The 55,708-nt window shown below is 66.2% G+C and carries 55 protein-coding genes (2 of these 55 only partly in view); 31 read left to right on the forward strand and 24 right to left on the reverse strand.

What is annotated here, in order from left to right:
* Window positions 1-4, reverse strand: the 5' end (the start) of a protein-coding gene (locus ACT17R_RS06925; RefSeq protein ID WP_444809183.1) for a phytoene desaturase. Its footprint begins 1,469 nt before the window's first position; only the first 4 of its 1,473 coding nucleotides appear in the window; the start codon lies at window positions 2-4; its stop codon lies beyond the left edge, outside the window.
* The gene (crtY, locus tag ACT17R_RS06930; protein ID WP_234178425.1) at window positions 1-1,158 is read right to left on the reverse strand and encodes a lycopene beta-cyclase CrtY; all 1,158 of its coding nucleotides are present in this window, start codon (window positions 1,156-1,158) and stop codon (window positions 1-3) included. Before crtY ends, ACT17R_RS06925 begins: the two co-directional genes overlap by 4 nt.
* 45 nt (window positions 1,159-1,203) lie before the next feature.
* On the opposite strand from crtY, the gene ACT17R_RS06935 reads away from it, so the two are divergent.
* The 6 genes from ACT17R_RS06935 to trmB are packed head-to-tail and all read left to right on the forward strand — an operon-like array spanning window position 1,204 to window position 6,655.
* Window positions 1,204-1,737: a GNAT family N-acetyltransferase gene (locus tag ACT17R_RS06935; protein WP_234178424.1), complete on the forward strand. Its 534-nt coding sequence runs from the start codon at window positions 1,204-1,206 to the stop codon at window positions 1,735-1,737.
* A complete protein-coding gene (locus tag ACT17R_RS06940) occupies window positions 1,734-2,522 on the forward strand; it encodes a sterol desaturase family protein (RefSeq protein ID WP_444809184.1) in 789 nt (262 codons plus the stop codon). Before ACT17R_RS06935 ends, ACT17R_RS06940 begins: the two co-directional genes overlap by 4 nt.
* Window positions 2,503-2,877: a DUF2141 domain-containing protein gene (locus ACT17R_RS06945; RefSeq protein ID WP_234178422.1), complete on the forward strand. Its 375-nt coding sequence runs from the start codon at window positions 2,503-2,505 to the stop codon at window positions 2,875-2,877. Before ACT17R_RS06940 ends, ACT17R_RS06945 begins: the two co-directional genes overlap by 20 nt.
* A gap of 39 nt (window positions 2,878-2,916) precedes the next feature.
* A complete protein-coding gene (gene lnt / locus ACT17R_RS06950; protein ID WP_234178421.1) occupies window positions 2,917-4,602 on the forward strand; it encodes an apolipoprotein N-acyltransferase in 1,686 nt (561 codons plus the stop codon).
* Window positions 4,603-4,652: 50 nt separating this feature from the next.
* Entirely contained in the window at window positions 4,653-5,879 is a 1,227-nt protein-coding gene (gene metK / locus ACT17R_RS06955) for a methionine adenosyltransferase (protein ID WP_186401608.1), read from the forward strand.
* A gap of 50 nt (window positions 5,880-5,929) precedes the next feature.
* Window positions 5,930-6,655, forward strand: coding sequence for a tRNA (guanine(46)-N(7))-methyltransferase TrmB (gene trmB, locus ACT17R_RS06960; RefSeq protein WP_062903090.1), 726 nt, complete (start codon window positions 5,930-5,932; stop codon window positions 6,653-6,655).
* A 26-nt stretch (window positions 6,656-6,681) separates the two neighbouring features.
* Here the strand turns inward: trmB and ACT17R_RS06965 are convergent, their stop codons facing one another.
* Together ACT17R_RS06965 and ACT17R_RS06970 are read right to left on the reverse strand one after the other, a co-directional pair.
* The gene (locus tag ACT17R_RS06965) at window positions 6,682-7,449 is read right to left on the reverse strand and encodes a sulfite exporter TauE/SafE family protein (protein ID WP_062901573.1); all 768 of its coding nucleotides are present in this window, start codon (window positions 7,447-7,449) and stop codon (window positions 6,682-6,684) included.
* A 111-nt stretch (window positions 7,450-7,560) separates the two neighbouring features.
* Window positions 7,561-8,487, reverse strand: a complete 927-nt coding sequence (locus ACT17R_RS06970) for a LysR family transcriptional regulator (RefSeq protein WP_003041844.1) — start codon at window positions 8,485-8,487, stop codon at window positions 7,561-7,563.
* A gap of 84 nt (window positions 8,488-8,571) precedes the next feature.
* On the opposite strand from ACT17R_RS06970, the gene ACT17R_RS06975 reads away from it, so the two are divergent.
* Window positions 8,572-8,904, forward strand: coding sequence for a hypothetical protein (locus tag ACT17R_RS06975; protein ID WP_062901571.1), 333 nt, complete (start codon window positions 8,572-8,574; stop codon window positions 8,902-8,904).
* Window positions 8,905-9,003: 99 nt separating this feature from the next.
* Here the strand turns inward: ACT17R_RS06975 and ACT17R_RS06980 are convergent, their stop codons facing one another.
* Window positions 9,004-9,849: a proline dehydrogenase gene (locus ACT17R_RS06980; RefSeq protein ID WP_186401606.1), complete on the reverse strand. Its 846-nt coding sequence runs from the start codon at window positions 9,847-9,849 to the stop codon at window positions 9,004-9,006.
* Entirely contained in the window at window positions 9,846-10,925 is a 1,080-nt protein-coding gene (locus ACT17R_RS06985) for a GNAT family N-acetyltransferase (RefSeq protein WP_444809185.1), read from the reverse strand. The genes ACT17R_RS06980 and ACT17R_RS06985 overlap by 4 nt, the downstream gene beginning before the upstream one ends.
* Before the next feature lie 172 nt (window positions 10,926-11,097).
* Between ACT17R_RS06985 and ACT17R_RS06990 the strand changes: the two genes are divergently transcribed.
* Window positions 11,098-11,946, forward strand: coding sequence for a class I SAM-dependent methyltransferase (locus tag ACT17R_RS06990; protein WP_444809186.1), 849 nt, complete (start codon window positions 11,098-11,100; stop codon window positions 11,944-11,946).
* A 3-nt stretch (window positions 11,947-11,949) separates the two neighbouring features.
* Here ACT17R_RS06990 and ACT17R_RS06995 read toward each other — a convergent pair whose 3' ends face one another.
* The 3 genes from ACT17R_RS06995 to ACT17R_RS07005 all read right to left on the reverse strand — a co-directional run bounded on the left by ACT17R_RS06995 (window position 11,950) and on the right by ACT17R_RS07005 (window position 14,914).
* Complete coding sequence (locus ACT17R_RS06995) at window positions 11,950-12,744, reverse strand: TlpA disulfide reductase family protein (protein WP_234178418.1); 795 nt, start codon at window positions 12,742-12,744, stop codon at window positions 11,950-11,952.
* A gap of 149 nt (window positions 12,745-12,893) precedes the next feature.
* Complete coding sequence (locus ACT17R_RS07000) at window positions 12,894-14,261, reverse strand: ATP-binding protein (protein ID WP_444809187.1); 1,368 nt, start codon at window positions 14,259-14,261, stop codon at window positions 12,894-12,896.
* Complete coding sequence (locus tag ACT17R_RS07005; protein ID WP_062903088.1) at window positions 14,258-14,914, reverse strand: response regulator transcription factor; 657 nt, start codon at window positions 14,912-14,914, stop codon at window positions 14,258-14,260. The genes ACT17R_RS07000 and ACT17R_RS07005 overlap by 4 nt, the downstream gene beginning before the upstream one ends.
* Window positions 14,915-15,041: 127 nt before the next feature.
* Between ACT17R_RS07005 and ACT17R_RS07010 the strand changes: the two genes are divergently transcribed.
* From ACT17R_RS07010 to ACT17R_RS07020, 3 genes are read left to right on the forward strand one after another with little or no spacing between them, the layout of a single operon-like run.
* Complete coding sequence (locus ACT17R_RS07010; protein ID WP_186401601.1) at window positions 15,042-16,151, forward strand: efflux RND transporter periplasmic adaptor subunit; 1,110 nt, start codon at window positions 15,042-15,044, stop codon at window positions 16,149-16,151.
* A 1-nt stretch (window position 16,152) separates the two neighbouring features.
* Complete coding sequence (locus ACT17R_RS07015) at window positions 16,153-19,263, forward strand: efflux RND transporter permease subunit (RefSeq protein ID WP_444809188.1); 3,111 nt, start codon at window positions 16,153-16,155, stop codon at window positions 19,261-19,263.
* Entirely contained in the window at window positions 19,260-20,483 is a 1,224-nt protein-coding gene (locus ACT17R_RS07020) for a TolC family protein (protein ID WP_444809189.1), read from the forward strand. The genes ACT17R_RS07015 and ACT17R_RS07020 overlap by 4 nt, the downstream gene beginning before the upstream one ends.
* A gap of 10 nt (window positions 20,484-20,493) precedes the next feature.
* Here ACT17R_RS07020 and ACT17R_RS07025 read toward each other — a convergent pair whose 3' ends face one another.
* A complete protein-coding gene (locus ACT17R_RS07025) occupies window positions 20,494-21,045 on the reverse strand; it encodes a hypothetical protein (protein WP_062901563.1) in 552 nt (183 codons plus the stop codon).
* A gap of 195 nt (window positions 21,046-21,240) precedes the next feature.
* On the opposite strand from ACT17R_RS07025, the gene ACT17R_RS07030 reads away from it, so the two are divergent.
* A complete protein-coding gene (locus tag ACT17R_RS07030) occupies window positions 21,241-22,377 on the forward strand; it encodes a beta-ketoacyl-ACP synthase III (protein ID WP_234178409.1) in 1,137 nt (378 codons plus the stop codon).
* Between the two features lie 16 nt (window positions 22,378-22,393).
* On the opposite strand, the gene ACT17R_RS07035 is transcribed toward ACT17R_RS07030, so the two are convergent.
* From ACT17R_RS07035 to hisB, 5 genes are read right to left on the reverse strand one after another with little or no spacing between them, the layout of a single operon-like run.
* Window positions 22,394-23,476, reverse strand: coding sequence for a calcium:proton antiporter (locus ACT17R_RS07035; RefSeq protein WP_062901561.1), 1,083 nt, complete (start codon window positions 23,474-23,476; stop codon window positions 22,394-22,396).
* A gap of 48 nt (window positions 23,477-23,524) precedes the next feature.
* On the reverse strand, window positions 23,525-24,289 hold the full coding sequence (hisF, locus tag ACT17R_RS07040) for an imidazole glycerol phosphate synthase subunit HisF (RefSeq protein WP_186401598.1): 765 nt from the start codon (window positions 24,287-24,289) through the stop codon (window positions 23,525-23,527).
* Window positions 24,286-25,020 (reverse strand): 1-(5-phosphoribosyl)-5-[(5-phosphoribosylamino)methylideneamino]imidazole-4-carboxamide isomerase, encoded by a 735-nt coding sequence (gene hisA, locus ACT17R_RS07045; protein WP_062901560.1) that lies wholly within the window; start codon window positions 25,018-25,020, stop codon window positions 24,286-24,288. Before hisA ends, hisF begins: the two co-directional genes overlap by 4 nt.
* Window positions 25,008-25,616 carry an imidazole glycerol phosphate synthase subunit HisH gene (hisH, locus tag ACT17R_RS07050; RefSeq protein WP_186401597.1) on the reverse strand — a complete coding sequence of 203 codons (609 nt, stop codon included), beginning with the start codon at window positions 25,614-25,616 and terminating at the stop codon, window positions 25,008-25,010. Before hisH ends, hisA begins: the two co-directional genes overlap by 13 nt.
* Before the next feature lie 9 nt (window positions 25,617-25,625).
* Window positions 25,626-26,213 carry an imidazoleglycerol-phosphate dehydratase HisB gene (hisB, locus tag ACT17R_RS07055; protein WP_003041798.1) on the reverse strand — a complete coding sequence of 196 codons (588 nt, stop codon included), beginning with the start codon at window positions 26,211-26,213 and terminating at the stop codon, window positions 25,626-25,628.
* Between the two features lie 97 nt (window positions 26,214-26,310).
* Between hisB and ACT17R_RS07060 the strand changes: the two genes are divergently transcribed.
* The 4 genes from ACT17R_RS07060 to ACT17R_RS07075 are packed head-to-tail and all read left to right on the forward strand — an operon-like array spanning window position 26,311 to window position 28,903.
* Window positions 26,311-26,793, forward strand: coding sequence for an SspB family protein (locus ACT17R_RS07060; protein WP_062901558.1), 483 nt, complete (start codon window positions 26,311-26,313; stop codon window positions 26,791-26,793).
* A gap of 1 nt (window position 26,794) precedes the next feature.
* On the forward strand, window positions 26,795-27,106 hold the full coding sequence (locus tag ACT17R_RS07065; RefSeq protein WP_217372818.1) for a hypothetical protein: 312 nt from the start codon (window positions 26,795-26,797) through the stop codon (window positions 27,104-27,106).
* Entirely contained in the window at window positions 27,103-28,518 is a 1,416-nt protein-coding gene (gene fumC, locus ACT17R_RS07070; protein ID WP_444809190.1) for a class II fumarate hydratase, read from the forward strand. The genes ACT17R_RS07065 and fumC overlap by 4 nt, the downstream gene beginning before the upstream one ends.
* Before the next feature lie 22 nt (window positions 28,519-28,540).
* Window positions 28,541-28,903 carry a hypothetical protein gene (locus tag ACT17R_RS07075; RefSeq protein WP_254535719.1) on the forward strand — a complete coding sequence of 121 codons (363 nt, stop codon included), beginning with the start codon at window positions 28,541-28,543 and terminating at the stop codon, window positions 28,901-28,903.
* Window positions 28,904-28,927: 24 nt separating this feature from the next.
* Here ACT17R_RS07075 and ACT17R_RS07080 read toward each other — a convergent pair whose 3' ends face one another.
* Window positions 28,928-29,464: a DUF2585 domain-containing protein gene (locus ACT17R_RS07080; RefSeq protein ID WP_444809191.1), complete on the reverse strand. Its 537-nt coding sequence runs from the start codon at window positions 29,462-29,464 to the stop codon at window positions 28,928-28,930.
* 75 nt (window positions 29,465-29,539) lie between these two features.
* On the opposite strand from ACT17R_RS07080, the gene gmk reads away from it, so the two are divergent.
* Window positions 29,540-30,202 carry a guanylate kinase gene (gmk, locus tag ACT17R_RS07085; RefSeq protein ID WP_186401593.1) on the forward strand — a complete coding sequence of 221 codons (663 nt, stop codon included), beginning with the start codon at window positions 29,540-29,542 and terminating at the stop codon, window positions 30,200-30,202.
* A gap of 74 nt (window positions 30,203-30,276) precedes the next feature.
* Here gmk and ACT17R_RS07090 read toward each other — a convergent pair whose 3' ends face one another.
* The 4 genes from ACT17R_RS07090 to ACT17R_RS07105 form a co-directional block, all read right to left on the reverse strand.
* Entirely contained in the window at window positions 30,277-30,714 is a 438-nt protein-coding gene (locus ACT17R_RS07090; RefSeq protein ID WP_062901552.1) for an acyl-CoA thioesterase, read from the reverse strand.
* A gap of 1 nt (window position 30,715) precedes the next feature.
* Window positions 30,716-31,498 carry an SDR family NAD(P)-dependent oxidoreductase gene (locus tag ACT17R_RS07095; RefSeq protein WP_058812323.1) on the reverse strand — a complete coding sequence of 261 codons (783 nt, stop codon included), beginning with the start codon at window positions 31,496-31,498 and terminating at the stop codon, window positions 30,716-30,718.
* A gap of 117 nt (window positions 31,499-31,615) precedes the next feature.
* Entirely contained in the window at window positions 31,616-32,785 is a 1,170-nt protein-coding gene (locus ACT17R_RS07100) for an acetyl-CoA C-acetyltransferase (protein WP_003041773.1), read from the reverse strand.
* A 52-nt stretch (window positions 32,786-32,837) separates the two neighbouring features.
* Complete coding sequence (locus ACT17R_RS07105) at window positions 32,838-33,992, reverse strand: acyl-CoA dehydrogenase family protein (RefSeq protein ID WP_003041771.1); 1,155 nt, start codon at window positions 33,990-33,992, stop codon at window positions 32,838-32,840.
* Window positions 33,993-34,334: 342 nt separating this feature from the next.
* On the opposite strand from ACT17R_RS07105, the gene ACT17R_RS07110 reads away from it, so the two are divergent.
* The 14 genes from ACT17R_RS07110 to ACT17R_RS07175 all read left to right on the forward strand — a co-directional run bounded on the left by ACT17R_RS07110 (window position 34,335) and on the right by ACT17R_RS07175 (window position 51,160).
* The gene (locus ACT17R_RS07110) at window positions 34,335-35,204 is read left to right on the forward strand and encodes an SMP-30/gluconolactonase/LRE family protein (protein ID WP_217372821.1); all 870 of its coding nucleotides are present in this window, start codon (window positions 34,335-34,337) and stop codon (window positions 35,202-35,204) included.
* 103 nt (window positions 35,205-35,307) lie between these two features.
* Window positions 35,308-35,616 carry a hypothetical protein gene (locus tag ACT17R_RS07115; protein WP_444809192.1) on the forward strand — a complete coding sequence of 103 codons (309 nt, stop codon included), beginning with the start codon at window positions 35,308-35,310 and terminating at the stop codon, window positions 35,614-35,616.
* A 185-nt stretch (window positions 35,617-35,801) separates the two neighbouring features.
* A complete protein-coding gene (locus tag ACT17R_RS07120) occupies window positions 35,802-37,991 on the forward strand; it encodes a M3 family metallopeptidase (protein ID WP_442800544.1) in 2,190 nt (729 codons plus the stop codon).
* A 186-nt stretch (window positions 37,992-38,177) separates the two neighbouring features.
* Window positions 38,178-39,083, forward strand: coding sequence for an SPFH domain-containing protein (locus ACT17R_RS07125; protein ID WP_186401589.1), 906 nt, complete (start codon window positions 38,178-38,180; stop codon window positions 39,081-39,083).
* Window positions 39,084-39,094: 11 nt separating this feature from the next.
* Window positions 39,095-39,328 (forward strand): hypothetical protein, encoded by a 234-nt coding sequence (locus ACT17R_RS07130; RefSeq protein ID WP_062901546.1) that lies wholly within the window; start codon window positions 39,095-39,097, stop codon window positions 39,326-39,328.
* Complete coding sequence (locus tag ACT17R_RS07135; protein ID WP_186401588.1) at window positions 39,318-40,292, forward strand: alpha/beta hydrolase; 975 nt, start codon at window positions 39,318-39,320, stop codon at window positions 40,290-40,292. The genes ACT17R_RS07130 and ACT17R_RS07135 overlap by 11 nt, the downstream gene beginning before the upstream one ends.
* A gap of 13 nt (window positions 40,293-40,305) precedes the next feature.
* Complete coding sequence (locus tag ACT17R_RS07140; protein WP_186401587.1) at window positions 40,306-40,596, forward strand: hypothetical protein; 291 nt, start codon at window positions 40,306-40,308, stop codon at window positions 40,594-40,596.
* 97 nt (window positions 40,597-40,693) lie between these two features.
* Entirely contained in the window at window positions 40,694-41,362 is a 669-nt protein-coding gene (rpe, locus tag ACT17R_RS07145; protein ID WP_058812314.1) for a ribulose-phosphate 3-epimerase, read from the forward strand.
* 42 nt (window positions 41,363-41,404) lie between these two features.
* On the forward strand, window positions 41,405-43,144 hold the full coding sequence (locus ACT17R_RS07150) for a heparinase II/III family protein (protein WP_186401676.1): 1,740 nt from the start codon (window positions 41,405-41,407) through the stop codon (window positions 43,142-43,144).
* A 204-nt stretch (window positions 43,145-43,348) separates the two neighbouring features.
* Complete coding sequence (locus tag ACT17R_RS07155; protein WP_444809193.1) at window positions 43,349-46,135, forward strand: TonB-dependent receptor; 2,787 nt, start codon at window positions 43,349-43,351, stop codon at window positions 46,133-46,135.
* 13 nt (window positions 46,136-46,148) lie between these two features.
* Window positions 46,149-47,582: a purple acid phosphatase family protein gene (locus tag ACT17R_RS07160; protein WP_254535722.1), complete on the forward strand. Its 1,434-nt coding sequence runs from the start codon at window positions 46,149-46,151 to the stop codon at window positions 47,580-47,582.
* Window positions 47,583-47,617: 35 nt separating this feature from the next.
* Window positions 47,618-48,649 (forward strand): phytase, encoded by a 1,032-nt coding sequence (locus tag ACT17R_RS07165; protein ID WP_444809194.1) that lies wholly within the window; start codon window positions 47,618-47,620, stop codon window positions 48,647-48,649.
* A gap of 104 nt (window positions 48,650-48,753) precedes the next feature.
* Entirely contained in the window at window positions 48,754-50,346 is a 1,593-nt protein-coding gene (purH, locus tag ACT17R_RS07170; protein ID WP_444809195.1) for a bifunctional phosphoribosylaminoimidazolecarboxamide formyltransferase/IMP cyclohydrolase, read from the forward strand.
* Between the two features lie 163 nt (window positions 50,347-50,509).
* Entirely contained in the window at window positions 50,510-51,160 is a 651-nt protein-coding gene (locus ACT17R_RS07175) for a YqaA family protein (protein WP_062903086.1), read from the forward strand.
* Between the two features lie 58 nt (window positions 51,161-51,218).
* On the opposite strand, the gene ACT17R_RS07180 is transcribed toward ACT17R_RS07175, so the two are convergent.
* The 4 genes from ACT17R_RS07180 to ACT17R_RS07195 all read right to left on the reverse strand — a co-directional run.
* Window positions 51,219-51,764, reverse strand: coding sequence for a VOC family protein (locus ACT17R_RS07180; RefSeq protein WP_062901538.1), 546 nt, complete (start codon window positions 51,762-51,764; stop codon window positions 51,219-51,221).
* Complete coding sequence (hppD, locus tag ACT17R_RS07185; RefSeq protein WP_062901537.1) at window positions 51,761-52,849, reverse strand: 4-hydroxyphenylpyruvate dioxygenase; 1,089 nt, start codon at window positions 52,847-52,849, stop codon at window positions 51,761-51,763. The genes ACT17R_RS07180 and hppD overlap by 4 nt, the downstream gene beginning before the upstream one ends.
* A gap of 122 nt (window positions 52,850-52,971) precedes the next feature.
* Complete coding sequence (locus ACT17R_RS07190) at window positions 52,972-54,855, reverse strand: ABC-F family ATP-binding cassette domain-containing protein (RefSeq protein ID WP_217372827.1); 1,884 nt, start codon at window positions 54,853-54,855, stop codon at window positions 52,972-52,974.
* A gap of 48 nt (window positions 54,856-54,903) precedes the next feature.
* Window positions 54,904-55,708, reverse strand: partial view of a DHA2 family efflux MFS transporter permease subunit gene (locus ACT17R_RS07195; protein ID WP_186401582.1) — the 3' portion only. Its footprint extends 746 nt past the window's final position; only the last 805 of its 1,551 coding nucleotides appear in the window; its start codon lies beyond the right edge, outside the window — the gene reads right to left on this strand; the stop codon is at window positions 54,904-54,906.

The following is a 55,708-nucleotide window of genomic DNA, read 5'->3' on the forward strand; positions in this document are numbered from 1 at the left end:
TCATAGCCAGTCGAAACTCCCGATCGCCCTGATCGCCCGCCCGATAGGCACCGGCGGGCGGCCCGACAAGAGACGCAGCCGGTCGGCACCGCTCGACGCGCCGGCGTAGAAGCGCGCGATGAGTGCCGGCGACAGGCGATAGAAGCGCTGGAAGATGCGATAGCGCTCGGCCGGTTCCGCCGCGCGGAACAGCATCGCGCCGAGCATGCGGTAAAAGCGCTGACGCCGCCACGCGGTCGCCGCATCGGCGCGCAGCCGCGCGCCCAGATCGGCGCGATCGACGAGCGCGGGAAGCGCCGCCGCGGCGCGCACCGCGTCGGGCAGCGAATAGCCGGTCGTGGCGTGAAAGCGACCCGCGCGCACGCCAGTACGCGCCACGGCGTCGTCCCGCGGCCAGATCGCGTCGAAATCGCCCGCCATGACGACGGGCAGCCATCCGGTTTCCTCGCGCGCGACTGCACTGACCGTCCACCCGCGCGCCGCCGCATAATCGGCGATCCGCGCGCGAACCGCGCCGACGTCAAGGTCGGCATCGTCGCCATAATAGGTGTCCTCGACGAAGACGGTCTCGGCATCGAAAGGCAGACAGTAGACAAAGCGATAACCGCCAATCTGATCGACCGTCGCATCCATCACCACGGGCTGAGTGAGGCCGTGTCCACCCGCCACGCGCAGAGCCTGCCCGACGAATTTCTGCCAGCCGCAATCGACCCCCGTGAGGTCGCCGATCCCGCGCGCGTCGATGACGTGGCGCGCGGCGAGCCGGTCGCCGCCCTCCAGCAGCACCGATTGCGGCGCGAGCCGCGTCGCCGCCTTAGCGATCAGCCGTTCGGGCGGCAGCAGCGCGGCGACCGCCTCCGCCAGCGTTTCGCTGTCGATGCTGTTGTAGGGCATGGCAATCGCCCGGCGATAGGCGGGAAAGGCAATGTCATAGCCGCTCCAGCGATGCGCGATCAGCGGCTCGATCAGCCAGCGGTCGCGCGCCGCGACGTCGCCGTCGAAAAAGGACCAGAGATGATTGCCGCCGACCGGCCCCGGCTCGATTAGCCGCACGTCGAGATCGGGGCGCCGCCGCGCCAGCGCGAGCGTTGCCAACCCGCCGGCGAGCCCGCCGCCGACGATGGCAATGTCGCAAGAGTCGGAATCGGCGCGGTTCATCCAGCAGCCCTAGCGAGGCTGGCGGCGAGCGGCTATCGCTTTCGCATGGCAGCGCTAGTTCCCGTCATCCGCTCCGCGACCCCTGACGATGCCAGGGCCATCGCCGCAATCTATGCGCACCACGTCGCACACGGAACCGCCAGCTACGACACCGAACCGCGCAGCACGCTCGCCACCGCGGCGTTGATTTCGGAGCATCGCGCAAAGGGCTGGCCCTTTCTGGTCGCCGAGGCGGCCGACGGCGGGCCCCTGGGCTATGCCTATGCCAGCCAGTTCCGCCCGCGCGCCGCCTATGCCTGGGCGTGCGAGGACAGCATTTATGTGGCCCCGGCGCAGCAGGGACGCGGGGTCGGCCGAGCCTTGCTCGCCGCGCTGCTCGACGCCGCCGAAGTATCTGGCTTCCGCACGATGGTCGCGGTGATCGGCGGCGCCGAGCCTGCCTCGATCGCGCTCCACGCGGCGGCGGGTTTTGTCCATGCGGGGCGCCTCGCCGGCATGGGCTGGAAGCATGGGCGCTGGCTCGACACCGTCTATATGCAGCGCCCGCTCGGCGACGGCACCGCGAGCGCGCCCGCATGAGCGCCGCGCTCGCTATCGCGCTCTCGGCGCTTGTGATGACCTTGATCGTCGGCGGACGCTATCTGCTGAGCAGCGGAGGATTTGCACTCGCAACGCGGCTCAAGCATCCCGGTCTCTATCGCGGGCTCGAGACGCAGATGCGGCGAGAAATCGGCTGGAGCCTTGCCAGCGCAGCGATTTACGGCATTCCGGCGGGCATCGTCGCCTGGGGATGGCAGGCGCGAGGCTGGACGCGCATCTACACCGACGTCCACGCCTTTCCCCTCTGGTATCTGCCGGTCAGCCTCTTCGTCTATCTGCTGCTTCACGACACATGGTTCTATTGGACGCATCGCTGGATGCACCAGCCGCGACTGTTCCGCATCGCGCATGCCGTGCATCACCAGAGCCGGCCGCCGACCGCATGGGCGGCGATGAGCTTTCACCCGTGGGAAGCTATCACCGGCGCGCTCGTCATTCCGGCGCTGGTCTTTGTCGTTCCTGCCCATGTCGCGGTGCTGGGTCTCGTGCTCGCGATCATGACGCTGATGGGGGTCGGCAATCATATGGGGTGGGAGATGTTCCCGCGCGCACTCGTTCATGGACCAGCAGGGCGCTGGCTGATAACCGCGACGCACCATGAGCAGCATCACGCTGCCTATCGGGGGAATTATGGTCTTTACTTCCGCTTCTGGGATAAGGCATGCGGCACCGATATCGGGCTGGGCAGCTTTGGCGGCGCTCGTGCCGCTGCCGGTCGCGGCGACCGCGCCGCCTCACGCTCCGATGACCGGCCCGACGGTTGAAGTCAGCATCACCGGCCTGCGCAACGTCAAGGGACAGATTCTTGTCTGCCTGACCGCCAACCCAAAGGCCTTTCCCGACTGCAGCAAGGACAAGGCGTCGGTGCAGATGGCGGTAAAGGCGGCCGACGCCGGCGATTTCAAAATTCGCGGGGTCGCCGCCGGAACCTATGCCATCGCGGTGGTCCATGACGAGAATGGCAACAACAAGATGGACATGGCGCTGTTCCTGCCAAAAGAAGGCTTCGGCTTTTCGCGCGACCCGGCGATCCGCATGGGGCCACCGAAGTTCAAATCGGCGAGCTTTGCCGTCACCGGCGACATGCGCCAGTCGATCAAGATGAAATATATGCTGTGACGATTGTGGGCGACGCGGCCGCCCGCTAAAGCAGCGCGCGTGACCGGCCTCCCCACCCGCATCGCTTCGATCGCCGACCGCTGGCCCAAAGGGCTCGCGCTGTTGCTCGGTCTGATTTCCGCAACCGGTTTTGCGCCGCTGAATCTCTGGCCGCTGACGCTGCTTGCGCTCGCGGGATGGATGCTGCTCGTCGCGCGGAGTCCGCGGGGCGCGCGTGCCTTCGGGATCGGCTGGGGCTTCGGGGTCGGCCATTTCGCGCTAGGGCTCAACTGGATTGCGACCGCCTTCACCTATCAGGCGGCGATGCCCGCATGGCTGGGGTGGATCGCGGTGGCACTGCTGTCGCTGTATCTTGCGATTTACCCAGCGCTGGCGGCTTGGGGGGCGTGGACCATCCAATGGTTCGCCGCCCCCGCCAAGCCTGCCCTGAGCGCCGGCAAGGCAGCCGAAGGGGCGGGGACGACGCTCTCCTTCATCTTCGCCTTCGCGGGGCTGTGGACGCTGGCCGAGTGGCTGCGGAGCTGGGTTTTCACTGGCTTTGCGTGGAATCCGCTGAGCGTCATCCTGGTGCCAGTTATCCCGCTTCTGTCGCCGGTGCGGTTTATCGGAACTTATGGCGTGTCGGCCATCGTCATTTTGCTGGCCGGCTTTCTATTACTCCAAGCAGTTCAGTGGTTGCCGCGCTGGTGGCGAGCCCTGATGCCGTCCTTTCGCGACGGCACCTTCCCGTCGGTCATATTGGGCGGGGCAATTTTCGCCCTGTTTGCGCTCACGATACCGTTAACGCACATGGCGCAGCTAGACGACTTGGGAAGAGCGCCAGCCAAAGCGGGGCAAGCAATTCCCATCACCGTCGTCCAGCCCAATGTCGGACAGCAGGACAAGTGGGAAGGCGACAAGGCCGACGCCAATTTCGCCAAGCTCGCGCGGCTGACGACGCCCCGGTCGGACGCGCCGCGGCTGATCCTTTGGCCCGAAGCGGCGATCCCCGACTATCTCGAGACCGGTTATCCCGCGGTCTATTACGACCGCTCGCCCGCCGAGGCGCGTGGGCGGCTGACCGCGCTGATGAACCCCGGCGACTTGATGCTGCTCGGCGCGCTCAAGCTGGAGTTCGACCGCACGGGGCAGGCCGTGGGCGCGCGCAACGCGGTGATGACGGTCCATGCCGATGGGACGCTCGGCCCGCGGTATGACAAGGCGCATCTGGTGCCCTATGGCGAATATCTGCCGATGCGGCCGCTGCTTTCGGCGATCGGCCTGTCGCGCCTCGCCCCTGGCGATCTCGATTTCTGGCCCGGTCCCGGACCTCACACGCTCGACCTGGGCGCCTTCGGCAAGGCGGGGCTGCAAATCTGTTACGAAATCATCTTCTCGGGCGAGGTCGTCGACCGCGCCCACCGCCCCGATTACATCTTCAATCCGTCGAACGATGCCTGGTTCGGTGCCTGGGGTCCGCCGCAGCATCTGGCGCAGGCGCGGCTGCGCGCGATCGAGGAAGGGCTGCCGGTGATCCGCGCAACGCCGACGGGGATCAGCGCGGTGATCGACGCCGACGGCCGGATCGTCGAAGCGCTGCCGATGCACGCCGCCGGCCGCATCGATGCCTTCATTCCAAAGGCGCAAGCGCCAACCCTGTTCGCGCGTTATGGCAACATGCTGCCCGTCGGCTTTGCCCTGCTGCTGCTCGCACTCGCCATTGCCTTTCGGCGGCGCGGGCGCTAACAGCGGGGCGACATAAAGTTTCCTTTATATTCGATTCCAAAAGGCTCCCCATGCGCAACAGCTTCCTCTTCACCTCCGAAAGCGTGTCCGAAGGACATCCCGACAAGGTGGCCGATCAGATCAGCGATTCGATCGTCGACCTGTTCCTGGCGAAGGACCCCGAAGCGCGTGTTGCGTGCGAAACGCTGACGACGACGCAGCTCGTCGTGCTGGCGGGTGAAATCCGCTGCAAGGGCGTGTTCGAAGATGGTGAGTGGGCACCGGGCGCGCTCGACGAGATTGAAGCCACCGTCCGCAACACGGTCAAGGACATCGGCTATGAACAGGCCGGCTTCCACTGGAACCAGTTCCGCTTCGAGAATAATCTGCACGGCCAGTCGGCGCATATCGCGCAGGGCGTTGACGAAAGCGCCGACAAGGATGAAGGTGCGGGCGACCAGGGGATCATGTTCGGCTATGCGTCCGACGAAACCCCCGACCTGATGCCCGCGACGCTCGACTATGCACACAAGATTCTCGAACGCATGGCGGCCGACCGCAAGGCGGGCATCGCCCCCTTCCTCGAACCCGATGCGAAGAGCCAGGTCACGCTGCGCTATGCCAACGAACGCCCGGTCGAGGCGACCGCGATCGTCGTTTCGACGCAGCATGCGCCGGGCTATTTCTTCCACGGCGGCGAAGGCGACGAGGCGAAATATCAGGAACTGCGCAAATATGTGCTCGGCGTGATCGCCGACGTGCTGCCGGCCGAATTGCTGACCGCGAACACCGTCTATCACATCAACCCGACGGGACGTTTCGAGATTGGCGGGCCAGACGGCGACGCCGGCCTGACCGGCCGCAAGATCATCGTCGACACCTATGGCGGCGCAAGCCCGCACGGTGGCGGCGCGTTCAGCGGCAAGGACCCGACCAAAGTCGACCGCTCGGCGGCCTATGTCACGCGCTACCTCGCCAAGAATATCGTCGCCGCGGGCCTTGCCCGCCGCTGCACGATCCAGCTTAGCTACGCGATCGGCGTCGCCGAGCCGCTGTCGGTCTATGTCGATCTGCACGGCACGGCGGCGGAAGGCGTGACCGAGGCGGCGCTCGAGCAGCTGCTGCCGCAGCTCGTCCGCCTGACGCCGAAGGGCATCCGCACCCACCTCGGCCTCAACAAGCCGATCTATCGCCAGACCGCCGCCTATGGCCATTTCGGTCGCCAGGCGTCGGGCGATGCCTTCCCGTGGGAACGCACCGACCTCACCGACAAGCTGAAAGCTGCGTTCGCTGGCTGATGCCGCCGCGGCGCTTGCCGCCTCGGCCCGAGGCGGCTAACGCGCGCGGCATGACGGCTTATAAATCCGGCGATCCGACAACGCTCAACCGCCTTTACGGGCGCGCGAAGGGCAAAGCCCTGCGCGCGGGGCAACAGGATCTGATCGACACGCTGCTGCCGCAGATCGCGGTTCCGGCCGAAGGGCCGGTCACCGCGTCATTGCTGTTCGGCGACGCCGAAGGAGCCGGGCGTCCGCTGCACTTCGAGATCGGTTTCGGCGGCGGCGAACATATGGCGGGGCGCGCCGACATGTTGCCTGACCACGGCTTCATCGGCGCCGAGCCCTTCCTCAACGGCGTCGCGCAGGCGCTGGTGCATGTGTCGGGCGACCATGGCCGGAGCCTGCCGCTCGCCAATGTCCGTATCCACCATGGCGACGCGCTCGAGGTGCTGCGCCGCATCCCCGACGGGGCGCTGAGCTTCGCCTATTTGCTCCACCCCGACCCGTGGCCCAAGGCGCGCCATGCCAAACGGCGGATGATGAACGACGGCCCGCTCGACCTGATCGCCGCCAAGCTGAAACCCGGCGGCGAATTTCGCTTCGGCACCGACCATCCGGTCTACCTTGCCCACGCGCTGATGGTGATGCGGCGCCACCGCCACCAGTTCGAATGGCTGGCGCAAAGCGCACAGGATTTTCTGGTGCGCCCCGGCGGCTGGCCCGAAACCCGCTACGAAGCCAAGGCGCGCGCGCAGGGGCACGAGGTCTGGTATTTTCGCTATCGGCGCATCTAGATCGTCCGGTCGATTGCCCGCGGCCCTTACATCAACGCGCGATATAGTCCGAAGCAGCTCGTCGCGGTCAGGACGATGCCGACGAGTACGAGCATCAGCTTGGGGGCGATGCGCTTGGCCATGAAGGCGCCGATCGGGGCGGCGCAGACGCCGCCGATCAGCAGCCCGAGCGTCGCGCCTGCGACATCGTCGAGGCCGAGGTGCCAGATGAAGGTTGCCGACACCGCGAGCGTCAGGAAAAATTCGACGCTGTTGACCGTGCCGATCACCTTGCGCGGTTCGGCGCCCTGGACGAGCAGGTTGGAGGTCACGACAGGCCCCCAGCCGCCCCCGCCCGCCGCATCGAGGAAGCCGCCGACGAGGCCGAGCGGCGCAATCACCGTCGGCTTGCGAATTTTCGGCGGATAGAGCAGCCCGCGGATCAGCAGCCACACGCCGACGGCGACGAGATAGGCGAGGACGATCGGCTTGACGATCGCACCGTCGATCGAGGTCAGCAGATAGGCGCCGGACACCCCGCCGATCAGGCCCGGGATGAGCAGGCGGAAGAAGAGGCCCCATTCGATATTGCGGTGGAACAGATGGCTGATCCCCGACACTGCGGTCGTGAATACCTCGACGACATGGATGCGCGCCGATGCAGTGGCAGGCGGCACGCCCATCACGGCGACGAGCAAGGTATTGCAGATCACCCCGAACGCCATGCCGAGCGCGCCGTCGACGAGCTGCGCGGCGAAGCCGATCAGGATGAAGGGCAACAGCGCCGCGAAATCGAAGGTCGACAGATCGAGCATGATTCTTCCCAACTTTTTTAGTTGAGAACTAGCTGCCGCGATTTGCACGGCTTGACCAGCATAAATTTTCTGCGCGCAGCGAAGGATATTATTTGTGCGTCCAGCGGCCGATCAGGCGCCTATCTGGTCGGGCAGATATTCGCGGACATAGTCGATGAAGGCGCGCAGCTTGGGCATCACCTGCTTGCGGCTGGGGTAATAGAGGAACAGCCCGCTGGTCGCGTCGGCATAGTCGGTGAGCACCAGTTCGAGCTCGCCCGTTTCGACCATCTTCTTCGCCATCGGCTCGGCCATCATCCCGATCGCGACGCCGGTACGCATCGCGACCAGCGCGGCGATCCAGTCGTTGACGATCACCGGCCCGGTCACCCCGACCTCGAATTCGCGGTTCCCCTGCGCAAAGGTCCACGGCATCAGCGCCCCCGTCGCCAAGCGGAAGCGGATGCAGCGATGATCTTTCAGATCTTCGGGCCTTTCGGGACGCCCGAAGCGGTCGAGATAGGCAGGCGAAGCGGCCGCGACGAAGCGAAACGGGCCGGTGAGGCGAATAGCGATCACATCGGCATCGAGCGATTCACCCATCCGGACGCCGGCGTCGAAGCCCCCGGCGCTCAGGTCGGCGAGCGCGTCGTCGGCATAGATTTCCAGCTCGATCTCGGGATAGGCGTCGACGAAACCCGCGATGATCGGCTCGAACATCGGCTGCACCGCGCCGCGCATCAGGTTGATGCGCAGCCGCCCCGCCGGACGGTTGCCCAGGTTGCGCGCCGCTTCATAGGCGTCGGCCAGCCCGGCAAAGGCAGGCGCGGCGCGTTCGAGGAACATTTCGCCCGCCTGCGTCAGCCCGACGCTACGCGTCGTCCGCATGAACAAAGGTGCGCCGACGCGCGCTTCCAGCGTCTTGATCGTCTGGCTGATCGCCGAGGGAGATACGCCCAGATCAGCTGCCGCGGCGGAAAAGCTCCGCCTTTCCGCGACACGCAGGAAAGCTTCGATCCCGTCGAGCGCCCCATGGGGGATTGTTAAATCCTGCTTCAAGGCACTTGCAGATTATAGAGGATTATCTAAGTGCGCAAGCGCGCCTAAAAAGGTTGCACAACGAAACGAAAGGAAACCTCTCCCATGACCAATCAGCTCTCCTCTTTTCGCCGCTTTCCCACCGCTTTCGCGATCGTCGCCGGTTCGGCGCTCGCCTTCGGCGGCCTGATCGCTTCGACGTCGCCGGCCTATGCGCAGGGCAGCGCCGATTATCGCTGCACCGGCCTTGCCGACCAGGCGAACACCGCCGCCGACAGCGCCCAGGGTGGCAAGCAGGCCAGCGCGAAGCGCTTCGTCGCCACCGGCAAGAAGCTGTGCGAAGCGGGCAACGAACGCGCCGCCGCCAAGCAGTTCCGCGCCGCGCTCAAGGTTGCCGGCGTCGATGAAGCGACCGACAGCCAGGTTGCATCGCGCTGATCGAATAAGCCACGACACCATCTCCGGTCCGTCCTCTCTCCCTCTCCCCGGACGGACGCACAACTGGGGCGGCACCGAAACGGGCCGCCCCATTTTGTTTCAGCGATCGGCAAGCCCGATCCGGTCGCGCAGATACCATAAGGGCAGATGCGGCCGCGCAAGCGCCTTGTTGATCGCATAGGGCCACCAGCCGGGACCGAGCGGGACGTAGAGGCGCGTGCCGACCCCGCGCGTCCGCGCGGCGACGAGGGTGCGGCGCCCGGGCAGCCCGCGCAATTGTTCAAGCTCGCACGGGGTTCCCGCCGCAAGCAACCGGTCGAGCGCGGCAGCAGCCAGCGCAGGCTTGTGCGTCGCCACCGCTACGGGTGCCGCGCGCCCGGCGAGAGCGTCGATCAGCGTCCGATAGGCGGCATCGCCATCCGCCGCATCGCAAAGCGGATCGGCCCATTCGCCCTTCACCACCCGGATACGCGCCGATGTCCCGGACAGGCGCGCGGCATCTGCGGCGCTGCGCCGCCAGCGCGCGGGCAAGGCGATGCCGCTGTCCGGAAAGTCGGGCAGCAGGGCGGCAAGCGCATCCAATGTCGCGTCGGCATCGGCGGGGGCATGGGCATCAAGCAGCACCGGCAGCCCCGCGGCCGCGCCCACCTCGGCAATCCGGCGCAGCCGCTGCGGACAAAAGCCCAGCGGCGGCGCCTTGACCGACAAATAGCTTCCCGGCGGCAGCGGAGTGGCGGCGATCCGGCCGTAAGCAGCCACGATGGCGTCGGCGTCATCGGCATCGCCCTGAAAATAGCCGATCGTCACCGCGATACCGCCGCGCGACAGCCGCCGGGCGACCCGTGAGCCCGCCGCGGCGTCGGGAACCGGAAGCCAGCTGCCCGCCTGCTGCGGCAGTGCATAGCGCCGCGCGCGCAGCCAGCGCCAGAGCGGCCTATCCTTCATGTGCTGCGCCGGACCAGGCGTTTCCACACCCAATGGGCGCCGTCGGCGGCGAGCGCCAGCGCCCCCGACACGCTTGCCGGATAGGTGCGCACGCGCACGCACGCGCGCTGTTCCTGCGTCCAGAAGCGGGTGATCCAGCCCTCGGCCTCGCCGAGCAGTTCGTAGCTGCGCAGGCCCTCGCCCGCCGCCCAGCGCAGCGTGTGGAGCATCAGCAGCGTCCCCGGCGAGCATTTGCCGAAGCGGTCGTCGTGGCCAATCTTGAACAGCCAGTATCGATCGTCGCTGACCAGCGCCAATTGCATCGCCACCGCTTCGCCGCCGATCCGCATGAAGGACAGCCGGAACCGGCCCTCGGCGGCGGCATCGCGAAAAAAGCGGCGGAAGAAGGTCTCGCGGCGGCGGTCGACCGCGATCGCGCTTCCCGCCTCCAGCTTCCAGCTCTTCGCCTCGACCCCGATCGCTTCGTCGAACAGCGCGTCGAAATCCTGCAGGCCCGGCGCCAGCGTCTCGAACGTGACCGGCCCCAGCGCCTCGGCGCGCCGGGCCGCGCGCCGGAAATCGGACCGGCGGCCCGAATTGAAGTGGCTTTCGGGATCGCGCCAGCTTTCGTCGAGCACGATCAGCGGGCAGGGCATCGCCGGGCGCACCGACAGCAGGCCGCGCCCGTGCATCGCGCGGCGCAGCGCCGGCAGCAGCGGCGAGTCGGCGGAAATCCGGTCGAAGGAGAGCGGCTGGTGCAACCGCGCGAGCGCGCCCGCGATCGGGGCGGCATCATCGGGCCGCGCCGCAAGCAGATCGCCCGGCTCGAACAGTTCGCGCGATCCCGCGATGCGCCAGCGGCCGATCGCGCCCGCGTCGCGGCACAGCGGCAGGAGCGCCGAAATCGTGCGGCCGGCGCGCAGTCCGAGCAGCTTGCGGCGCTGCCCTTCGATCAACGGGGTCAGCGCGGCGGCGAAGGCGTGACTCTGGGTTGGCCAGCGGCCATGGGGTTCGAGCGCGCGCCATTCTTCGGCCAGCCAGGCGCTGCCGTCCCAGCGCGCAAGATCGATCGCGCGCGCCGAATGCGGCGGCGCCATTTGCGCGTGTCGGTCGGCGCGCTTGAAGAAATGCGCATGCAGCAAATTCTGCCCCTCTCGCCTGCGCGAATAGCGCGGAAAGGCTAATAAATGTCTGCGCGGCGCGGATCATCGCTTGACGCCGCGCGGGGCTTGCGGGAGGCAGGCGCGATCGATGCGACGGGAGGCGGCGATGACGGGCGACAAGACATCGGTGTTCGCGGACGACTGGTCGGGCGAGATGGGGCAGCGCTGGTTGCGCAATGTCGACCATTTCGAAGCGATGCTGGAACCGATCGGCACCGCGCTGCTCGATCGCGCAGCGATCGCGGCGGGCGAGCGCATCGTCGATCTGGGGTGCGGGGGCGGCGCGACGAGCCGCGCGATCGCGGCGCGCGTCGGACCGCGGGGAGCAGTGCTCGGGCTCGACATCTCGCCCGACCTGATCGTCGCGGCGCGCGCGCGGGCCGGCGCCGATTTTCCCGCGCTGCGCTTTTTCTGCGGCGATGCGGCGAGCGCGGTGCTGCCGGCAGCACCTTATGACCGGCTCGTCTCGCGTTTCGGCAGCATGTTTTTCACCGATCCCGTCGCCGCCTTTCGCCACTTGCGGACGCAGCTCGTGCCCGGCGCGCGCTTCGACCTCGCGGTCTGGGGACCGCCACGCGACAATGTCTGGATGATGGCGGTGATGGGGGTGATCCGCGCGCACGTCGACGTACCGCCCGCGACGCCGCGCGCTCCGGGGCCCTTCGCCTTCGAGGATATCGACTATCTGCGCGGCCTGCTCGCCGATGCCGGCTTTGCCCAGGTCGACATCGACGACTGGCGCGGCGATCAGGCGATCGGCGGGCCGGGGCGCACCCCTGCGGAGGCCGCCGACTTTGCGCTCGAATCGATGTCCGCTGCGCGCGTGCTGAGCGAGGCGGGCGCCGATGTGATGGCAGCGGCGCGCGCCGATCTGGAGCGCGTCTATGGCGAGCATCATGATCCCGAAGCGGGGGTTCGCCTCGGCGCGCGCGCCTGGCTGGTGACCGCCGCCTGAGCCTTAGCGCCGCGCGATCAGCGCCAGCCCGTCGGCGAGTGCGGCGCGCGATATTTCGCCGCTGTGACGGCGGACAATCCGGCCCTTGGCATCGACGAACAGGGTCGTCGGCAGCACTAGCCCGCCCGCGGCATCGCCCGTCCGCCCGCTATGGTCGAGATAGACGTGCGTGCCCGTCACCTTGCGCTCGGCCAGATAGGCGGCGACGGTCGCGCTGTCCTGCCCCTGATTGACCAGCAGGATGGGCACGCGCGATGTCGCCGCAACCTCGGCGAGCATCGGCAGTTCGCGCTGGCACGGCGGGCACCATGTCGCCCACAGGTTGATGACCATCGGCTTCCCGCGCAGCGTATCGAGCGCGATCGCGCCCCCCTCCATGTCGGTGAGCATCAGCCCCCGCGCGAGCGGGCGCGGCGCGGGTTCGAGCGCCGGCGCCGCGACCGCATGAACCGCCGCCAGCCCGGCGAGCACGCCAAGCAACAGCGCTGTCGAGCGCGAGCGGCGGAGCCAGACGGCCACCGCCATCCCCGCCGCAGCGATCCCGGCCCAGGGCAGGAAACCACCCTGCCAGACCGCAAGGATCGACCAGGGTTCGGGTGCATAGGCATCGGCGTGGCGCACCACATAGGCGGCGCGCGCCACGAGCAGCCCCACGATGACGGCGATCCAGCTCGCTGTCGCCGCGCGCATATCGCCGCGCGCCGCGATCAGGCTGCCGCCCGCCAGAAACAGCCAGACCAGCGCGACCGCGAGCAGGCGGTCGGCGGCAAGCGCGAGCGGCCCGAGCGAAATCGTCATCGGCGTGGCCGCCGGGCTGCGCGATATGGTCGCGGCGATTTGGTCACATCCAAGTCAATTTCCTTTTGGCTCCCGAAGCGCCCCCTTTGCGCAATCTGATCGGCGAAACGGCGGCGAAAGAAAAGGGACGGCCGCCGGACAGTCGTTCGTTACATGTCGCCCCCGGGCCAATCGCCGATGCGGAGCGTAGCGACCGTGCCGCCCGACGGTGCGCGATCGAGCGCTACATCGCCCCCATAGTCGCGCGCCACATCGCGCGCGATGGCAAGGCCAAGGCCCGATCCGGCGCCGGGGCCAGCGCCGCGCGCGCCGATGCCGAACATAGCATCGCGCTGATCGGGCGGAACGCCCGGCCCGTCGTCGGTAATGGCAATGCGGCGCGCGGCGCCGGCGAAACTATAGTCGATCGTGATGCCCGATCGCGCCCATTTTCCGGCATTGTCGAGCAGGTTCGACAATATCTCGCTCAGATCCTCGGCATCCATGGGAAGCGAAGGGGCAGCGGGATCGAGCGCCGCGGCGGTCGCCGCGAAGCGCTTGCCCGGATGGCAGCGTTCCATCGCGGCGATCAGCGGCGGCAGGATCGCGGCGAGCCGCACGCCGCCGACCACCCCCGCATGCGACCCGCCCGACCGGACGCGCGACAGATGATAGTCGATCTGGCGCTGCATTGTCTCGCTTTCGGACAGGAAGACGTCGGCCGCAGCGCTTTCGGTGCCGCGCTGTTGAAGCCGTTCGGCCTCGTCGGTGACGACGGCGAGCGGGGTGCGCAGCGAGTGCGCCAGCGCGCCCGCGGCGACACGCCCGCGTTCGACGATCTCGGCGTTGCGCGCCAGATAGCTGTTCAACGGATCGACGAGCTGGCGGATTTCGTCAGGAAACAACCCCTCGATGTGATCGGCCTGCCCGCGGCGCAGCGCCGCGATCCGCGCGGCCAGCCGGTTGAACGGCCGGAAGCCGAGCGTGATGATCGCAAGGCCGCTTGCCAGAAGCGCGAGCGCGAGCAGGCTGAGCCACAGACTGAGCTCGCGGGTAAAGCTCGCGATTACGGCGCGCAGCAGGCGCTCGTCGGTGGCGATGACGAAATGCAGCGGGGCGCCGCCCGGCACGGCGCGCTCGAAGCCATAGGTGATCGTGGGCCCCGTTGGGCCGTTTTCGACGCGGTGCAGGATGTCCGGGCTGTGCGCGACATCCTCGTCGAGCGCGCCGCGCGTCATAGAGGGCGACTTCAGCGAGCGATAGCCGGGGCGCCCGATCTGCCAGTAAAATCCGGACAGCGGCACCGCATAGCGCGGATCGGACAGCGGCCGCGACAGGCGGGGGTTGCCCGCCGCATCGAGCACGGTCAGCTCGGCGAGCTCGCGGACATGAACCTCCAGCTCTTCATGATATTGCTGTTCGACATGGCTGCTGAACAGCCGCACCGACGAAAACCACAACGCGCCGATGCCCAGCGCCACCCAGATCAGGATGGCGGCCAGAAAGCGCGCGCGCAGGCTGGAAAAGAGTCGGGTCACAATTCGAGCCGATATCCCAGGCCGCGCACGGTGCGAATAGCGTCGCGTCCGATCTTGCGGCGCAGCCGGCTGATATGCGCCTCCACCGCGTTGCGGTCGCGCTCGGCTTCGAGTGCGTAAAGCTGATCGAGGATGTCGGCTTGCGACAAGATATGTTCGGGACGCCGCATGAAGAGGTGCAGCAGCGCGAACTCCTTGCGACTGAGCGTCAGCGCTTCGCCGTGCAGCGTCGCGGTGGACGCGACGGGGTCGAGCGAAAGCGGGCCGACCGTCAGCGCGTTGCTGCCGCGCCCGCGTCCACGCCGCCACAGCGCATGCAGCCGCGCCAGCAGCTCTTCGAACCGCACCGGCTTGACGATGAAATCATCGGCGCCGCTGTTCAGCCCCTCGACCTTTTCACGCCAGTTGCCCCGCGCGGTCAGGATCAGGATCGGCACCGTCCGCGCGGCGCCGCGCCAGTAGCGCAGCACATCGATCCCGTCGCCGTCGGGCAGTCCCAGATCGAGGATCACCGCGCCCAGCATGTCGATGTCGGGCCAGTCGCGGGCGTCGCCCGCCGACGCGGCGCTGTCGACGGCAATCCCCGCCGCCACCAGCCGCTCGGTCAGGCGGCGGCGCAGTTCGGGATCGTCTTCGACCAGCAATACGCGCATCGGCATCTTGTCCTTGTAGGGATGATCTCATCGTCTTCATCCCGGTGTGATGGTCCTAGCGCAATTGCCTGACGCGACACTGACAAAATGTCAGGCTGGCGTCAGACTCGCTTGGCAGACGGCAGCCATGGACAGGAAAGCCCTTATCGCCGCATCGACCGCGCTCGCCCTTGCGGCGGGTGCCGCAACCCTCTGGTGGTCGAAGGAGGCGCCCCCGCCTGCGCCCGACGGCGGCGAAACGGCCATCGCGCCGGGCAAGCTGACCGCCCGACAGATCGAGAAGCTCGGCATCGCGACCGCAGTCGCGGCGGCCGCCAGCAGTGCCGAGCTTGGCGCGGTCCCTGCGACCGTATCGCTGCCCCCCGATGCGCGGGTCGCGGTGACCGCGCCATTCGACGGGATCGCAGTACGGCTGTTTGTTGTCGAGGGCGAGGCGGTAACGGCCGGTCAGCCGCTCGCCAGCATCCGCGCCGCCGAGCCTGTCCAATATGGCGCGGCGCTGGCGCGCGCGCAGGCGCAGCTGGAAGTTGCGCGCGCCGCCGCGGGCCGCACCGGCCAGCTCGCCAAGGAAGGCATTGTCGCGGGCGCCCGCGCCGACGAGGCGCGCGCCGCGCTGCGCGAGGCTGAGGTCAATGTCGCCGAAAACCGCCGCATTCTCGCGCAGGCCAATGCCGACGGCAGCGGTATGATGACGCTGCGCGCGCCGATCGGCGGCCGGATCGCAGCCGTCAATGTGCAGGCGGGCGGTCCGGTGGGTGGCCTCAGCGCGCCGTTCATCGTCGAAAACACGGCGCGGCTGATGCTCGATCTGCAAATCCCCGAACGGCTCGCGGGCGCCGTTCATCCGGGCACCCCCGTCGAAGTCCGAATGCCCGGCACCGCGCCCGCCACGGGCCGCGTCATCGCGGTCGGCGGCTCGATCGACCCTACGACGCGCGCGCTGACGGCAAAGGCGCGCCTCGACGCCGCGCCCGCACTAGTCAGCGGCAAGTCGGTCGTCGCGATCCTCGGCGGCGTTCAGCCCGTCGCCGGTGCGAGCATCCCTTCCGCCGCGCTGACACGGGTCGGCGACAGGGATGCGGTTTTCGTGAAGGGGGCGGACGGATTCGCGCTGCGCCCCGTCACCGTCGCCAGCCGCGTCGGCGCCAGCGTGACGATAACCGCCGGACTGAAGCCCGGCGAACGCGTCGCAACCTCGGCAATCGCCGAACTCAAGGCCGTGCTGGGCGGCGAATAGGATGCTCGGCAAACTCGTCGAAAAGGCGCTCGCGCTGCGCCTTGCCGTCATCGGTGCCGCGCTGCTGCTGGGCGGCATCGGGGCCTGGTCCTTCGCCAATCTGCCGATCGATGCCTTTCCGGACATCAGCTCGACGCAGGTCAAGATCATCCTGAAGGCGCCGGGAATGACCCCCGAGGAGGTCGAGAGCCGCGTCATCACGCCGATCGAGATGGAGATGCTGGGCATCCCCGATCAGGCGAACCTGCGCTCGGTAGCCAAATATGCGATCGCCGACATCACGATCGATTTCAAGGACGGCACCGACATCTATTGGGCGCGCAGCCAGGTCGCCGAGCGGCTGTCGAATGTCGCGGGCGACCTGCCGGCGACGGTCGAGGGCGGGATGGCGCCGATCTCTACCCCGCTGTCCGACATGTATATGTTCACGCTCGAAGGGCCACAGGATCTGACCGAAAAGCGGCGGGTACTCGACTGGATCATCCGCCCGGCGCTGCGCACCGTTCCCGGCGTTGCCGATGTCAACGCGCTCGGCGGCTTCGCCGAAACCTTCGAGGTGCGCCCGGACAATGGCGCGCTGGCGGCGGCGGGGCTGAGCGTCGAAGATCTGCGGGCGACGATCGAGGCGAGCAATCGCAACGACGGAGCCGGTCGGCTCAAGATCGGCGACGAAGCGCTGATCGTGCGCTCGGTCGGCGCTATCCGCACGCTCGACGATCTCGCCTCGGTCGTGGTGCGCTCGCGGGATGGCGGTATCGTGCGCGTCGGCGACGTCGCGGCGGTGCGCGCCGGGCATCTGACGCGCTATGGCGCCGTCACGAAGGACGGCAAGGGCGAGGCGGTCGAGGGGCTGATCATCGCGCTGCGCGGCGCCGACGCGTCGAAGGTCGTCGACGGGGTCAAGGCGCGGCTCGCGGAAATCCAGCCCAGCCTGCCGCGCGGGATGCGCGTCGACGTCTTCTACGACCGGTCCGACCTCATCGAACGCGCGGTCGGGACGGTCGAGAAGGCGCTGATCGAAGCGACGATCCTCGTCGTCATCCTGCTACTCCTGTTTCTGGGCGATGTCCGCGCGTCGGTCATCGTCGCACTCGCTCTGCCGATGGCGGCGCTGCTGACCTTCATCTTCATGCGGGCGATCGGACTCACCGCCAATCTGATGAGCCTCGGCGGGCTTGCCATCGCGGTCGGCATATTGGTCGACGGCGCCGTTGTCGTCGTCGAAAATGTCGTCGAGCGCTTGTCCGATCCCAGGCATCGCCGGATGGGCAAGTTGCATGCTGTGTTCGTCGCCGCGTCCGAAGTCGCGATGCCGGTCGCCTCGGGGCTCCTCATCATCGCGCTCGTGTTCCTGCCGCTGCTCACGCTCGAGGGGCTGGAGGGCAAGCTGTTCGCGCCCGTCGCGCTGACCATCGTGCTCGCGCTGCTTTCGGCGCTGGTCCTGTCGCTGACGCTGGTGCCGGTGCTCGCCTATTTCATCCTGAAGCAGCAGGACGGCCACCGCGAACCGCGCCTGATGCGTTTGCTGGCGCCGCGTCACGCGCGGGCGCTCGAATGGGCCTTTGCCCACCGCCGGACCGTCGCCGGGATTTCCGCGATCGGCCTGCTGCTCGCCGGGGTCGCTTATACGGTGACGGGCAAGACCTTTCTGCCGACGATGGACGAGGGGTCGACGATCGTTCAGCTCACCAAGCTGCCAAGCATCAATATCGAGCATAGCGCCGCGGGCGACATGAAGGTGCAGCGCGCAATCCTCGAACAGGTGCCCGAAGTTACCAGCGTGATCGCGCGCGTCGGCAGCGACGAGCTCGGCCTCGACCCGATGAGCCCCAATGAAACCGACAGCTTTCTTAAGCTGAAGCCGCGGTCCGAATGGCGCGTTGCCGACAAGGATTGGCTCAACGACCGGATTCGGGCCGTGCTCGCCGATTTTCCGGGGATCGATCCCAGCTTCACCCAGCCGATCGAGATGCGCGTTTCCGAAATGCTCACCGGTGCGCGCGGCGATCTGGCGATCAAATTGTTCGGCCCTGACCTCAAGGAACTGGCGCGGCTCGCGGGCGCGATCCAGGGCCGGCTCGAAACGATCCGCGGGACGAGCGAGGCGATGACGGTCGCCAACGACAGCGTCGATTATCTGCAGATCGACATCGATCGTATGGCCGCAGGGCGGGCGGGAATGCCCGTCGACACGCTGCAGGACATGATGCGCGCCGATGTCGAGGGCGTCCGCGCCGGCACGATCGCCGAAGGCGCGCGCCGGATTCCCGTGGTTATTCGCGGCGAAGGCGGCGACGGCATGGACGCGCAAAGCTACACCGACCGTCTCTATCGCACCCCCGCCGGGACTCTTCTTCGCACCAGCGATGTCGCGGCGATCGCACAGGTCGCGGGGCCGGTGAAGCTCGAACATGAAAATGGATCTCGCTTCGCGCTCGTGCAGGCCTTCGTCAGCGGCCGCGACCTTGTCGGCTACGTCGAGGAGGCTAAGGCGGATATCGGCGAGCATGTGAAGCTGCCGCCCGGCTATCGTATCGTCTGGGGCGGCCAGTTCGAGAATCAGCAGCGGGCGGCCGCACGCCTGATGATCGTGCTGCCAATCGCGGTGCTGATGATCTTCATCGTTCTTTATCTGACGCTGCGCTCGCTGCGCGCGGCGGCGCTGATCCTCGTCAACATACCCTTTGCGGCGGTGGGCGGGATGATCGCGCTCGCACTATCGGGCGAATATCTGTCGGTTCCCGCCTCGGTCGGCTTCATCGCGCTGCTCGGCATCGCGGTGCTCAACGGGCTCGTCATGGTCAGCTATTTCCGTCAGCTGCGCGAACGCGGCGTCCCGCTGCACCAGGCGGTGCGCGAGGGCGCCGCGCGGCGCCTGCGCCCGGTGCTGATGACCGCGAGCATCGCCGCCTTCGGCCTCGTCCCGCTGCTCTTCGCGTCCGGTCCGGGGTCGGAAATCCAGCGCCCACTTGCCATCGTCGTCATCGGCGGACTGGTGACGGCGACGCTGCTCACACTCATCCTGCTGCCCATCCTGTACGAGCGCTTTGGCGAAAGCGCTGCCGAGCGCGGCGCGGGCGATCAGGATCATCCTGCCGGAGCCCCTGCATGACCCGCCGTCTGTTCCTTGCCGCCAGTCTGGCCCTGACGTCGCCTGCCGCCGCCGAGCCGGGACTGTTGCCCGAAGCCGTGGTGCGCGAGGCGCTCGACGCCCACCCCTCGGTCATCGCGGCGAGAGCCCGTGTCGATGTCGCGGCGGCAGAGAAGCGCGCGCTCGAAGCCGGACCCTATGAGTTCAGCGTCACCGGCAGCTATGTCAGCCGCAGCATCGACCGCGAGGGTCGCTTCAACGAATATGACGCGATCCTCGCGCGTCCGGTTCGTCTGCCGGGCAAGGCGCGGCTCGACCGGAAGGCCGGCGCGCTGGGCGTCGAGGCCGCCACCAATCATTTCGAAGATGCTCGGCATCAGGCCGCGTTGTTGCTCAACGCGCTGTGGTGGGACTGGGTCGGTGCCAACGCCGAGGCCGTCGTCGATGCGCAGGGCGTCGAAAATTATGCAACGCTGGTCCGGATCGTGCGCCGACGGGTCGATCTGCGCGACGCCCCGCAGCTTGAGGCCGATCAGGCCGAAGCCGCGCTGGCGGAGGCGCGCCTGCTCGCGGCCCAATCGGCGGGGCGCGCCGATCTGGCACGGGCCCGGCTTGCCGCACAATTTCCGGGTATCGCCCTGCCCGCCGAGGCACCGACGCTCGCCACGCCGACCTTCGATTCAGCCGGGGCGTCGCAGATGCGCGATCAGGTCATCGAACGCAGCCACGAAATCGCTGCCGCCGATGCCGAGGCGCGGCGCTTTGGTGCACTCGCCGAACGCGGGCGGCAGGACCGGATTCCCGATCCCACCGTCGGCCTCCGGCTGTTCAGCGAACGCAGCGGCGCCGAACGGGGCGCGGGTCTGACCGTAACGATCCCGATCGGCGGCAATCACCGCGGCGCCATGGCGGCGCGCGCGGCGTCCGAGGCGCAGGCCGCGGCGGCGCAGCTCAGCGCTGTCCGCTTCGATGTGCAGGAAATGGCCGACGGCGACCTCGCGCGCGCTGCCGCGGCTTATTCGGCGTGGCAGCGCGCCGATCAGGCGCGCGCGGCGCAGATGGCGGCGCTCGCCAAGCTTCGCCGCGGGCAGGATCTGGATGCGATCGATCTCGCCGACGTCCTGCTCGGAGAGCGCCAGACGCACGCGTCGTTCCGGGCCGAAACGATCGCCCGCACCGAAGCGCTGCGCGACATCACCCGGCTGCGCATCGACAGCCATAATCTGTGGATCAGCGAATAGGCCGCGCCGTTCAATTCGCCGGCTTCGTCACGTCGATCTTTTCGACCCATTCGGGATAGAAACTCGGTTCGCGCGCCGACCAGCCGGGCGCGGTGGCGGCGGCTTCGCTGATCGACTGGAGCAGCAGCTTGCGCTTGTCTGGGTGCAGGTGCGGCAGCGATGCCGCGGCGCAGAAGGCGCCGGGCAGCCATGGGCGCGCGTGCGCGCCGAGCAGACGTTCATAGAGAAAGCGATAGGCGGCGAAGGTGGGCAGGCGATCCTGCCCCAGATCGAAGGCCGATACCGCGACGAGCGGCGCCATGAAGCCTTCGAGTGCGTCGAGTCCGCTGTCCTCCGGAATATGGGTGCGAATGTCGCATAGCCGCTGATAGACGCGGGCTTGAACGCGGATTGCGGCTTCTTCGACCATGTCGCGCGACCAGCGTTCGATTGCATCGTCACGCTCGAGCCCGATATCGAGCGAGCGGCGAATATAGCGCTGCGTCCCTGCAGCGAAGCCCGCAAATTCCTTGATTTCGGCGAGGGACAAATCGCCGGATGCCGGTCCCGAACGCGTCGCCATGGTCATGCTCCCGCTTGCGCTCCCCGGGGAGCCGTCCCCCCGGAGGCTTGCATCGAACAGTCTGCCACTGAAATGGTTAGTGGCCGGTTAACCATGACGTCGGCGCGCGTTCAGCTTCGCTTGTGGGGCGTTGCGCCGCGCCGCGACCGGGCCTAATCAGCGTGTCATCAGACCATAAGACACGCAGGGACAACAATGTCGCACGCACCGCAGCCGGTCATTTCCGCCACCGGGCTCTTCACCCCCGCCGAACGCATCACCAACGAAGAACTTGTCGCCAGTTTTAACCGGTATGTTGCGCTGCACAATAGGGAAAATGCCGCGGCGATCGCAGCGGGCGAGATCGACGAACTCGCTGAATCGAGCGTCGATTTCATCGAAAAGGCGAGCGGCATCGGATCGCGCTACGTCGTCGACAAGGCGGGCATCCTGGACCCCGAGCATATGGCACCGCGGCTTGCCGAGCGGACCAATGACGAGCTGTCGATCCTCGCCGAGATCGGCGTGGCGGCCGCAAAGGACGCGCTGGCGCGCGCCGGTCGCGATGCCGCCGACGTCGATGCGGTGCTGTGTGCGGCGTCGAACATGCAGCGCGCCTATCCCGCAATGGCGATCGAGATTCAGCAGGCTTTGGGCATCGACGGCTTTGCTTTCGACATGAATGTCGCCTGCTCCTCGGCGACCTTTGGCATCCAGACCGCGGCCGACTATATTCGTGCGGGGCATGCAAGGAGCGTGCTGGTCGTGAACCCTGAAATCTGTTCGGGGCACCTCAATTGGCGCGACCGCGACAGCCATTTCATCTTCGGCGACGTCGCCACCGCGATTCTCGTCGAGGACAAGGCCATCGCGCCGGCGGGGCATTGGGACATATTGGGTACGCGGCTGAAGACCGTTTTCTCCAACAATATCCGCAACAATTTCGGCTTTCTGAACCGCGCCCACGGCGCCATCGACCAGTCGGGACCGAAGACCGACAAACTGTTCGTCCAGGAAGGCCGCAAGGTGTTCAAGGAAGTCGTGCCGATGGTCGCCGTCATGATTGTCGAGGAAATGGAGAAACTCGGCCTGCAAGGCGCCGACATGCGCCGCCTGTGGCTGCATCAGGCGAACACCAACATGAACCGCCTGATCGCGCACAAGGTGCTGGGGCATGAGGCAAGCGCCGACGAAAGCCCGACGGTGCTCGACACCTACGGCAATACCTCAAGCGCCGGGTCGATCATCGCCTATCACCTGAACCACGAAGATATGCAGGCGGGCGATACCGGGCTGATCTGTTCGTTCGGCGCCGGCTATTCGGCGGGTACGGTGTTCGTTCGCAAGACGTGACCGCCAGAATCGTCGCTTATGGCACGAAAGTCGTGAACAGATAGATTGCGAACAGCATCAGGTGGATCGTGCCCTGCAGCACGGTCGTTCGCCCGTTCGCCAGCGTCTGTGACGCGACGATCAGCGACAGGAACAACAGCACCGTCGATTTGGCATCGAGGCCCAGGCTGATCGGCATGTCGGTGGCGATCGACAGGATCGCGACCGCCGGGATGGTCAGCCCGATCGTCGCCAGCGCCGATCCGAGCGCGAGGTTGAGGCTGGTTTGCAGCCGATCGGCCTTTGCCGCGCGTACTGCTGCCAGTCCTTCGGGGGCGAGGATCAGCGCCGCGATCAGGACGCCGAGCACTGCCGGCGGCGCGCCCGCTTCGGCAAGCAGCGCGCCGATCACCGGAGACAGCGCTTTCGCCAGCAGCACGACCCCGAACAGGCACGCGACGAGCAAGGCGAGCGACAGCCACATCCGCTGCGCCGATGGCGGGGCGGCGTGGGCGTCGGGTTCGTCCTGCGCTTCGCCATCGGGCAGGAAATAATGGCGGTGGCGCACGGTCTGGACGAGCGCGAAGGTTGCATAGAGGATCAGCGACACCACCGCGACGAAGCCGAGCTGCGTCGCCGAATAGCGCGGCCCCGGCGCACTCGAGGTGAAATTGGGGAGCACCAGCGTCACCACCGTCAACACGGTGAGCGTCGCCAGCGCAGCGCCCATTCCGGTGCGCTGGAACCGTTGTTCATGATGGCGGATCGCGCCGCTGAGCAGACAAAGCCCCATCAGCAGGTTGATGATCACCATTACCGCCGCGAACACCGTGTCGCGCGCTAGCGTCGCCGCCTTTTCGGGCTCGGCCTGCATCAGTGTCAGGATCAGCCCTACCTCGATCACCGTCACCGCCAGCGCGAGGATCAGCGTCCCGAAGGGTTCGCCGACGCGGTGCGCGACGACTTCGGCATGATGGACCGCGGCGATCACCGACCCGGCGAGGATCACCCCGACCAAAAAGGGATTGAGCGGTATCGCCAAGCTGGCGATCGCGGTACCGAAACCGAGGATCGGAAGCAGGTCGTTGATACGGTCGGCGAGGCGGAGCTTGGCTGTCATCGGCTTTCTATTGCAGCCGCTTGGCCTCAGCGCCAGTCCTTCAGGACATCAATGCGCGCGCACCGGCAGCCCTGCGGCGGCGAGCCGCGCATGCGCCTCGGCGATCGTCGCTTCGCCGAAATGGAAGATGCTGGCCGCGAGCACCGCGCTCGCGCCGCCTTCGATCACGCCGGCGACCAGATGGTCGAGATTGCCGACACCGCCCGATGCGATCACCGGTACCGACACCGCATCGGCAATCGCGCGGGTGAGCGCGAGGTCATAGCCGTCCTTGGTCCCGTCGCGGTCCATGCTGGTGACGAGCAATTCGCCCGCGCCCAGTTCGGCAAGGCGCACCGCATGGGCAAGTGCATCGATCCCCGTCGGGGTGCGTCCGCCATGGGTGAAGATTTCCCACCGCCCGTCTGCGACGCGGCGCGCGTCGATGCTGCCGACCGCGCACTGGCTGCCGAAACGGTCGGCGATGTCGGCGACAAGTTCGGGGCGCGCCACCGCGGCGCTGTTCACCGCGACCTTGTCGGCGCCCGCGAGGAGCAGCGCGCGCGCATCGTCGGCGCTGCGCACGCCGCCGCCGACGGTGAGCGGCATGAAGCAGACTTCGGCGGTGCGTGCGACCATGTCGAGCAGCGTGCCGCGCCCTTGATGGCTCGCGGAAATGTCGAGGAAGCAAAGCTCGTCGGCGCCCGCCGCGTCATAGGCGCGCGCGGCTTCGACCGGATCGCCGGCGTCGCGCAGGTCGACGAAATTGACGCCCTTCACGACGCGCCCATCAGCGACGTCGAGGCACGGGATCACGCGGACGCGGACGGTCATGCCCGCCCCGCCGCGATCGCTTCGGCGAGGTCGAGGCGGCCGTCATAGAGCGCGCGGCCGGTAATCACGCCTTCGATCCCGTCGGCGACGCGCGGGCGCAGCGCATGGATGTCGCCAATATCCGCAACGCCGCCGCTCGCGATCACCGGGATGGCGACCGCGCGCGCCAGCGCCACGGTCGCGGCGACGTTGCAGCCCTTGAGCAGCCCGTCGCGCCCGACGTCGGTGAACAGCAGCGCAGCAACGCCGGCATCTTCGAAGCGCCGCGCCAGATCCTCGACGCGCACGTCGGAGACGTCGGCCCAGCCTTCGGTCGCGACCATGCCATCGCGCGCATCGACGCCGACGATGATCCGGCCCGGAAGATCGCGCGCGGCCGATTTGACGAAATCGGGGTCTTTGAGCGCCGCGGTGCCAATGATGACGCGCTCTACCCCGAGCGCGAGCCAGCGATCGACGCCCGCGCGATCGCGGATACCGCCGCCGACCTGCACCCTGCCCGGAAAGGCCGCGACGATGCTTTCGACCGCCGCGCCGTTGACGCTTTCACCGGCGAAGGCGCCGTCGAGATCGACGACGTGCAAATGGCTGGCGCCCGCGTCCGCGAACAGCCGCGCCTGCGCCGCCGGATCGTCGCCATAGACGGTTGCGCGCGCCATATCGCCTTCGGCGAGCCGCACCACCTGCCCGCCCTTGAGGTCGATCGCGGGGAAGATGATCAGGGGCGCCATGCGAGGAATCTTTCGAGGGTCGCGAGGCCATAGGCCTGGCTCTTTTCGGGGTGAAACTGCACGCCGACGATATTATCCTTCGCCACCGCGGCGGTGAAAGGGCCGCCGTGACTGCTCGTCGCCGCGACATGCGCCGCGTCGGCGAAATGATAGCCGTGCAGATAATAGGCCTCGCCCGCAGCCAGCACCGGATGCGCGAAACTTGGCACGACATCGTTCCAGCCCATGTGCGGGATGCGCAGTCCCGGCGCCGGCGTGAAGGCGCGCACCGTTCCGCCGATCCAGCCGAGCCCTTCGTGCCGCCCATGCTCCTCACCCGCGTCGGCGAGCAATTGCATCCCGACGCAGATGCCGAGGAAGGGCGCGCCCTCGCCGCGAACGCGCTGCTCCAGCGCCTCGATCAGCCCGGGAATTGCCGCCAATCCGTTCATGCACGCGGCAAAGGCCCCCACACCCGGCAGCACGATGCGGTCGGCTTGTCCCACGACATCGGGATCGGCGGTGACGACAACATCGTCCGCGCCCGCCGCGACGAGCGCATTATGCACCGAGCGAAGATTGCCCGCGCCATAGTCGATCAGGGCAATGGCGCTCATGGACGGCCCCTAAAGGACACCCTTGGTCGACGGAATCGCGTCGCCCTTGCGCGGATCGATCTCCACGGCTGCACGCAGCGCGCGGGCCAGCGCCTTGTACATGCTCTCCGCGATATGGTGGTTGTTCTCGCCATAAAGCGTTTCGATGTGGAGCGTGATCCCGGCGGTCTGGGCAAAGCTGTGAAACCAGTGCGGAAACAGCTCGGTATCCATCTCGCCGAGCCGCGGCTGCGAGAAGGCCGATTTCCAAACGCAGTGCGGGCGCCCCGAAATATCGAGGATGCAGCGAGTCAGCGTTTCATCCATCGGCGCATGGGCTTCGCCGTAGCGGGCGATACCGCGCTTGTCGCCGAGCGCCTTCGCCACGGCTTCGCCGAGCGCGAGCGCCGAGTCCTCGACCGTATGATGCTGGTCGATGTGCAGATCGCCCTTCACGGTCATCGAAATGTCGATCAGCGAATGGCGCGACAATTGTTCGACCATATGGTCGAGGAAACCGATTCCGGTGGACACCGAATAGTCGCCGGTGCCGTCGAGGTTGACGGCGATCGCGATATCCGTTTCCTTGGTCGTGCGCTGGACGGTGGCGGTTCGCATGGCATGCCCCTTAGAGCCTAATTTTCGCGTTGCAAGGCGACTCTGCCCCACAGACCCCCCTTGACCCGCGCCCGTCGTCCGTTCATCCCCCACCGCCATGAGTGATGACGTTCGCGACAGCCTGATTCCCTATGACGAAATCGTGCAGGACGCGCTGCGCGCCGTGGTCGGCCGCGTGCTCTCGCAAGTCGAGGGATCGGACCATCTGCCCGGCGAGCATCATTTCTACATCACCTTCAAGACGCAGGCGCCGGGTGTATCGATTCCCGCGCATCTGGTTGCCAAATTCCCCGACGAAATGACGATCGTCCTCCAGAACCGCTTCTGGGACCTGAAGGTCGAAGAGGATCTTTTCAGCGTCGGCCTGTCGTTCAACCAGACGCCCTCGACGCTGGTGATCCCCTATGCCGCGATCACCGCCTTCGTCGATCCGTCGGTCGATTTCGGCCTGCAGTTCCAGGTCAGCGAAGACGAGCTGGAGCAGCCCGAGCCGCATGACGAAGCCGATAATGACCGCCCCGATGTTGCGGTCGAGGACGGATCGAATGTCGTGACGGTGGATTTCGGCAAGAAACGATAGGATGGCGGGCCCCAACTGGCCCCCCAGCCGCTTCTGGCAATATTGGGCACTCGCAGGGATGCTGGTGTTGACCGCCGCCTTCTGGTGGGGTGTCGAGGGCTATGCCCGGTTCGAAAGCGGCGTCGGCGATGCGATCGCCGACGGGCTGCTGCGCTTCAGCCTGCTGATCCTGACCCCGGCGCTGCTGATCGTCTGGGCAGCCGCAGCCTGGTTCCGGCGACGGATCGGCGAAGGCGGCTATTGGCAGTTTCTGGGCATGGTCGCGCTGATCTGGGCCGGCGCGGTGGCGGTGACGAGGATATTGATCGGATGAGCGGCACGCGGATCGAGAGCGACAGCATCGGCGAGATCGCGGTCCCGGCGAACGCCTATTGGGGCGCGCAGACGCAGCGTTCGATCGAGAATTTCCCTTTCGGCGCGCGCGAGCGGATGCCGATCGAGATCGTTCATGCGCTCGCGCTGGTCAAGCAGGCGGCGGCGCGGGTGAACCGTCGGCACGGCCTGTCCGCCGAAAAGGCCGACGCGATCGAAGCGGCGGCGCGCGAGGTCGCCGACGGGAAGCATGACGACCAGTTCCCGCTCGTCATCTGGCAGACCGGCAGCGGCACCCAGTCGAACATGAATGTCAACGAGGTGATCGCCGGGCGCGCCAATGAGATGCTATCGGGCCAGCGCGGCGGCAAATCGCCCGTGCACCCCAATGACGACGTCAACCGCAGCCAATCGTCGAACGACAGCTTCCCGACCGCGATGCATGTCGCCGCGACACTGGCGATGAGGCACCGGCTGATGCCCGCGCTCGACCGTTTGATGGACGCGCTGCTCGCGAAGGCGAAGGCGTGGGACGATATCGTCAAGATCGGCCGCACCCATTTGCAGGACGCCACCCCGCTGACGCTGGGCCAGGAGTTTTCGGGCTATTATGCGCAGCTCCGCCTGTGCCGGACGCGCACCGAACCGATGGTCGACCATGCCATCACCCGGCTTGCGCAGGGCGGGACCGCGGTCGGCACCGGGCTCAATGCCCCGGCGGGTTTTGCCGAGGATATCGCGGCCGAACTGGCGGCGATCACCGGGCTTGGCTTCAAGAGCGCACCCAACAAGTTCGAGGCGCTGGCGAGCCACGACGTGCTGGTTGATCTGTCGGGCCGGCTCAACACGCTCGCAGTCGCGCTGACCAAGATCGCCAACGACATACGCCTGCTGGGATCGGGGCCGCGCGCCGGCCTGGGCGAGATCGACCTGCCAGCGAACGAACCCGGCAGCTCGATCATGCCGGGCAAGGTCAATCCGACCCAGTGCGAAATGCTGACGATGGTGGCGGCGCAGGTGATCGGCAATCATCAGGCGGTAACCGTCGGCGGGATGCAGGGGCATCTTGAACTAAACGTGTTCAAGCCGCTGATCGGCGCCAATGTGATGCGCTCGATCGATCTGCTCGCGACGGGGATGGAAGGCTTTGCGGTGCGCTGCGTCGAGGGAATCGAGCCCAATCGCGCGCGCATTGCCGAACTGGTCGACCGATCGCTGATGCTGGTGACGGCGCTGGCGCCCGAAATCGGCTATGACAAGGCCGCGAAGATCGCCAAACATGCGCATGAGACGGGATCGACCTTGCGCGCGGCGGCGCTCGACCTCGGCTATGTCGACGCTGCGACCTTCGACCGTGTCGTCAACCCGCGGCACATGCTCGGCCCGGAACCCGAATCGCCTGCCGGGGATTGATAGGGGGAGGAAGGATATGAAGATGATGGGACGGATCATCGGCGGCGTGATCGGAAGCGCGATCGGCCGCAGGAAAGGCAATCATACGATGGCGGGCGCCGTGATCGGCGCCGGGACGCTGTTCGTCGCGCGGCGGATGTTCCCGCAGCGCTACGCGGCGCTCGCCGCGACCGCTGCGGCGGCCTATCTCACCAAGAAATGGGCCGACCGCGCCGAAGCGCGGCATGCCGCCGAGGCCGCGCATCGCGCCGACAGCGCGCTCGCGCAGGAGGGCGTCGTCGATCCCTATGCGGGGATCGTCCACACCGACGGCCAGGATCTGGGCGACGCCCTGCCGCCCGCGATTCCGGTGGACGAAAAGGCGCCGCGCCCCGCCACCCACTGAGCAGCGTGCACCGAGCGGCGAGCGCTATCCGCCCGCCTGCCACTCCTTCACCGCCTCGATCGGTGAGACCAGCATGAGTATGTTGAGCGTCAGATTGTCGCGGATCGCCCACAGGGTGAAGAGTTCGAAGGCGAGCGCGAGCGTGACGGTCGTCCACCAGCGCATCCGGCTGGCCGCCAGAAATCCCAAGATCATGAAACCGGCGTCGCTGACCGAATTGAGTACCGAATCGCCCGCATAGCCATAGGCCATGGTGACCTCGCGGTAGCGGTCGATGATAACCGGCGAATTTTCCAATATCTCCCATGCGCCTTCGATCCCGATCGCTACGGCGAGCGCGGCCCACAGCGGCGCGCGCGGCATCAGCCAGCGCGACAGGCCGTAAAAGATGAAGCCGTGGATGATATGGCTGAAGCTGTACCAGTCCGAAATCTGCTGGCTGTTCTGGTTTGATTGGACGGTGCCGTGCCAAAGGCTGATCGTGCCGCAGGGGCAGATCGGCGCCCCATCGCGATCAGGATCGCGGCCAGCAGGCCGAGCAGCCCCGCCGCGACCAGCCAACCCGTGCGCGACATTCCCCGCATCCCTGTATTCCTTCCCGCTTGACCGCCGCCCTCGCTCGGGCAATTAGCGCCCATGGCTGAAAGCGTCCACCTCAACCGCCGCGGCGTCCTGTTCGTCCTCTCCTCGCCCTCGGGTGCAGGCAAGACCACCATCTCCAAAAAGATGCTCGCGGGCGACCACGACATTGCGCTGTCAATCTCCGCCACCACGCGGCCGATGCGTCCCGGCGAGCAGGATGGGGTCGATTATCATTTCGTCGACGTCGACACGTTCAAGCAGATGGCCGCTGATGGCGAATTTCTCGAATGGGCGCATGTCTTCGGCCATCGCTACGGTACCCCTCGCGACCGCGTCGAGGAACTGCTCGCAGCCGGCAAGGACGTGCTGTTCGATATCGACTGGCAGGGCGCGCAGCAGCTCTATCAGGAAGCGGGCCCCGATGTGGTGCGGGTGTTCATCCTGCCGCCGACGATGGAGGAGCTCGAACGCCGGCTGCGCGCGCGCAACACCGACAGCGACGAAGTGATCGCGGCGCGGATGGCACGCGCGGCGAACGAGATCAGTCACTGGGACGGCTATGACTATGTGCTGATCAATGACGATATCGAAGGCTGCTTCGAGGAAGTGAAGGCGATCCTGCGCGCCGAGCGGCTGAAGCGCCGCCGCCAGATCGGCCTGATCGGGTTCGCCCGCGATCTGATCCGCTCGGTGCCCGAGGCGGACCCGACACTTTAGAGCGCCGTCATTGCCACCCCGGCGAAAGCCGGGAGATTACCACGTCGCCGTTGGTTCCTCGCAATGACGAAAGCTCAACCCGGCCGCGCCAGCTTCGCTTCCAGTTCCCTTACCATTTCGGCGCGCAGCGGCTTGGCGGCGCCGTCGGTGCGGCACACCACGACCGTATCACAGGTCGCGATGCAGCGACCGTTCTGGAACATCGCCTGTACGATCGTCCAGCTCGACGTGCCGAGGCGGCCGATGCCGGTCGCAATTTCGACCGGGTCGGGAAAATTTCCCTCACCCAGATAGTTGATCTCGACCGCGGCGACCATCGTGCGCTCGTTCGCCGGGCGCTCCTCCCAAGGACGGATTTCGCGGTTCAGTAGCACGCGGCCGCTTTCAAACAGTGCCGCGAAGGCCACATTGTTGAGGTGACCGTTGATGTCCATGTCCTGGAACCGCGTCTGCAGATCGAGGTGGACAGGGTAGCTGGCGGCATCGAGTCGCCAGCTTTCCGGTTTCGGCATATCAGCGCGGACCCATGCGGATGCCGCCGTCGAGGCGCACGTCCTCGCCGTTGAAATAGCCGTTTTCGATCATGGTCAGCGCGAGACCCGCATATTCGGCCGGGTTGCCGAGGCGCTTCGGATTGAGGACCGAGGCCGCGAGCGCATCGCGGACATTCTGCGGCGCGGCGCCGAGCAGCGGGGTGTCGAAGATGCCCGGCAGGATCGTGTTGACGCGGATGCTTTCCGCCGCAAGGTCGCGCGCGATCGGCAGGGTCATGCCGACGACGCCGCCCTTCGATGCCGAATAGGCTGCCTGACCGATCTGGCCGTCCTCGGCCGCGACGCTCGCGGTGTTGACGATCGCGCCGCGTTCGCCATCTTCCATCGGGTCGAGCGTCATCATGCCCGCCGCCGACTTGGCGATGCAGCGGAAGGTGCCGACTAGGTTGATCTGGATGATCCAGTTGAAGGCATCGAGCGGGAAATGCTTGATGCTGCCGTCTTCTTTCGACCGGCTGGCGGTCTTGATCGCATTGCCGGTGCCGGCGCAGTTCACAAGGATACGCTCCTGACCGATCGCGGCGCGCGCCTTTTCGAAGGCGGCGTCGACCGACGCATCGTCGGTGACATTGCATTCGCAGAAAACGCCGCCGAGTTCGGCAGCAAGCGCCTCGCCCTTTTCGGCCTGCAAATCGAAGATCGCGACCTTGACGCCCTTCGCGGCAAGTGCGCGCGCGGTGGCGGCACCAAGGCCCGAAGCGCCGCCGGTGACGACGGCGGATACGGTGGAATCGAGTTTCATGTCATGTCCTTTCCCTGAAAAATGCGTGTTCCGGCGAAAGCCGGAACCCAGAGCGTGAACAACTGACGCCCGCGTCAGGCCGCCCTGGGCTCCGGCTTCCGCCGGAGCACAAGATCGTTAGAGCCGCTCGACGATGGTGACATTGGCCTGGCCGCCGCCTTCGCACATCGTCTGAAGACCATATTTGCCGCCGGTGGCGTCGAGCACGCCGAGCAGCGTCGCCATCAGCTTGGTTCCCGAGGCGCCAAGCGGGTGGCCGAGCGCGATCGCGCCGCCATGCTGGTTGAGCCGCGCATGGTCCGCGCCAAGATATTTGAGCCAGGCGAGCGGTACCGGCGCGAACGCCTCGTTCACTTCATAGGCGTCGATGTCCTCGATCCGCAGACCCGCCTTCTTGAGCGCCTTTTCGGTCGCGAACAGCGGCTCTTCGAGCATGATGATGGGGTCGCCCGCGGTCACCGAAATATGATGGATGCGCGCGCGCGGGGTCAGCCCATGATCCTTGAGCGCCTGTTCCGACACGATCAGCGCGGCCGACGCGCCGTCGCAGATCTGCGAGCTGGTCGCCGCGGTGATGGTGCCGCCTTCCTGCAGGATCTTCACCCCGGCAATGCTTTCGAGCGTCGCGTCGAAGCGGATCCCCTCGTCGACCGTGTGGCGCTGCGGCCCTTCGGGCGTCTCCACCTCGATCCCGACGATCTCATTGCCGAACAGCCCCGCCTCGGTCGCGACGCGGGCGCGGCGATGGCTTTCGAGCGCGAAGGCATCGAGGTCGTCCTTGGTGAAGCCGTGCTTCTTGACGATCATCTCGGCACCCATGAACTGGCTGAACATGATGCCGGGATATTTTTCCTCAAGCCGCGGCGACTTATAATTGCCGAGCCCTTCCTTCATGAACAGCGTCGCGACGCTGCCCATCGGTACGCGCGTCATGCTTTCGATGCCGCTGGCGAGGACGATATCCTGCGTGCCCGACATCACCGCCTGCGCGGCGAACATCATCGCCTGCTGCGACGATCCGCACTGCCGGTCGATCGTCACCGCGGGGATCGAATCGGGAAGCTTCGAGGCGAGCACGGCATTGCGGCCGAGGTCCATCGTCTGCTCGCCGCCCTGGCTGACGCAACCGGTGATGACATCGTCGATCTTCGACGTGTCGAAGTCGTTGCGGTCGGCGATCGCGTCATAGACCGCGGCGCCGAGGTCGACAGGGTGAACACCGGCGAGCTTGCCGCCGCGGCGACCGCCGGCGGTGCGGACGGCATCTACGATATAGGCTGTGGCCATGGAGAGTTCCTTTCCGATTGTCGCCGCCCCTGCGAAGGCGGGGGCGACGGGATTAAAGCTTGCGCCCGATCAGTTCCTTCATGATCTCGTTCGTGCCGCCAAAGATGCGCGTCACGCGCGCCGCGCGCCAGGCGCGGGCGATCGGATATTCGTTCATATAACCCGCGCCGCCGAACAGCTGGAGACACTTGTCCATCACTTCCCACTGAAGATCGGTGTGCCACAGCTTCGCCGCAGCGCCCTCTTCGGGGGTGAGTTCCTTCTTCAGATGTCGCGCGAGCGCCCAGTCGAGGTGCGCCCAGCCGACCTGCAGCTTCGCCTTCAGATCGGCGAGGACGAAGCGGCTGTTCTGGAAATCGAGGATCGGCTTGCCGAACGCCTTGCGGTCGCGCGTATATTCGACAGTATCGTCGAACGCGCGCTGCGCCGAGGCCTGCGCCGACACGGCGATCGACAGGCGTTCCTGCGGCAGTTCGCTCATCAGATAGATGAACCCCTGTCCCTCTTCGCCGAGACAGTTAGTGATGGGGACGCGGACGTCGTTGAAGAAAAGCTCCGACGTGTCGGCTTCGTCCTGCCCGATCTTGTCGAGGTTACGGCCGCGCTGGAAACCGTCGCGATCGGCCTCGACGAGCACGATCGACACCCCCTTCCACGCAGGCTGCACCTCGGTGTCGGTCTTGACGCAGACCAGGACCAGGTCGGCGTTCTGGCCGTTGGTGATATATGTTTTCGACCCGTTGATGACATAATGATTGCCATCCTTCTTTGCGGTCGTGCGCATGCCCTGAAGGTCGCTGCCGGTACCCGGCTCGGTCATCGCGATCGCGGTGACCACTTCGCCCGACACCATCTTGGGCAGCCAATGCTTCTTCTGCTCTTCGCTGCCGTATCGGACGATATAGTTGGTGACGATATCGGACTGGAGCGAAAAGCCGGTGGTGACGCGGCCATAATAGGCGCTTTCCTCGTCGACGATCGCATTATAGCCGAAGTCGAGGCCCAGCCCGCCATATTCTTCGGGAACGGTGGGGCACAGCAGGCCCAGCTCGCCCGCCTTGGGCCACAAATCCTTCGGCACGATGCCGTCCTCAGCCCATTTCGCTTGATTGGGCGCGACTTCTTTTTCGAGGAACTGGCGCACCGTCGCGCGGAACGCCTCATGATCGTCGGTGTAAGCGGTGCGCGACAGATTATCGAGCGACATCCTTCTTCCTTTCCCTGAGCGCGTCCGGACGATTTCGGGGAGCCGGTGCGCGAAACGGGGCCGCGCCGGGGCACGTCCTTCGCTTGCTAATGGACCTTACGTTTACGTCCACGTCAAGTAGAAATGCCGTTACGGCATAAAACGCACGCGAAGCCGCCCACCGTCTTGTCGCCCCGGACCGGATACCGGACCCATGCGCCCCGCGCGGCGAGAAACGACCCCGCATCAAGTCAGTGACGATGAACGGAATTTGCGCCGAGGCGGCTGTTCCATAATCGAATCGGGCACCGAATAGGTTTGCGGGCGCTGGGCAGCGCCGCCGCGCCGCGCTAAGCCGCTGCGATGGTCGATCTCCTTCTCGATGCGCAGGCGCTGCTCGGCGAATCGCCGCGCTGGCACGCCCCCGAAGCACGCCTTTACTGGGTCGATATCGATGCGCATCGCATCCATCGCACCGATCCCGCGACTGGCGCGACCGAAACGATGCAGCTCGACCAGCCCGTCGGCTGCGTCGCGCCGCGCGCGGGCGGCGGGCTGGTCATGGGCCTCAAGGACGGCTGCGCGCTGATCGACGCGTGGGGCGAGGCCCCGCGCCCCTTCGGTCCGGCGGTGCTGGCGGGCATAGCCGAACAGCGCTTCAACGACGGGTGCGTCGATGCCGCGGGCCGCTTCTGGATCGGCAGCGTGACGCGCGACAAGTCCAACCCGGGCGCAATGCTGTTTCGCCTCGACCCCGACGGGACTCTGACTCCGATGCTCGGCGGGCTGCTGACGAGCAACGGCGCGGCCTTCAGCCCCGACGGCCGCACCTTTTATCATGCCGACACGCCAACGCATGCGCTGCACGCCTATGCGGTCGACCCCGCGACCGGCGCGCTTGGAGACGGCCGGCTGTTCCACCAGTTCGAGCAGGGCAAGGGCCGCCCTGACGGCGGAACGGTCGATGCCGAGGGCTGTTACTGGTCGGCGCTGTGGGACGGCTGGCGCGTCGTGCGCCTGTCGCCCGCGGGCGAGATTCTCCAGACGGTCGAGATGCCCGTCCAGCGCCCCTCGATGATCGCGCTGGGCGGCGCCGACCTGTGCACCGCCTTCGTCACCAGCGCGGGCAAAGACCTGTCCGACGACGCGCGCGCGGCCCAGCCGCACGCCGGCGGCCTCTTCACCTTCCGCGTCGATGTGCCAGGGATCGTCCAGCCGTGCTTTGGCGGGTGAGTTCGACGGGCGCGGTATGGCGGGAAGTGACCGGTTGCGGTGCGCATGACTGAGCGTCAGAATATAGCCAGCCGCCCGGAAGGATTTTGACGTGCCATAGCCTTTGGCAGAGACATTCACATTCGCCAGCGGCGAGAAGCGATATGTCATGTTTCTCCGCTTTGACGTTCGTAATTATCCACGCTTTCTCCAATATTTGAAGGAAACCCTCGGTGTGGAAATGGGTAGCGTCAAGAATATGGTGTTCGCGAAAGCCTCCGATTTTAAACTCGGCGGTATTGGTTACACAGCAGTGGCCGGCGATTCAGACGATTGTCACGTCGTTGCTTCCAATGAGGCCGCCAGGATCGCCCTGCTGGCGAAGATTTTTGGGCCCAACCATCAAAGCGAGGGTCATACGAAAGCTTATTAGCCAGACGAAACCGTCGGTCCTTGCCTCTCGATCGTTAAGTCCGCCCCACACCCATCCGAACATTCCTGCAACAACTGGAGCTCCGCCGGGGCCTGGCCTCCTCGGCTTGCGCGCTGCCGCCCTATCGGGTTAAGGCACCTACCGACATGGTTTCGTCCGAAACCAAAACCCCCGGGAGATCACAGATGCCGCGTATCGCGCCCCGCCCTCTCCGTCATTTGTCGATGCTGCTTGCATCGACGGCGCTGATGATGGGTTATAGCCAGATGAGTATTGCCGCCGAACCCGCCGCCAAGGCGCCCGCTTCCGCCCCGGCCGACGCGAACCCGCTGCTTGCCCCGTGGACCGGTCCCTATGAAGGGGTGCCGCCGTGGGACAAGCTGGACCCCGACCTGTTCCCCGACGCCTTTGAAAAAGGGATGGCCGAGGTGAAGGCCGAGGTGCAGGCGGTCATCGACAATCCCGCCGCGCCGACTTTCGAAAACACGCATGTCCCGATGCAGCTTGCCGGCGAAACGATGGACCGCGTCTTTGCGATGTGGGGCGTGCAGACGTCGAACAAGTCGAACGACCGCGTCGAAGATATAGACGCCGAATGGAGCCCGAAGCTCACCAAATTCTATACCGAGCTGTTCCTCGATCCCAAACTCTTCGCGCGCTACAAGGCGGTGTATGACACGCGGCTGACGAGCGGGCTCAACTCCCAGCAGATTCGCATTGTCGAGCGCAGCTATGACGAGATGGTGCGCGACGGCGCCAATCTGTCCCCCGCCGACAAGGCGAAGCTGGTCGATATGAACGCCAAGCTGGAAGGGCTGTTCTCGACCTTTTCGTCGAAGCTGCTCGGCGATGAAAAGCTTTACACCTTCGTCACCGACAAGGCCGAACTCGACGGGCTGCCCGCGGGCTTCGTAGCTTCGCTGGCCGCTGCGGCCGAGGCGCAGGGCAAGCCCGGCCAGTGGGCGATCAAGAACACCCGCTCGTCGGCGCAGCCGGTGCTCCAAAATGCGACCAATCGCGCGCTTCGCGAGAAGGTGTGGCGCGCCTTCGTCAATCGCGGCGACAATGGCGATGCCAACGACACCAATGCGACGATCGCCGAAATACTGAAGCTGCGCCAGGCGCGCGCCGAACTGCTCGGCTTTCCGACCCATGCCGATTATCGCATGGCCGACACGATGGCCAAGACGCCCGCGAACGCGATGGCGCTGATGATGAAGGTGTGGCCCGCCGCGGTCGCGCGCGTGCATGAAGAGGTAGCCGACATGCAGGCGATCGCCGATGCCGAGGCAAAGGCGGGCAAGGGGCCGAAGATCACCATCGAGCCGTGGGATTATCGCTTCTATGCGGAGAAGGTCCGCAAGGCGAAATACGACCTCGATGAAAGCGAGGTGAAACCGTACCTCCAGCTCGACAAGCTGCGCGATGCGATGTTCTGGTCGGCGGGGCAGCTCTATGATCTGGGCTTCCGCGAAAACACCGGCACGATCCCGGTCTTCGATCCAAAGGTGAAGACGTTCGAGGTCTATAACCTCAAGACCGGCAAGAATGTCGGGGTCCTCTACCTCGACAATTTTGCGCGCGACGGCAAGCGTTCGGGCGCTTGGATGACCACCTATCGCAGCGAACAGGGGCTGGGCGGCGAACGCAATGTCCTCGCGTCGAACAACAATAATTTCACCGAAGGCGCAAACGGCGAGCCGACGCTCGTCAGCCTCGACGATGCGACGACGCTGTTCCACGAATTCGGGCACGGCATCCATTATCTGTTGCAGCACGTCTATTATCCGGCGCTTGCCGGGGTGCCGCGCGACTTCGTCGAATATCCGAGCCAGGTGAACGAGAACTGGCTGATGACGCCCGAAGTGCTGTCGAAATTCGCCACGCACTACAAGACGGGCGAGCCGATGCCGCAGGCGCTGGTCGACAAGATCATCGCGTCGAGCAAGTTCAACCAGGGGTTCGAGACGGTCGAATATCTGGCGAGCGCGATCGTCGACATGAAGCTGCACGACCGCAAGGTGCCGGTGACCGACGTCGATGCTTTCGAACGCGAAACGCTGGCCGAAATCGGCATGCCCAAGGAAATCGTCATGCGGCACCGTTTGCCGCAGTTCGGTCATCTGTTCAGTTCCGACGCCTATTCGGCGGGCTATTACAGCTATCTCTGGTCGGAAACGATGGACGCCGACACCTGGGCTGCCTTCATGGAAGCGGGCGGGCCGTGGGACCGCAGCGTCGCCGACAAGTTCCGGACCATCCTGTTGATGACGGGCAACGAGACCGACCGCGCCGAAGCCTATCGCGCTTTCCGTGGCCGCGACCCCGACGTGAAGGCGCTGCTCGAACGCCGCGGGTTCCCGACCGGCGAATAATCAAACGAAACCCGGGGAGCAAAGGGGGCCGCCGTGCCCCCTTTCTTTTGTCCGCTGTCCACAACAGAGACGATCGGAGGCCTTCCACCAGCGCCGATAGACCAGCTCCAGCCGATTCCTGTTGACGGCCACCAAATCCGATATAAATATGATATCATCTTTATATCGGATGATTCGGAGGGCAAGATGGGAGACGGAACTGCGCCGGCACTGAACCGCAGCCGTGAAACGCGGGCTGCGACACAGAGCGGCTATCTGATGCTGCTGGTCTGGCTGGTGCTGGTCGGCATCGCGATCTGGGCGGCGGTGGCCAACATCAATGGCGAAACGGTTGACTGGAACTGGAAATGGGGCGTTGTTGTCGCAAGCGGCGTCGTCGGCACCCTGATCCTGTGCGGCTTTTACCTGATCAATCCCAATGAGGCGGCGGCGATCCAGCTGTTCGGCAGTTACAAGGGCACCGACCGCGAAAGCGGGCTGCGCTGGGTGTTGCCGTGGCTGACCCGCAAGAAGATCGCGGTGCGCGCGAACAATGTGATTTCGGACAAGATCAAGGTCAATGACCTGCGAGGCAACCCGATCGAGATGGCGGCGCAGGTCGTCTGGCGCGTTACCGACACCGCGCAGGCGCTGTTCGACGTCGACGATTACAAGGAATTCGTCCTCGCGCAGATCGAAGCGGCGGTGCGCGCGATCGGATCGCGCTATCCCTATGACGATCACACGCATGACGAGATCACGCTGCGCGGCAACCATGACGAGGTGGGCGTCGAACTGCGAAAGGCGTTGATCGAGCGGCTCGACGTCGCGGGAATCACCGTCGACGAATGCGGGCTGACGCACCTTGCCTACGCCCCCGAGATCGCCGGCGCCATGCTGCGCCGCCAGCAGGCCGAGGCGGTGGTCGCTGCCCGCGCCAAGCTGGTCGAAGGCGCGGTGTCGATGGTCGAGATGGCGTTGCAGCAATTGTCCGAAAAGCAGGTCGTCGACCTCGACGACGAACGCCGCGCCGCGATGGTATCGAACCTGATGGTCGTCCTGTGCGGTGAGCGCGACACGCAGCCGGTCGTCAACGCCGGGTCGCTCTACTGAGCCCAAAAACGATGTCAACAGCTGCCAGGAAAGCCTTTGCCCTCCGCGTCGATCCCGCCCTTTATGCGGCGATCGAGCGGTTGGCGGCGGCCGAATTGCGTAGCGCCAATGCCGAGATCGAAATGCTGCTGCGCGAAGCGCTCGCTCGCCGCGGCGTTGCCGTGAAGGCGAGCGAAAAGCCCCGCCGCGGTCGCCCGCCGGCGGTAGCCGATACGCGCGCGACGGAGTCCCCTGATGAAAAATAGGATCGCCGCTGCGGCCCTCGCCGCTGCCCTGCTGCCCACCGCCGCGCCTGCCGGGGCAAGCCCGGTCGCCAGCGAAATCAGCGCGCCGGGCCCCGACGGCCCGCTCGCCGGCACATTGCTGAGCGCCGAGAAGGCGAGCGCACCCGTCGTCTTGATCGTCCCCGGATCGGGGCCGACCGACCGCGACGGCAACAGCCCGCTCGGCATCACCTCGGCAAGCTACCGCCTGCTTGCCGAGGCGCTGGCGCAAAAGGGCATCTCCGCGGCGCGCATCGACAAGCGCGGCATGTTCGGCAGCGAGGCGGCGGTCACCGATGCGAATAAGGTGACGATCGCCGCCTATGCTGCCGACGTCGGCGCATGGGCGCGTAGCCTGACCGAGCGAACCGGCCAGCACTGCATCTGGGTGGCCGGGCACAGCGAAGGCGGGCTGGTCGCCATCGCGGCCGAAGCCGATCCGCATGTCTGCGGCCTGATCCTGATATCGGCGATGGGACGCCCCTTCGACGTGGTGCTGCGCGAACAGCTTGCTGCCAATCCGGCCAACGCGCCGATCCTGTCCGACGCCAACGGCGCGCTCGACCGACTGGCGAAGGGCGAGCATGTCGATGTGAGCGCAATGCACCCGGCGCTCGCCCGCGGTCTCTTCAATCCGGCGGTGCAGGATTATCTCATCGACCTGATCGGGCACGATCCCGCCGCGATGCTGGCCGCCACCACCAAGCCGGTGCTGATCGTCGCGGGCAGCGCCGACTTGCAAATTCCCCTCGCCGATGCCGAAAAGCTGAAGGCCGCGCGCCACGACGCGACACTGTCGGTGATCAAGGGGATGACCCATGTGCTGAAGCAGGCGAGCGCCAGCGACCGCGCCGCCAATATGGCGACCTACACCGATCCGAGTCTGGCGATCGATCGTTCGCTCGTCGCCGACATCGTCCATTTCGTGCGCGCGAACAGCCACTGAAGGAGGCCCGATCATGCTTCACCTCTTCCTCGACAAGAAGCCCTGGTTCCGCGCCAAGAACCGCGGTTATGGCACCGGCCTGCCGATCGCGTGGCAGGGGTGGGTCTTCATGGCGCTCCACATCGCGCTGATCGCCGGGCTGTCGATGGCGCTGCGCAACCAGCCGGTCGCGATGACCATCGTCGTTGTCCTCGCAGCGCTCGCGCCCATGCCCATCTACCAGGCCCGCACCGAGGGCGGCTGGAAATGGCGCTGGAGCAATCGCGCCGCCGAAAAGCGCGACGACAAGCGACGGAAAAAATAGCCGCGCTGTCCGCCCCGACCGATTATCGACAGTCTTCGCCTAGCGGCGACGTCCAGCGCCTTGCCCCCATACCGCTTGATGGTTAAGGGCGGTCGTCATGACCGCCGATCCATCCTCCGTCCGCATCGCCCCTTCGATCCTCAGCGCCGACTTCGCGCAGCTGGGCGAAGAGGTGCGCCGCATCGAGGCGGCGGGCGCCGACTGGGTCCATATCGACGTGATGGACGGGCATTTCGTGCCCAATCTTACCATCGGACCGATGGTGGTAAAAGCGCTGCGTCCCCATTCGACTTTGCCTTTCGACGTTCATCTGATGATCTCGCCGGTCGATAATTTCCTCGACGCCTTCGCCGCGGCGGGCGCCGACATCATCACCGTCCATCCCGAAGCCGGTCCGCACATCCATCGCAGCGTCCAGCACATCAAGTCGCTGGGCAAGCAGGCGGGCGTGTCGCTCAATCCCGCGACCCCGGCGAAGATGCTCGACTATCTGATCGACGACATCGACCTCGTCCTCGTGATGAGCGTCAATCCGGGTTTCGGAGGGCAAAGCTTCATTTCGAGCCAGCTTCGCAAGATCGAGGCGGTGCGCAAGATGATCGACAAATCGGGCCGCGACATCCGGCTGGAAGTCGATGGCGGCATCGACGCCGCAACTGCCCCGCTTGCCATCGCGGCGGGGGCCGACGTCCTGGTCGCCGGCACCGCAACCTTCAAGGGCGGTCCCGCGGCCTACGCCGACAATATCAAGCGCCTGCGCGGCTGATCGATGGAAGGGAGACCGTTGACCTCTGCTCCCGTCGATCCGATGCCCGAAACGGGCGACCCCGTCGCGCCGCTCGACGACAGCATCGAACCCGGCAAACGGCTGATCCGCCTGCCCGCCGACAAGGGCCTTTCGCTGGGCGACCGCATCGCCAATCATTTCACCCGCCTGACCTGGCGCACCCCGCTCCATGCGCTGCGGCTGAAGGGGCGTTTCCCGCTCAAGCTGCTGGGCGTTCCGGCCGATCCGGTTCCCGGCGACACGCGCGCCGGCATGGCGATCCGCGCCGGCCATTTCCTCCACCGCGGACTCAAGCTGCCGATAAGGGAGATTGATTTCGCGGCGCTCCCGGTCGCCCCGGCCTTCGCCGATTATCTGCACAGTTTTGCCTGGCTGCGCGATCTTGCCGCCACCGGGACGCGCGCCGACGGCGCCCCGATCGCCGAAGCGCTCGTCCGCCAATGGCTCGCCGCGCACGGCGAAACGGTAAGCGAACCCGCATGGCGCGCCGACAATGCCGGCTGGCGCATCCTGTTCTGGGCCGCGCACGCGCCGCTGATCCTGTCGTCGAGCGATCTCGTCTATCGTTCCGCCGTACTCAACCATCTCGCGCGCGCGGCGCGCCACCTCGATCGCGTCGCCGACAAGACGCGCCCCGGCACCGGCCAGCTTGTTGCCTGGATCGGCATCGTCGCTGCATCGCTGCTGATGCCGGGCGGCGAGCCGCGCCAGGTGTTCGGCGAAGCAGGGCTGCGCAAGGTTCTCGAGACCAGCTTCTATGCCGACGGCGGCAATATCGCGCGTTCGCCGCAGGCACAGCTCGACGCGATCATGGCGCTGTCGATGCTCGCGCGCATTTACGACATGCGCCGGATGGAGGTGCCGCCCTTCCTGCAGGAAGTGCTTGCGCGCACCGTGCCAGCGCTGCTCGGGCTCGTCCACAGCGACGGAGGCATGGGCAATTGGCAGGGCAGCGGCGCGACGCCGGCAGCGGTTATCGAAGCGGTCGTCGCGGCAAGCGGTGTGCGCACCCGGCCGCTCAAACAGGCGCGCGACTGGGGCTATCAGCGCCTGGTTGCGAACAAGGTGGTCGTATTGGCCGACGCCGCGCCGCCCCCAATCGCGCGGGTTACCGAAGCGGGCTGCGCCTCGACGCTGGCGTTCGAGCTTTCGGATGGCGACGAACGCATCGTCGTCAATTGCGGCGGCGCAGCGCTGACCGGCGCGACGATTCCCGCCGACCTGGCGCGCGGGCTGCGCACCACCGCCGCCCATTCGACGCTGACCATCGCCGACAGCAATTCGACCGCGATCCTGCCCAACGGGACGCTTGGCCGCGGCGTGACCGAAGTCGAGCTCGACCGGCGCGAAACGCCGCAGGGCAGCCGGGTCGAGATGGGGCATGATGGCTATGTTCGCCGCCACGGTCTGATCCACCGCCGCCTGCTGATCCTTTCGCCCAACGGCCGCGAGCTGCGCGGTGAGGACATGCTGCTCCCCGCCCCGCGCAGCCGGCGCAAGGGCGACAAGGCCTTCACGCTGCGTTTTCACCTCGGCCGCAATATCTCGGCCAGTCTGACCGCCGACAAGCTCGGTGCGCTGCTGCGCATCGCGGGCGGCCCGCTGTGGCAGTTCCGCACCTCCGAAGGCCAGCTCGCGATCGAGGAAAGCCTGTGGGTCGACGGCGACGGCCGGCCGCATCCGACCGAGCAACTCGTCGTAACGGGTGCCGCGCCCGCCGGCGGTGCCAGCATCGGCTGGATCTTCAAGCATATCGGCTGACCGCCCATGCCGCGCGCAGCAGCGGGGGGAAAAAAATCCTAGGCCGAATTTTAAACGGATTTTCCAGCGGTTTAGCATAGCCGCACCCCCGCTTGTTTCACTCGTGTGACATCGACGTAACACAGCCGTCATGGGCGATTGTCACAGGCCCCCTCGATCCGCCGGCACAGGGCGCCGGCGGCCATCTGGACAGGGGCTCTTTCCATGACACTGATTCGCAGTTGCCGTTCGCGCATCCTTCTTGGCACCGGCCTGGCCGCGGCCATGCTCGCTCCGGCGAGCGCCTTCGCTTCCGACATCGTCGGCATCGTCACCGACGCCACAGACACGCGCGCGCTGCAGAGCGCTGAGGTTCGCATCGTCGAACTGGGCCGCGTTGCCGAAGCTGGCCGCGACGGCAGCTTCCGTTTCGGCGACGTGCCCGCCGGTACCTACACGCTCGAGGCGCGCTACGTCGGCGCCGAGCCCGTACGCAGCACGATCGACGTGCCCGCAACCGGCAGCGTCACGGTCAATTTCAGCCTCGGCGGCGCGAACGACATCCTCGTCGTCGGACAGGCCGCGAACCAGGCCAGCGCGCTGTCGCGCCAGAAAGCCGCTGACGGCGTCGAAAGCGTCCTGACGCGCGACGCGATCGGTCAGTTCCCCGACCAGAATGTCGCCGAATCGCTGCGCCGCCTGCCGGGCGTCAACATTCTGAACGACCAGGGCGAAGGCCGCTTCGTCTCGGTGCGCGGGCTCGATCCCGAACTCAACGCCTCGTCGCTCAACGGCGTGCGCCTGCCGGCACCCGAAAGCGATGTCCGTTCGGTGGCGCTCGACGTCATTTCGTCGGACACGATCGAATCGATCGAGATCAAGAAATCGCTGACCGCCGACATGGATGCCGACACGATCGGCGCCTCGATCGAGATTCACACGACCAGCGCGTTCGACCGCCAGCGCGACCTCTATTCGGCGCGTATCGAGGGCAGCTACAATGATTATTCGGGCAAGCTGACCCCCAAAGGCAGCCTCGATTTCGCGACGCGGGTCGGCGACAATTTCGGCATCGCGGGCAGTATCAGCTATTACAAGCGCAAGTTCGAAACCGACAATGTCGAAGCCGGCGACTTCTGGAAAGAAGCCGACGGCGTCGCCTTCGCCCCCGAAATCGAATATCGCGACTATGACGTCACCCGCGAGCGGATCAGCGGCGCGCTGTCGTTCGACTGGCGCGCGTCGGACACCACCAAGGCCTATATCCGCGGCAATTTCAGCCAGTTCGACGATCATGAATATCGCCGCCGCACGACGATTATCTTTAACGAAGATCCCGCCTCGGGCGACGCGAACAGCGCCTTCTTCACCGATGCCGACGGCCGCATCGAAGTCCGCCGCGACCTCAAGGACCGGTTCGAGCGTCAGCGCATCCGCACCATCGTCGTCGGCAGCGACACCGACACCGGCGTGTGGAAATTCAACTGGTCGGCAAGCTGGGCCAAATCGAGCGAGCGCGAGGATTTCTCGATCGACCCGCTGCGCTTCCGCGCCCGCTTCAACGACGATGGCGTCGATGTGAACATGGATTACAGCAATCCGCGCGTGCCGCTCTACAGCGTCACCGCCGGCGCCGCGCTGTTCAACGATCCCACCGAATATGGCTTCAACCGCCTCGAACTCACCGACCTGTCGGACAGCCAGGACGAGGAATATGCGGTCAAGGCCGACCTCGCCCGCACCTTCGCCGGCGACAAGGGCGACTTCACGATCCAGGGCGGCATCAAATCGCGCTGGCGCGACAAGAGCTATAATTTCAACCTCATTTATTATGGCGATTATAACGGCGACTTCACCCTCGCCGACGTGCTGGGCCAGCAGACCTATCGCCTCACCGATATCGGCCCCGTGGCGAGCAAGACCGGTCCGGCCGCCTTCTACAATGCCAATCTCGGCAATTTCGAGGTCGACCAATATGAGTCCGACCTCGGGTCGAACAGCAGCGACTATTCGGTCAGCGAGGATATTCTGGCGGGCTATCTGCTCGGCCGCTGGGACAGCGACACGCTGCGCGTGATCGGCGGCGTCCGCGTCGAACGAACCAAGAATGTGCTCAACGGCAACCTCGTCGCCGACGACGGGTCCGACGTGTTCGTCACGCCGGTGTCCTACCGCCGCAACTATACCGACTGGCTGCCCAGCATGACGATCCGCTTCCAGCCGCAGCAGGATCTCGTGCTGCGCCTGGCGGGCTCGCGCAGCATCGTGCGTCCGAAGCTGTCGAAGCTCGCGCCGCGCTTCACGATCAACGAGGATGACGAGGCCGAATTCGGCAACCCCGACCTGCTGCCCTACAAGGCGTGGAATCTCGACGCGGGCGCCGAATATTATTTCGGCCGCAACGCCGCGCTGAGCATCGGCGGCTTCTACAAGTCGATCGACAATTTCATTGTCGACGGCTTCTTCGAGGACAGCGACGCGCCCTATAACGGCGTGTATCGCGGCACCGCCTTCAGCGAGGCGATCATCCCGGTGAACGGCGACAAGGCCGAGGTCGCCGGGCTCGAAGCAAGCTACAGCCAGGTGTTCGACATGCTGCCTGCACCCTTCGACGGGCTGTTGGCTCAGGCCAATTACACTTACACCTGGTCGAAGGCGAAGCTGTTCGACGGCCGCAGCATCGCGCTGCCGTCGAATTCGCGCAACACCTTCAACCTCGTGCTCGGCTATGAAAAGGGGCCGATCGACATCCGGCTGGCGGGCACCTACCGCGACAAATATCTCGACGAAATCGGCGGCGATGCGGAAACCGACCGCTATGTCGACAACCACTTCCAGCTCGACCTGTCGGTCAAGTTCAAGCTCACCGACAATGTCCGCCTCTATGGCGAATGGGTGAACATCAACAACGCCAAATATTTCGCCTATCAGAATTATGCGAGCAGCCAGCGGCTGCTCCAATATGAAGAATATGGCTCGACGTTCAAATTCGGCGTCAAGGCCAGTTTCTGAGGAGGGCGAGGCCATGACGACGGGAGCGCGGCGCCGCCGCAATCGCTGGATCCTGCCGATCGCGCTCGCCGCGATCGGCGCCGGCCCCGCCGTGGCGGGGGCGTCCGCCGCCGGCGGCACCCTGCCCCGTTCCCCCGGCCTGCCCTATGCGCCGCGCAACCTGCCCGACCGCATCGTCCTCACGCCCGGCTCCGATCCGGCGCGCGAGATGGCGGTCGCCTATCGCACCGACACCGCACAGGCCGAGTCCCAGGCCCAGATCGCGGTGTCGGTCGACGGGCCGACGCTCGAGGAAAAGGCCCGGCTCGTGACCGGCACCGCGGTGCGGGTCGACAGCAGCTACGGGCCGGCGCTCTATCATCAGCTGCGCTTTACCGGGCTCACGCCCAACACCGTCTATGCCTACCGCGTGAAGGGCGCGGCGGGATGGAGCGAATGGTACCAGTTCCGTACCGCGGCGGCCGAAGCCAAACCCTTCCGCTTTCTGTATCTGGGCGATGTCCAGAACGGCATCCTGACCTATGCCAGCCGCGTCATCCGGCAGGCGTTCCACGCCAATGGCGACATTCGCCTCGTCCTCCACGCCGGCGATCTCGTCGGCCAGCGCGACGACCTCGACCATGACGACGAATGGGGCGAATGGAACCAGGCGGGCGGCTATAATTACGCGATTGTCCCGCAGCTGCCCGCGACCGGCAATCATGAATATGTCGACGATCTCGCGCCTGACGGCAGCGAAAGCCGCCGGCTCGGTCCCTATTGGCCCGCCCAGTTCGCGTTGCCGTCGAACGGCGCCGATCCGGTCAAGGCGACGACCTATTTTGTCGATTATCAGGGCGTGCGCTTCATCGTCCTCGACGGCACCTCCGCCCTCGACCTCGGCACGGTGGCGGCGCAGACGCGCTGGCTCGATGCCGCGCTGGCATCGAGCAGGGCCAACTGGAATGTCGTGCTGTTCCACCAGCCCGTCTTCACCTGTGCCCGGCCCAACGACACCAAGGAAATCAAGGCGGCCTGGAAGCCGGTGTTCGACGCGCGCAAGGTCGATCTCGTCCTGCAGGGACACGACCATTGCTACAGCCGCCTGACGTCCGAAGCCGGTCGCGAGGCCAGCGCCAGGGCGCGCGCCGACGGCAGCGTGCAGGGGCCGGTCTATCTGGTCTCGGTCACCGGATCGAAGATGTACGCGCTCAACGACCGCACCCCATGGCAACCCGACAAGGTCGCCGAGGCGACCGAACTCTATCAGATCGTCGATGTCGAACCGCGGCGGCTTACCTTCCGGACCTTCACCGCTTCGGGCCGCCTGTATGACGGTTTCACGCTCGAACGCCGCGCCGATGGCGCCAATATCCTGCGCGAAATCGATGAACCGACGATCGCGGCGCGGCGGTGCAGCGGCCCTGTCGGGCCCGACGGCGGCGCCTGCGTCGCGCGCGGCAAATGACCGGGCCGCTTGTTCGGCATGACAGGGGAATTTCGATGATGTCTTTGCGCCCGCGGCAGCTCGCCGCTTCGATCGGCTTTGCCGCCCTGCTCGCCGGATGCGCCGCGCAGCAGGGGCCGGCGATCCACGGCCTGCCGCCGGTCGCCGTCACCGCCGACGGCGAAACCGCCCCCGTCGGCACGGCGAAGGCCGACGCCGCCGACGATCCGGCGATCTGGGTCGATCCGGCCGATCCCGGCCGCGCGCTGATCATCGCGACCGACAAGAAGGCGGGGCTGCACCTTTATGACCTTGCCGGCCGCGACCTCGCCTTTCTGGAAGGCGGGCGCGTCAACAATGTCGATGTCGCCGGCAATATCGTCGTCGCGAGCGACCGTAACGACGGCGTGAACGCGCATCTCGCGGTCTTCGCGCTCGACGGTGCCAAGCCCGCGCTGGCCAGCCTCGGCCGCGCCTCGGCGGGCCCCGGCGAAGCCTATGGCCTCTGCCTCAAGGGCAGCGCGCCCGGCGAGCCGGTGACGGCAGCCCTCATTATCAAGGACGGCACGGTGCGCGTCGGCACGCTGAAGCTCGCCGAGGGGGCCGAACCCGCCTTCGCCGTGCAGTGGGAGCATAAGATACCGACCCAGTCCGAAGGCTGCGTCTTCGACGGCGACACGCTGTATGTCGGTGAAGAGGACGCTGGCATCTGGCGGCTGACGCCGAACGCGAGCGGCGTCGATGCGAAGCTCGTCGCGCCCGTCGACAACCAGCGGCTCGTCGCCGACGTCGAGGGGCTAGCGACGATCGACCACAAGGGGCAGCGCTATCTGATCGCATCGAGCCAGGGCGACAACGCCTATGCGGTCTTCCGCCTGCCCGGGATGGACTATGTCGGCCGCTTCGCCATTTCGGCGGGACGCTATGGCGCGACCAGCGAGACCGACGGCATCGAAGCGGTCGCGGGCAATTTCGGCGCGGCCTATCCGGGCGGCCTGTTCCTGGCGCAGGACGGCGACAATGCACCCGCGGCGCAGAATTTCAAGCTGGTGCGCTGGGACCGGATCGCGGCGGCGCTGGGACTGTAATCGGAAACGTCGCCCCCGCGAAAGCGGGGGCGACGGCCCTTGCCCAAATGCCCGCACCCGCCTAGGGGGGCCGCGTCTTTCCCGTCTTGCAAAGGCCGCCCTCCATGACCGATCTCGTTCCCGTCCGCCGCGCGCTCCTTTCCGTCAGCGACAAGGCGGGCCTCGCCGATCTTGCCGCGGCGCTCGTCCGCCACGGCGTCGAGCTGGTTTCGACCGGCGGCACCGCCAAGGCGCTGCGCGATGCGGGGCATGACGTGCTCGACGTCTCTGACCTCACCGGCTTTCCCGAGATGATGGACGGCCGCGTCAAGACGCTGCATCCGACGGTTCACGGCGGCATCCTGGCGGTGCGCGACGATGCCGCGCACGTCGCATCGATGAAGGCGCATGGCATCGGCGGCATCGACCTTGTCGTCGTCAACCTATACCCCTTCCTCCAGACGGTGATGAGCGGCGCCGACCGCGATACGATCATCGAGAATATCGACATCGGCGGCCCCGCGATGGTGCGCTCGTCAGCGAAGAACCACGCCTTTGTCGGCATCGTCACCGAGCCCGAGGATTATGCGGCGGTAATCGCCGAGATGGATGCCAATGGCGGCGCGACCACGCTCGGCTTGCGCAAGCGGCTCGCCGCGACCGCCTTTGCACACACCGCCACCTATGACAGCATGATCGCGCAATGGTTCGCCTTCGCTGATCAGGGCAAGCTCTTCCCCGACACGCTGCCGCTCACGACCAGGCTGTCGGGCGAACTGCGCTATGGCGAAAATCCGCACCAGAAGGCGGCGCTCTACCTTCCCGTCGGCCCGTCGGCGCGCGGCGTCGCGCAGGCCGAGCAGGTGCAGGGCAAGGAGCTTAGCTACAATAATCTCAACGACGCCGACGCAGCGCTCGAACTTGTCGCCGAATTCCGCGACACCGACCCGACCTGCGTCATCGTCAAGCACGCCAATCCCTGTGGGGTGGCCACCGCAGCCACGCTGACCGAGGCTTATGACGCCGCGCTGAAATGCGACGACGTCTCGGCCTTTGGCGGCATCATCGCGGTCAACCGCAAGCTCGACGGCGCGACGGCCGAGGCGATCAGCAGCATCTTCACCGAGGTTGTCTGCGCGCCCGATGCCGACGCCGACGCGCGCGCGGTGTTCGCGAAGAAGAAGAACCTCCGCCTGCTGCTCACCGGCGACCTGCCCGACCCGGCGCGCGGCGGGCTGGTGATGAAGGCGATCGCCGGCGGCTGGCTGGCGCAGACGCGCGACAATGGCCGCATCACGCGCGATGACCTGAAAGTCGTGACCGACCGCGCGCCGACCGACGAAGAGCTGGCCGACGCGCTCTTCGCCTGGACCGTCGCCAAGCACGTGAAGTCGAACGCCATCGTCTATGCCAAGGGCGGATCGACCGCTGGCATCGGCGCGGGACAGATGAACCGCCGCGACAGCGCGCGCATCGCCGCGATCAAGGCGCGCGAAGCGGCCGAGAGCCACGGCTGGGCGACGCCGCGCACCGTCGGCAGTGCGGTCGCGAGCGACGCCTTCTTCCCCTTCGCCGACGGGCTGCTCGCCGCGGTCGAAGCAGGCGCCACCTGCGTCATCCAGCCGGGCGGCTCGATCCGCGACGACGAGGTGATCGCCGCGGCGAACGAAGCCGGCCTGGCGATGGTGTTCACGGGGATGCGGCATTTCCGGCACTGACGCTGATTTTCGAACCGTCATCCCGGCAAAGGCCGGGATGACAAGAGATGAAGGAAGCGTGCTCCTGTCTCGACTTCGGGCACCGCGAACGGCATAGGGAAGCCGGGATCGTCCTGATCCGCAACCAAGGACCAGCATGACCGCCATCCCCCGCAACAAGTCGATGATCCAGCGCCTTTATGGTTGGACGATGGAGAAGTCGGCGCATCCGCACGCCGAATATTGGCTGGCGTTGGTGTCGTTCGTCGAGGCGAGCTTCTTTCCTATCCCGCCGCATCCGATGCTGGGGCTGATGTGCCTCGCCGAGCCCAAGAAGGCCGTGCGCTATGCGCTTATCTGCACGCTCGCCTCGGTCGCGGGCGGGATGCTGGGCTACGGGATTGGCTTCTTCCTGTACGAAAGCGTCGGACTGTGGCTGCTCGGCGTGCTCCATCTGACCGAGAGCTTTCCTGCCGCTGCCTGCTATCTGCGCGACTATGGCGCCGAGATCATCCTGGTGAAGGGGGCGACGCCGATTCCCTTCAAGCTGCTGACGATCACCGCCGGCTTCATCCACATGAACTTCGTCACCTTCCTGTGGGCAAGCCTCGCGAGCCGCGCCTTTTCCTTCATGCTGGTGGGCCTGTTGTTCCGGCTGTTCGGGGCGCCGATCAAGGCGTTCATCGACAGATATCTCGCCTGGGTCGCGGGCGGCTTCATCATCCTCGTTGTCGGGGGATTCATCGCTGCGAGCGCGCTGTCGGGTGGCGGCAGCAAGACCGCCGACAAGTGCAGCCATGCGACGCTGGAAAGCATGGGGCTGGGTCGGGAGTAATCAAATATCTTCGTCATTGCGAGCAAAGCGAAGCAATGACGGGCCCTTTTAGATTAGACTACTCGTTCGCGGCCTGATGCAGCCAGTCGGCGTGGCGCGGGGCCTTTTTCGTCCGGCTCCATTCTTCGAGCATCAGCGGCGCGACGCGCGCGAGTTCGGCATATTGTTCGTCGGTGCCGATGTCGCACGCCAGTTCGACGCGGTGGCCATTGGGGTCGAAGAAATAGATCGACTTGAAGATGCCGTGATGCGTCGGACCGAGCACATCGACGCCATTCGCTTGGAGATGCGCCTTGGCGCCGACCAGCTCGTCATAACTGCCGACCTTGAAGGCGAGGTGCTGGACCCACTTGGGCGTATTTTCGTCGCGGCCCATGTCGGGCTGATTCGGCAGCTCAAAAAATGCAAGGATATTGCCGTTCCCCGCGTCGAGAAAGACGTGCATGTACGGATCATATTCGCCGGTTGAGGGCACATGATCCTCGGCAAAGGCGGTGGTATAGGTCATGCCGAGCATGGCCTCATACCATTCGACCGTCTCCTTCGCGTCCTTGCAGCGATAGGCGGCGTGGTGGACGCCGCCCAATTTGATCGGACTCGTCATTCGGCGGGCTCCTCGACATTGAGCGCGCCGCGGCGGATCTGGTCCAGTTCCATCGACTTGAACAGCGCGGTGAAATTGCCCTCGCCGAAGCCTTCATCCTTCTTGCGCTGGATGAATTCGAAGAAAACGGGGCCGATCACGGTCTGCCCGAAAATCTGGAGCAGCAGGCGGGGATCGCCCTCGGTCGTCGATCCGTCGAGCAGGATACCGCGCGATTTGAGGTCATCAACCGGTTCGCCATGGCCGGGCAAGCGGTCGGCGAGCATCTCGTAATAGGTCGCGGGCGGCGACGGCGCGAAGGGATTGCCGAGCGCCTTGAGCTTGTCCCACGACGCGTAGAGATCGTCGCAGCTGAAGGCGATATGCTGGATGCCCTCGCCATTATAGGCGCGCAGATATTCCTCGATCTGGCCGCCACCGCCCGCGCCTTCTTCGTTCAGCGGAATGCGGATCTTGCCGTCAGGGGCGGTCATCGCCTTCGAGGTCAGACCGGTATATTCGCCCTTGATGTCGAAATAGCGGATTTCGCGGAAGCCCGCGATGCGTTCGTAAAAGGCCGCCCAATGCGCCATGCGCCCGCCATAGACATTGTGCGTCAGGTGATCGATCACCTTCAGCCCCGCCCCTTCGGGATAGCGGTCGACGCCATCTTCATAGACGAAGTCGATGTCATAGATGTTCAGCCCGTCGCCATAGCGGTCGATCAGATAGATGATCGAGCCGCCGATGCCGCGGATCGCGGGCAGGCGCAGTTCCATCGGGCCGGTCTTGACCTCGACCGGCTCGGCCCCGCGCGCAATCGCCTCGGCATAGGCTTTCGCCGCGTCGCGGCAACGCCAGCCCATGCCGCACGCCGACGGGCCATGCTCGGCGGCGAAATAGGCCGCGGGCGATTTGGGTTCGTAATTGGCAATCAGGTTGATGTCGCCCTGCCGCCAAAGCGCCACATCCTTCGAGCGGTGCCGCGCGATACGCGTGAAACCCATGCGCTCGAACACCGGTTCGAGCATGCCCTTTTCGGGCGCCGAAAATTCGACGAATTCGAAGCCGTCGAGGCCCAGCGGATTGTCGAACAGGTCGGCCATGGTCAGTCCCTTAATGTGGTTTCAATTGAAACTATTATGATGGATCGCGGACCGCGAGTCAATGCCGGGGCGCTTCAGATAGACCGTCGCCTGCGCTCGGGCGACGCTTCTCGTCTCAGCGACTACGCCGCTTCCTCAATCGCCTCGAGCGCGGTCATCCATGCCGCCTCGACGCGTTCCAGCTCGGATGCGAGCTTGCCGCGGCGCTGCGCGAGATCACCCATCGTCAGCTTGGCAAGCGCCGGCTCGGCGCTCGCGGGGTCGAACATTGCGCGGTCGATCGCGCTGACCTGCTGCGCGAGCTTGGCCGCGCGCGCCTCATGATCCTTGGCGGTCTTGCGTAATGCCGCCTGGGCTTCGCGGGCTTTTGCCGCTTCCTGCCGCGCCGCCTTTGCATCCTTCGGCTTCGCGGGCGCGGCCTTCGCATCGTCGCCCGACGGCGACTTGCCGAGAATGAACGCGACATAATCGTCCATGCTGCCGTCGAAATCGCGCGCCGTTCCGTCATCAACGAGGACCAGCCGGTCGGCCGAGAGTTCGAGCATATGGCGGTCGTGGCTGACGATCAGCACCGCGCCCTCGAAGCCGTTCAGCGCCTGCACCAGCGCCTCGCGCGCATCGACGTCGAGGTGGTTGGTCGGTTCGTCGAGGATCAACAGGTGCGGCGCCTCGCGCGTGATCAGCGCGAGCGCGAGCCGCGCCCGCTCGCCGCCCGACAGCTTGCCGACCTCGGTCGTCGCCCTGTTACCCGAAAAGCCGAAGCGTCCCAGTTGCGCGCGCACTGCGCCGGGGGTCTTGCCCGCCATCACGCGCGTCATATGACCGAGCGGGGTATCGGCGCCGTCGAGTTCCTCGACCTGATATTGGGTGAAATAGCCGACGCGCATCTTGCCGGCGACCGCCATGCCGCCCTCTTCGGGCTTCAACTGAGCCGCGAGCAGGCGCGCCAGCGTCGTCTTGCCGTTGCCGTTGCGGCCGAGCAGCGCGATGCGGTCGTCGGGATCGATACGCAGGTTCAGGCGGCGCAACACCGGCGCGCCGGGCGTATAGCCGACGCTGGCAAGGTCGAGCGTGATCAGCGGCGGCTTGAGTTCGTCGCCGGGGCTCGGGAAATCGAACACCAGGCTCGGATCGTCGGCAATCGCCGCAATCGGCTGCATACGGGCGAGCTGCTTGGCGCGCGACTGCGCCTGCTTCGCGGTCGAGGCGCGCGCGCTGTTGCGGGCGATATAGTCCTGCAATTTGGCGCGCTGCGCGTCCTGCGCCGCCTTCGCCGCCGCAAGCTGCGCCGCGCGCTCGGCGCGCTGGCGCTCGAACGCGTCATAGCCGCCGGCGTAGAGCGTCACCTTCCCGCCTTCCAGATGCAGAATATGGTCGACGACATTGTTGAGCAGGTCGCGTTCATGGCTGATCACGACAAGTTGCCCCGGATAGGCGCGCAGGAAGCTTTCGAGCCACATCGTCGCTTCGAGGTCGAGGTGGTTCGACGGTTCGTCGAGCAGCAGCAGGTCGGGGTTCGAAAAGAGCAGCGCGGCAAGCGCGACGCGCATTTTCCACCCGCCCGAAAAGCTGTCGAGCGGGCGCCCCTGCATATCCTCGTCGAAGCCGAGACCGATCAGGATGCGGGCGGCGCGCGCTGGCGCGGTATAGGCGTCGATCGCGATCAGTCGCTCGTGAATGTCGGCGAGCCGGTCGGGGTCGGATTCGATCTCTGATCGTTCGAGCAGGTCGGCGCGTTCGGCATCGGCGGCGAGCACGGTTTCGAACGGCGTCGCGCTGCCGCTCGGCGCTTCCTGCGCGATATAGCCGAGACGCGTCTTGCGCGGCATTTCGATCCCGCCGTCGTCGGCTTCGAGTTCGCCAATCATCACCTTCATCAGCGTCGACTTGCCCGCACCGTTGCGACCGATCAGCCCGGTGCGGCTTTTCGGCGGCAGGCTGGCGCTCGCGCGGTCGAGGATGGTGCGGCCGCCCAGTCGCACGGTCAGATTGTTGATCGTCAGCATGGGCGCGCGCCTAGCACGGCTGCCCGCCGGTGCGAAGCCCGATCGGAGCTAGTGCGAAGCGCCCATCGAGATCGTCTTGGGCCGCGGGATCAGCCACACCGCCGCTGCTGCGATGACGAAGACCGTGCCGGCCGCGAGGAAGATATGCAGCACACCGAGCGTCGAGGCCTGGACATCGACGATCCGGTCAAGCGCGGCGCGCGCCTGTTCGGTCGTCAGCCCGGCATTCTGCATCTTGTCCATCGTCTCGGCCGCGCCGTTGAGCGCGGGCACCAGTTCGGCGCGCGATACGCGGCTTGCATCGTCCCACGCCGTTGTCGCGATGGCTGTGCCGATCGCGCCGCTCAGCGTGCGCAGGAAGCTCATCAGGCCGGCCGCCGAGGTCTGATCCTTCGCCGGTACCGAGCTCAGCGCCAGCGCGGTCAGCCCGACGAAGAAGAAGGGCATGCCCATCCCCTGCAGCAGATGCGGCAACGCGAGGCTCCAATAATCGACGTCGGTATTCCAGCGCGCGCGCAGGATCGACATCAGCGCCATCCACAAGATGCCCGCGCAGACGGTGATCCGCACGTCGATCTTGGTCAGCAGCCCCGCCGCCAATGGCGAGAAGAGCACCGCGAAACAGCCGATCCACGCGACGATGAAGCCGGTTTCGGTCGCGGTGTAACCCGCCACCTGCTGCAACCATAGCGGCGTCAGCACGACCTGCGAGAAAAAGGCCCCGAAGCCTAGCGAGATGGCAACGGTCGCGAAGCTGAAGCCGCGAAAGCGGAAGACCCGGACATTGACCACCGGATTGGCGTCGGTCAGCTCCCAGATCAGAAAGGCGGCGAAGCTGATCGCGGCGACGATC

The organism is Sphingopyxis sp. Q841 (assembly GCF_052384365.1).
Lineage (GTDB): Bacteria > Pseudomonadota > Alphaproteobacteria > Sphingomonadales > Sphingomonadaceae > Sphingopyxis > Sphingopyxis terrae_A.

Bases quoted from the DNA above. Each gene is read 5' to 3' on its own strand.
- crtY (WP_234178425.1), bottom strand. From the start codon at position 1,158: ATGAACCGCGCCGATTCCGACTCTTGCGACATTGCCATCGTCGGCGGC.
- ACT17R_RS06935 (WP_234178424.1), top strand. From the start codon at position 1,204: ATGGCAGCGCTAGTTCCCGTCATCCGCTCCGCGACCCCTGACGATGCC.
- ACT17R_RS06940 (WP_444809184.1), top strand. From the start codon at position 1,734: ATGAGCGCCGCGCTCGCTATCGCGCTCTCGGCGCTTGTGATGACCTTG.
- ACT17R_RS06945 (WP_234178422.1), top strand. From the start codon at position 2,503: ATGACCGGCCCGACGGTTGAAGTCAGCATCACCGGCCTGCGCAACGTC.
- metK (WP_186401608.1), top strand. From the start codon at position 4,653: ATGCGCAACAGCTTCCTCTTCACCTCCGAAAGCGTGTCCGAAGGACAT.
- trmB (WP_062903090.1), top strand. From the start codon at position 5,930: ATGACGGCTTATAAATCCGGCGATCCGACAACGCTCAACCGCCTTTAC.
- ACT17R_RS06965 (WP_062901573.1), bottom strand. From the start codon at position 7,449: ATGCTCGATCTGTCGACCTTCGATTTCGCGGCGCTGTTGCCCTTCATC.
- ACT17R_RS06975 (WP_062901571.1), top strand. From the start codon at position 8,572: ATGACCAATCAGCTCTCCTCTTTTCGCCGCTTTCCCACCGCTTTCGCG.
- ACT17R_RS06980 (WP_186401606.1), bottom strand. From the start codon at position 9,849: ATGAAGGATAGGCCGCTCTGGCGCTGGCTGCGCGCGCGGCGCTATGCA.
- ACT17R_RS06985 (WP_444809185.1), bottom strand. From the start codon at position 10,925: ATGGCGCCGCCGCATTCGGCGCGCGCGATCGATCTTGCGCGCTGGGAC.
- ACT17R_RS06990 (WP_444809186.1), top strand. From the start codon at position 11,098: ATGACGGGCGACAAGACATCGGTGTTCGCGGACGACTGGTCGGGCGAG.
- ACT17R_RS06995 (WP_234178418.1), bottom strand. From the start codon at position 12,744: ATGACGATTTCGCTCGGGCCGCTCGCGCTTGCCGCCGACCGCCTGCTC.
- ACT17R_RS07005 (WP_062903088.1), bottom strand. From the start codon at position 14,914: ATGCGCGTATTGCTGGTCGAAGACGATCCCGAACTGCGCCGCCGCCTG.
- ACT17R_RS07010 (WP_186401601.1), top strand. From the start codon at position 15,042: ATGGACAGGAAAGCCCTTATCGCCGCATCGACCGCGCTCGCCCTTGCG.
- ACT17R_RS07015 (WP_444809188.1), top strand. From the start codon at position 16,153: ATGCTCGGCAAACTCGTCGAAAAGGCGCTCGCGCTGCGCCTTGCCGTC.
- ACT17R_RS07020 (WP_444809189.1), top strand. From the start codon at position 19,260: ATGACCCGCCGTCTGTTCCTTGCCGCCAGTCTGGCCCTGACGTCGCCT.
- ACT17R_RS07025 (WP_062901563.1), bottom strand. From the start codon at position 21,045: ATGGCGACGCGTTCGGGACCGGCATCCGGCGATTTGTCCCTCGCCGAA.
- ACT17R_RS07030 (WP_234178409.1), top strand. From the start codon at position 21,241: ATGTCGCACGCACCGCAGCCGGTCATTTCCGCCACCGGGCTCTTCACC.
- ACT17R_RS07035 (WP_062901561.1), bottom strand. From the start codon at position 23,476: ATGACAGCCAAGCTCCGCCTCGCCGACCGTATCAACGACCTGCTTCCG.
- hisF (WP_186401598.1), bottom strand. From the start codon at position 24,289: ATGACCGTCCGCGTCCGCGTGATCCCGTGCCTCGACGTCGCTGATGGG.
- hisA (WP_062901560.1), bottom strand. From the start codon at position 25,020: ATGGCGCCCCTGATCATCTTCCCCGCGATCGACCTCAAGGGCGGGCAG.
- hisH (WP_186401597.1), bottom strand. From the start codon at position 25,616: ATGAGCGCCATTGCCCTGATCGACTATGGCGCGGGCAATCTTCGCTCG.
- hisB (WP_003041798.1), bottom strand. From the start codon at position 26,213: ATGCGAACCGCCACCGTCCAGCGCACGACCAAGGAAACGGATATCGCG.
- ACT17R_RS07060 (WP_062901558.1), top strand. From the start codon at position 26,311: ATGAGTGATGACGTTCGCGACAGCCTGATTCCCTATGACGAAATCGTG.
- ACT17R_RS07065 (WP_217372818.1), top strand. From the start codon at position 26,795: ATGGCGGGCCCCAACTGGCCCCCCAGCCGCTTCTGGCAATATTGGGCA.
- fumC (WP_444809190.1), top strand. From the start codon at position 27,103: ATGAGCGGCACGCGGATCGAGAGCGACAGCATCGGCGAGATCGCGGTC.
- ACT17R_RS07075 (WP_254535719.1), top strand. From the start codon at position 28,541: ATGATGGGACGGATCATCGGCGGCGTGATCGGAAGCGCGATCGGCCGC.
- gmk (WP_186401593.1), top strand. From the start codon at position 29,540: ATGGCTGAAAGCGTCCACCTCAACCGCCGCGGCGTCCTGTTCGTCCTC.
- ACT17R_RS07090 (WP_062901552.1), bottom strand. From the start codon at position 30,714: ATGCCGAAACCGGAAAGCTGGCGACTCGATGCCGCCAGCTACCCTGTC.
- ACT17R_RS07095 (WP_058812323.1), bottom strand. From the start codon at position 31,498: ATGAAACTCGATTCCACCGTATCCGCCGTCGTCACCGGCGGCGCTTCG.
- ACT17R_RS07100 (WP_003041773.1), bottom strand. From the start codon at position 32,785: ATGGCCACAGCCTATATCGTAGATGCCGTCCGCACCGCCGGCGGTCGC.
- ACT17R_RS07105 (WP_003041771.1), bottom strand. From the start codon at position 33,992: ATGTCGCTCGATAATCTGTCGCGCACCGCTTACACCGACGATCATGAG.
- ACT17R_RS07110 (WP_217372821.1), top strand. From the start codon at position 34,335: ATGGTCGATCTCCTTCTCGATGCGCAGGCGCTGCTCGGCGAATCGCCG.
- ACT17R_RS07120 (WP_442800544.1), top strand. From the start codon at position 35,802: ATGCCGCGTATCGCGCCCCGCCCTCTCCGTCATTTGTCGATGCTGCTT.
- ACT17R_RS07125 (WP_186401589.1), top strand. From the start codon at position 38,178: ATGGGAGACGGAACTGCGCCGGCACTGAACCGCAGCCGTGAAACGCGG.
- ACT17R_RS07130 (WP_062901546.1), top strand. From the start codon at position 39,095: ATGTCAACAGCTGCCAGGAAAGCCTTTGCCCTCCGCGTCGATCCCGCC.
- ACT17R_RS07135 (WP_186401588.1), top strand. From the start codon at position 39,318: ATGAAAAATAGGATCGCCGCTGCGGCCCTCGCCGCTGCCCTGCTGCCC.
- ACT17R_RS07140 (WP_186401587.1), top strand. From the start codon at position 40,306: ATGCTTCACCTCTTCCTCGACAAGAAGCCCTGGTTCCGCGCCAAGAAC.
- rpe (WP_058812314.1), top strand. From the start codon at position 40,694: ATGACCGCCGATCCATCCTCCGTCCGCATCGCCCCTTCGATCCTCAGC.
- ACT17R_RS07150 (WP_186401676.1), top strand. From the start codon at position 41,405: ATGCCCGAAACGGGCGACCCCGTCGCGCCGCTCGACGACAGCATCGAA.
- ACT17R_RS07155 (WP_444809193.1), top strand. From the start codon at position 43,349: ATGACACTGATTCGCAGTTGCCGTTCGCGCATCCTTCTTGGCACCGGC.
- ACT17R_RS07160 (WP_254535722.1), top strand. From the start codon at position 46,149: ATGACGACGGGAGCGCGGCGCCGCCGCAATCGCTGGATCCTGCCGATC.
- ACT17R_RS07165 (WP_444809194.1), top strand. From the start codon at position 47,618: ATGATGTCTTTGCGCCCGCGGCAGCTCGCCGCTTCGATCGGCTTTGCC.
- purH (WP_444809195.1), top strand. From the start codon at position 48,754: ATGACCGATCTCGTTCCCGTCCGCCGCGCGCTCCTTTCCGTCAGCGAC.
- ACT17R_RS07175 (WP_062903086.1), top strand. From the start codon at position 50,510: ATGATCCAGCGCCTTTATGGTTGGACGATGGAGAAGTCGGCGCATCCG.
- ACT17R_RS07180 (WP_062901538.1), bottom strand. From the start codon at position 51,764: ATGACGAGTCCGATCAAATTGGGCGGCGTCCACCACGCCGCCTATCGC.
- hppD (WP_062901537.1), bottom strand. From the start codon at position 52,849: ATGGCCGACCTGTTCGACAATCCGCTGGGCCTCGACGGCTTCGAATTC.
- ACT17R_RS07190 (WP_217372827.1), bottom strand. From the start codon at position 54,855: ATGCTGACGATCAACAATCTGACCGTGCGACTGGGCGGCCGCACCATC.